52 protein-coding genes and 3 CRISPR repeat arrays (1 of these 55 running past the window's edge) are annotated in these 57,671 nt (G+C 67.2%); of the genes, 37 read left to right on the top strand and 15 right to left on the bottom strand.

The window, feature by feature from the left end:
• The 4 genes in view from ABZ911_RS30585 to ABZ911_RS30570 are tightly spaced (at most 26 nt apart) and all read right to left on the bottom strand, a layout consistent with a single transcriptional unit that may run on beyond the window.
• Window positions 1-55, bottom strand: partial view of a superinfection immunity protein gene (locus ABZ911_RS30585; RefSeq protein ID WP_358063534.1) — the 5' end (the start) only. It extends 185 nt beyond the left edge of the window; 55 of the gene's 240 nt are visible here — the first part of the coding sequence; the start codon lies at window positions 53-55; the stop codon falls past the left edge of the window.
• A gap of 26 nt (window positions 56-81) precedes the next feature.
• Window positions 82-756 carry a hypothetical protein gene (locus tag ABZ911_RS30580; RefSeq protein WP_358063531.1) on the bottom strand — a complete coding sequence of 225 codons (675 nt, stop codon included), beginning with the start codon at window positions 754-756 and terminating at the stop codon, window positions 82-84.
• The gene (locus ABZ911_RS30575) at window positions 719-1,756 is read right to left on the bottom strand and encodes a toprim domain-containing protein (RefSeq protein ID WP_358063528.1); all 1,038 of its coding nucleotides are present in this window, start codon (window positions 1,754-1,756) and stop codon (window positions 719-721) included. Before ABZ911_RS30575 ends, ABZ911_RS30580 begins: the two co-directional genes overlap by 38 nt.
• 5 nt (window positions 1,757-1,761) lie before the next feature.
• Window positions 1,762-2,625, bottom strand: coding sequence for a DUF2637 domain-containing protein (locus ABZ911_RS30570; protein WP_358063525.1), 864 nt, complete (start codon window positions 2,623-2,625; stop codon window positions 1,762-1,764).
• Between the two features lie 423 nt (window positions 2,626-3,048).
• Between ABZ911_RS30570 and ABZ911_RS30565 the strand changes: the two genes are divergently transcribed.
• Window positions 3,049-3,531, top strand: a complete 483-nt coding sequence (locus ABZ911_RS30565; protein WP_358063522.1) for a hypothetical protein — start codon at window positions 3,049-3,051, stop codon at window positions 3,529-3,531.
• A 179-nt stretch (window positions 3,532-3,710) separates the two neighbouring features.
• Here ABZ911_RS30565 and ABZ911_RS30560 read toward each other — a convergent pair whose 3' ends face one another.
• The 5 genes from ABZ911_RS30560 to ABZ911_RS30540 all read right to left on the bottom strand — a co-directional run bounded on the left by ABZ911_RS30560 (window position 3,711) and on the right by ABZ911_RS30540 (window position 7,726).
• Window positions 3,711-5,300, bottom strand: a complete 1,590-nt coding sequence (locus tag ABZ911_RS30560) for an ISL3 family transposase (protein WP_358063519.1) — start codon at window positions 5,298-5,300, stop codon at window positions 3,711-3,713.
• Between the two features lie 1,062 nt (window positions 5,301-6,362).
• Window positions 6,363-6,668 (bottom strand): hypothetical protein, encoded by a 306-nt coding sequence (locus ABZ911_RS30555; RefSeq protein WP_358063516.1) that lies wholly within the window; start codon window positions 6,666-6,668, stop codon window positions 6,363-6,365.
• 30 nt (window positions 6,669-6,698) lie between these two features.
• A complete protein-coding gene (locus ABZ911_RS30550; RefSeq protein WP_358063513.1) occupies window positions 6,699-6,899 on the bottom strand; it encodes a hypothetical protein in 201 nt (66 codons plus the stop codon).
• Window positions 6,900-6,966: 67 nt separating this feature from the next.
• Window positions 6,967-7,176 (bottom strand): hypothetical protein, encoded by a 210-nt coding sequence (locus ABZ911_RS30545; RefSeq protein WP_358063510.1) that lies wholly within the window; start codon window positions 7,174-7,176, stop codon window positions 6,967-6,969.
• Window positions 7,177-7,237: 61 nt separating this feature from the next.
• A complete protein-coding gene (locus ABZ911_RS30540) occupies window positions 7,238-7,726 on the bottom strand; it encodes an ATP-binding protein (RefSeq protein WP_358063507.1) in 489 nt (162 codons plus the stop codon).
• Between the two features lie 246 nt (window positions 7,727-7,972).
• Here ABZ911_RS30540 and ABZ911_RS30535 point away from each other — a divergent pair, with 246 nt between their 5' ends.
• Window positions 7,973-8,800, top strand: a complete 828-nt coding sequence (locus ABZ911_RS30535; RefSeq protein WP_358063504.1) for a helix-turn-helix transcriptional regulator — start codon at window positions 7,973-7,975, stop codon at window positions 8,798-8,800.
• A complete protein-coding gene (locus ABZ911_RS30530; RefSeq protein WP_358063501.1) occupies window positions 8,791-9,003 on the top strand; it encodes a DUF397 domain-containing protein in 213 nt (70 codons plus the stop codon). The genes ABZ911_RS30535 and ABZ911_RS30530 overlap by 10 nt, the downstream gene beginning before the upstream one ends.
• A 484-nt stretch (window positions 9,004-9,487) precedes the next feature.
• Here the strand turns inward: ABZ911_RS30530 and ABZ911_RS30525 are convergent, their stop codons facing one another.
• Window positions 9,488-10,036, bottom strand: coding sequence for an ISAs1 family transposase (locus ABZ911_RS30525; RefSeq protein ID WP_358063498.1), 549 nt, complete (start codon window positions 10,034-10,036; stop codon window positions 9,488-9,490).
• A 21-nt stretch (window positions 10,037-10,057) separates the two neighbouring features.
• Here ABZ911_RS30525 and ABZ911_RS30520 point away from each other — a divergent pair, with 21 nt between their 5' ends.
• Both ABZ911_RS30520 and ABZ911_RS30515 read left to right on the top strand, forming a co-directional pair.
• The gene (locus tag ABZ911_RS30520; protein ID WP_358063495.1) at window positions 10,058-10,246 is read left to right on the top strand and encodes a hypothetical protein; all 189 of its coding nucleotides are present in this window, start codon (window positions 10,058-10,060) and stop codon (window positions 10,244-10,246) included.
• Between the two features lie 122 nt (window positions 10,247-10,368).
• Complete coding sequence (locus ABZ911_RS30515) at window positions 10,369-10,986, top strand: site-specific integrase (protein WP_358063492.1); 618 nt, start codon at window positions 10,369-10,371, stop codon at window positions 10,984-10,986.
• 145 nt (window positions 10,987-11,131) lie between these two features.
• Here ABZ911_RS30515 and ABZ911_RS30510 read toward each other — a convergent pair whose 3' ends face one another.
• Window positions 11,132-12,040 (bottom strand): NAD(P)-binding domain-containing protein, encoded by a 909-nt coding sequence (locus ABZ911_RS30510; RefSeq protein WP_358063489.1) that lies wholly within the window; start codon window positions 12,038-12,040, stop codon window positions 11,132-11,134.
• Window positions 12,041-12,099: 59 nt separating this feature from the next.
• Here ABZ911_RS30510 and ABZ911_RS30505 point away from each other — a divergent pair, with 59 nt between their 5' ends.
• From ABZ911_RS30505 to ABZ911_RS30490, 4 genes are all read left to right on the top strand, one after another.
• Window positions 12,100-12,501, top strand: coding sequence for a MerR family transcriptional regulator (locus ABZ911_RS30505; protein ID WP_358063486.1), 402 nt, complete (start codon window positions 12,100-12,102; stop codon window positions 12,499-12,501).
• Window positions 12,502-12,643: 142 nt separating this feature from the next.
• Complete coding sequence (locus ABZ911_RS30500; RefSeq protein WP_358063483.1) at window positions 12,644-12,898, top strand: hypothetical protein; 255 nt, start codon at window positions 12,644-12,646, stop codon at window positions 12,896-12,898.
• Between the two features lie 297 nt (window positions 12,899-13,195).
• Entirely contained in the window at window positions 13,196-13,372 is a 177-nt protein-coding gene (locus ABZ911_RS30495) for a hypothetical protein (RefSeq protein WP_358063480.1), read from the top strand.
• Window positions 13,373-13,551: 179 nt separating this feature from the next.
• Window positions 13,552-14,625, top strand: a complete 1,074-nt coding sequence (locus ABZ911_RS30490; protein WP_358063477.1) for an ISAs1 family transposase — start codon at window positions 13,552-13,554, stop codon at window positions 14,623-14,625.
• 121 nt (window positions 14,626-14,746) lie between these two features.
• Window positions 14,747-16,358: a CRISPR direct-repeat array (repeat unit 30 nt; unit sequence GTCCTCATCGCCCCTGCGAGGGGTCACAAC).
• Between the two features lie 211 nt (window positions 16,359-16,569).
• Here ABZ911_RS30490 and ABZ911_RS30485 read toward each other — a convergent pair.
• Complete coding sequence (locus ABZ911_RS30485; RefSeq protein ID WP_358063475.1) at window positions 16,570-16,788, bottom strand: hypothetical protein; 219 nt, start codon at window positions 16,786-16,788, stop codon at window positions 16,570-16,572.
• Window positions 16,789-17,410: 622 nt separating this feature from the next.
• Here ABZ911_RS30485 and ABZ911_RS30480 point away from each other — a divergent pair.
• The 19 genes from ABZ911_RS30480 to ABZ911_RS30390 all read left to right on the top strand — a co-directional run bounded on the left by ABZ911_RS30480 (window position 17,411) and on the right by ABZ911_RS30390 (window position 40,342).
• Window positions 17,411-18,154 (top strand): CRISPR-associated endoribonuclease Cas6, encoded by a 744-nt coding sequence (locus ABZ911_RS30480; protein WP_358063472.1) that lies wholly within the window; start codon window positions 17,411-17,413, stop codon window positions 18,152-18,154.
• Window positions 18,151-19,566 carry a hypothetical protein gene (locus ABZ911_RS30475; protein WP_358063469.1) on the top strand — a complete coding sequence of 472 codons (1,416 nt, stop codon included), beginning with the start codon at window positions 18,151-18,153 and terminating at the stop codon, window positions 19,564-19,566. The genes ABZ911_RS30480 and ABZ911_RS30475 overlap by 4 nt, the downstream gene beginning before the upstream one ends.
• The gene (cas7i, locus tag ABZ911_RS30470; RefSeq protein ID WP_358063466.1) at window positions 19,563-20,588 is read left to right on the top strand and encodes a type I-B CRISPR-associated protein Cas7/Cst2/DevR; all 1,026 of its coding nucleotides are present in this window, start codon (window positions 19,563-19,565) and stop codon (window positions 20,586-20,588) included. The genes ABZ911_RS30475 and cas7i overlap by 4 nt, the downstream gene beginning before the upstream one ends.
• Window positions 20,585-21,250 carry a CRISPR-associated protein Cas5 gene (gene cas5, locus ABZ911_RS30465; RefSeq protein ID WP_358063463.1) on the top strand — a complete coding sequence of 222 codons (666 nt, stop codon included), beginning with the start codon at window positions 20,585-20,587 and terminating at the stop codon, window positions 21,248-21,250. Before cas7i ends, cas5 begins: the two co-directional genes overlap by 4 nt.
• Window positions 21,247-23,667 (top strand): CRISPR-associated helicase Cas3', encoded by a 2,421-nt coding sequence (gene cas3, locus ABZ911_RS30460; RefSeq protein WP_358063460.1) that lies wholly within the window; start codon window positions 21,247-21,249, stop codon window positions 23,665-23,667. The genes cas5 and cas3 overlap by 4 nt, the downstream gene beginning before the upstream one ends.
• A gap of 95 nt (window positions 23,668-23,762) precedes the next feature.
• Entirely contained in the window at window positions 23,763-24,161 is a 399-nt protein-coding gene (locus ABZ911_RS30455) for a Dna2/Cas4 domain-containing protein (RefSeq protein ID WP_358063708.1), read from the top strand.
• A complete protein-coding gene (cas1, locus tag ABZ911_RS30450; protein WP_358063705.1) occupies window positions 24,139-25,134 on the top strand; it encodes a CRISPR-associated endonuclease Cas1 in 996 nt (331 codons plus the stop codon). Before ABZ911_RS30455 ends, cas1 begins: the two co-directional genes overlap by 23 nt.
• A gap of 4 nt (window positions 25,135-25,138) precedes the next feature.
• Complete coding sequence (cas2, locus tag ABZ911_RS30445; RefSeq protein ID WP_358063458.1) at window positions 25,139-25,402, top strand: CRISPR-associated endonuclease Cas2; 264 nt, start codon at window positions 25,139-25,141, stop codon at window positions 25,400-25,402.
• Window positions 25,403-25,536: 134 nt separating this feature from the next.
• A CRISPR array of direct repeats spans window positions 25,537-27,169; the repeat unit is 30 nt; unit sequence GTCCTCATCGCCCCTGCGAGGGGTCACAAC.
• 184 nt (window positions 27,170-27,353) lie between these two features.
• A complete protein-coding gene (locus ABZ911_RS30440; RefSeq protein WP_358063455.1) occupies window positions 27,354-27,476 on the top strand; it encodes a hypothetical protein in 123 nt (40 codons plus the stop codon).
• A complete protein-coding gene (locus ABZ911_RS30435; protein WP_358063452.1) occupies window positions 27,476-28,819 on the top strand; it encodes a hypothetical protein in 1,344 nt (447 codons plus the stop codon). Before ABZ911_RS30440 ends, ABZ911_RS30435 begins: the two co-directional genes overlap by 1 nt.
• A 16-nt stretch (window positions 28,820-28,835) precedes the next feature.
• The gene (locus ABZ911_RS30430; RefSeq protein ID WP_358063449.1) at window positions 28,836-29,546 is read left to right on the top strand and encodes a 2'-5' RNA ligase family protein; all 711 of its coding nucleotides are present in this window, start codon (window positions 28,836-28,838) and stop codon (window positions 29,544-29,546) included.
• A gap of 672 nt (window positions 29,547-30,218) precedes the next feature.
• Window positions 30,219-30,359 carry a hypothetical protein gene (locus ABZ911_RS30425; RefSeq protein ID WP_358063446.1) on the top strand — a complete coding sequence of 47 codons (141 nt, stop codon included), beginning with the start codon at window positions 30,219-30,221 and terminating at the stop codon, window positions 30,357-30,359.
• 96 nt (window positions 30,360-30,455) lie between these two features.
• A complete protein-coding gene (locus tag ABZ911_RS30420) occupies window positions 30,456-30,698 on the top strand; it encodes an FxLD family lanthipeptide (protein ID WP_358063702.1) in 243 nt (80 codons plus the stop codon).
• A gap of 176 nt (window positions 30,699-30,874) precedes the next feature.
• Window positions 30,875-33,898, top strand: coding sequence for a lantibiotic dehydratase (locus ABZ911_RS30415; RefSeq protein WP_358063443.1), 3,024 nt, complete (start codon window positions 30,875-30,877; stop codon window positions 33,896-33,898).
• Window positions 33,895-35,169 (top strand): lanthionine synthetase C family protein, encoded by a 1,275-nt coding sequence (locus ABZ911_RS30410; protein WP_358063441.1) that lies wholly within the window; start codon window positions 33,895-33,897, stop codon window positions 35,167-35,169. The genes ABZ911_RS30415 and ABZ911_RS30410 overlap by 4 nt, the downstream gene beginning before the upstream one ends.
• A 28-nt stretch (window positions 35,170-35,197) precedes the next feature.
• Window positions 35,198-37,291: a methyltransferase, FxLD system gene (fxlM, locus tag ABZ911_RS30405; protein WP_358063438.1), complete on the top strand. Its 2,094-nt coding sequence runs from the start codon at window positions 35,198-35,200 to the stop codon at window positions 37,289-37,291.
• A gap of 85 nt (window positions 37,292-37,376) precedes the next feature.
• Window positions 37,377-38,387, top strand: a complete 1,011-nt coding sequence (locus ABZ911_RS30400; protein ID WP_358063436.1) for a hypothetical protein — start codon at window positions 37,377-37,379, stop codon at window positions 38,385-38,387.
• A gap of 918 nt (window positions 38,388-39,305) precedes the next feature.
• Window positions 39,306-40,004, top strand: a complete 699-nt coding sequence (locus ABZ911_RS30395; RefSeq protein WP_358063434.1) for a hypothetical protein — start codon at window positions 39,306-39,308, stop codon at window positions 40,002-40,004.
• Window positions 40,005-40,024: 20 nt separating this feature from the next.
• A complete protein-coding gene (locus ABZ911_RS30390; protein ID WP_358063431.1) occupies window positions 40,025-40,342 on the top strand; it encodes a helix-turn-helix domain-containing protein in 318 nt (105 codons plus the stop codon).
• Window positions 40,343-40,501: 159 nt separating this feature from the next.
• Here the strand turns inward: ABZ911_RS30390 and ABZ911_RS30385 are convergent, their stop codons facing one another.
• The 3 genes from ABZ911_RS30385 to ABZ911_RS30375 all read right to left on the bottom strand — a co-directional run bounded on the left by ABZ911_RS30385 (window position 40,502) and on the right by ABZ911_RS30375 (window position 41,881).
• Window positions 40,502-40,825, bottom strand: coding sequence for a hypothetical protein (locus ABZ911_RS30385; RefSeq protein ID WP_358063428.1), 324 nt, complete (start codon window positions 40,823-40,825; stop codon window positions 40,502-40,504).
• A gap of 110 nt (window positions 40,826-40,935) precedes the next feature.
• Window positions 40,936-41,211, bottom strand: coding sequence for a hypothetical protein (locus ABZ911_RS30380; protein WP_358063425.1), 276 nt, complete (start codon window positions 41,209-41,211; stop codon window positions 40,936-40,938).
• 178 nt (window positions 41,212-41,389) lie between these two features.
• A complete protein-coding gene (locus ABZ911_RS30375; RefSeq protein ID WP_358063422.1) occupies window positions 41,390-41,881 on the bottom strand; it encodes a CRISPR-associated endoribonuclease Cas6 in 492 nt (163 codons plus the stop codon).
• 530 nt (window positions 41,882-42,411) lie between these two features.
• Window positions 42,412-42,899: direct repeats of the CRISPR family, unit length 30 nt; unit sequence GTCCTCATCGCCCCTACGAGGGGTCGCAAC.
• 100 nt (window positions 42,900-42,999) lie between these two features.
• Here ABZ911_RS30375 and ABZ911_RS30370 point away from each other — a divergent pair.
• The 9 genes from ABZ911_RS30370 to ABZ911_RS30330 all read left to right on the top strand — a co-directional run bounded on the left by ABZ911_RS30370 (window position 43,000) and on the right by ABZ911_RS30330 (window position 56,709).
• Window positions 43,000-44,187 carry a hypothetical protein gene (locus ABZ911_RS30370; RefSeq protein ID WP_358063419.1) on the top strand — a complete coding sequence of 396 codons (1,188 nt, stop codon included), beginning with the start codon at window positions 43,000-43,002 and terminating at the stop codon, window positions 44,185-44,187.
• Window positions 44,172-45,821, top strand: a complete 1,650-nt coding sequence (locus ABZ911_RS30365; RefSeq protein WP_358063416.1) for a hypothetical protein — start codon at window positions 44,172-44,174, stop codon at window positions 45,819-45,821. The genes ABZ911_RS30370 and ABZ911_RS30365 overlap by 16 nt, the downstream gene beginning before the upstream one ends.
• Window positions 45,818-48,175 carry an RAMP superfamily CRISPR-associated protein gene (locus tag ABZ911_RS30360; protein ID WP_358063413.1) on the top strand — a complete coding sequence of 786 codons (2,358 nt, stop codon included), beginning with the start codon at window positions 45,818-45,820 and terminating at the stop codon, window positions 48,173-48,175. The genes ABZ911_RS30365 and ABZ911_RS30360 overlap by 4 nt, the downstream gene beginning before the upstream one ends.
• Entirely contained in the window at window positions 48,172-49,809 is a 1,638-nt protein-coding gene (locus ABZ911_RS30355) for an RAMP superfamily CRISPR-associated protein (RefSeq protein ID WP_358063410.1), read from the top strand. The genes ABZ911_RS30360 and ABZ911_RS30355 overlap by 4 nt, the downstream gene beginning before the upstream one ends.
• Window positions 49,806-50,354 (top strand): CRISPR-associated protein Csx19, encoded by a 549-nt coding sequence (gene csx19, locus ABZ911_RS30350; protein WP_358063407.1) that lies wholly within the window; start codon window positions 49,806-49,808, stop codon window positions 50,352-50,354. The genes ABZ911_RS30355 and csx19 overlap by 4 nt, the downstream gene beginning before the upstream one ends.
• The gene (locus ABZ911_RS30345) at window positions 50,354-52,555 is read left to right on the top strand and encodes a TIGR03986 family CRISPR-associated RAMP protein (RefSeq protein ID WP_358063404.1); all 2,202 of its coding nucleotides are present in this window, start codon (window positions 50,354-50,356) and stop codon (window positions 52,553-52,555) included. The genes csx19 and ABZ911_RS30345 overlap by 1 nt, the downstream gene beginning before the upstream one ends.
• Before the next feature lie 141 nt (window positions 52,556-52,696).
• Window positions 52,697-54,970, top strand: a complete 2,274-nt coding sequence (locus ABZ911_RS30340) for a hypothetical protein (protein ID WP_358063401.1) — start codon at window positions 52,697-52,699, stop codon at window positions 54,968-54,970.
• Window positions 54,971-55,715: 745 nt separating this feature from the next.
• Window positions 55,716-56,210 carry a hypothetical protein gene (locus tag ABZ911_RS30335; protein ID WP_358063398.1) on the top strand — a complete coding sequence of 165 codons (495 nt, stop codon included), beginning with the start codon at window positions 55,716-55,718 and terminating at the stop codon, window positions 56,208-56,210.
• Between the two features lie 142 nt (window positions 56,211-56,352).
• On the top strand, window positions 56,353-56,709 hold the full coding sequence (locus ABZ911_RS30330) for an SUKH-4 family immunity protein (RefSeq protein WP_358063395.1): 357 nt from the start codon (window positions 56,353-56,355) through the stop codon (window positions 56,707-56,709).
• The last annotated feature ends 962 nt before the right edge of the window (window positions 56,710-57,671 follow it).

The following is a 57,671-nucleotide window of genomic DNA, read 5'->3' as shown; positions in this document are numbered from 1 at the left end:
CCAGCACGAAGATCAGCAGGACCCAGAAGGCCGCGTTGCCGGCGAGAACGTCCACCCCTTCATCATGAAGTAGCTGCTCGCTTACATTCCGCGATTCTGTCCAGGGTGCTGAGTGGGGCTTGGCGAACGAGTACCTGATGGGGTGCCGGTGCGATTCGTGGTAGCGCGGACTGTTTCGCCGACAGTGTGGGGGAAGTCAGCCCGTGCCAGGCGGGCCGCCTCGGCCGCCTGCGGGTTCTCTTCCGCAGGGAGCAGGACCGGTCGCGCCGGAGCAGGGTTACCTGTGCGCACGTTCGGGTCACGGGTGAAGAAGGGCGCGGCCTTCTGCATGGCCTCAACCAGTGCCAGGCCATCGGCACGGAGGCGGTCGTAATGCTCCATCGCATGCGGGTGGAGCTCGCGCAGCCGCTCCTCACATTTGCGTATGGCATGGGCGGCGCTGACGTCACTGTCCACGTACGGTACTGCGCTTCCCCACGCACGGGCCACCTGTGTCATATCAGCCGTGCGCAACCATTTCGGGTCGTGGGCAGGAGCCCACCGCAGGCGATGCGCCTGGTGGGCTGCCCTCTGCTGGTCGCGGTGGGCGTGCGCCGATCGTTCGGCCTGCTCGCTCCGTAGCCTTTCTCGCTCCGCCCGGAGCTGGGCGAAGATCTGGATGAAGGTCGCGCCGATAGACGTCAGCCGCACCGCTCTCCCGAGACCTTCGCTGGCCGCTTCACCAAGTGGGTCGGCGTGGTGTTCGAATGCGTTCATCGTGTCTTCTCCCCTTGGTGGGTACAGATGTGCCGCCCGGCGCAGGAACGCGCGGGAATTCGACCGTGACCAGCGGTGGGGCGACGAGATCGGTGACGGCTTCGGTGACCTCGTCACAGCGCAGGCTGAGGCGGGTGGCCACTCGATCGACTTGCCGCGCGACATCGTGAGGACGCAGGCGGACGATGACGGCGGCAGCATCCCGCATCGCCCCGATCGTTCCCTCTGCGAAGTGCAGGGAGCCACTCCAGCGGTTGATCGCGGCATCGATGACCAGGTCGGCCAGCGGCTGGGCCTGGTGGCGCAGAGCCGTACCGAGCTCGCCGCTGCGTAGCAGGTCGGCAGGGTCGTGGCCGTCGGGGAAGCGCACGGCGTCGGCGTCGAGCACCTCGTAGGCCCTGACCGCCGCTACGAGCCCAGCGCGATCACCGTCGAGCGCGATCACGGCCTTCTGGTCGGAGATCTGGGCGAGGGCGTCGGCCTGGCGTGGGGTGAGAGCTGTGCCGCACAGGCCGACACCTGCGAATTCAGCGGGTGCGGCAATGGTGACCGCGATAGCGTCCAGCGGTCCTTCGACGAGGACGGGACGGACGCCGTGCCGCACTCGATCGAGCCCGAACAGGACACTGCCCTTGCGGTAAATCAGCGTTTCGGGGCTGTTGAGATACTTCGGCTCGCCGTCTCTGGACCTGCCGATGAAGGCGATGGTGGTCGAGTCGAGCCGTGCGATCGGCAGCATGGCGCGGTCGCGAAACGTGTCGATGAGCCCACCGCGTCTGGACTCGTACGCTAGTCCTGATCTCTCGATCGCGCTGTCGGGAAATCCGAGATAGCGCAGGTGGTCGGTGAGGAGTGTCCACCTATTGGGGGCGTACCCGATTCGCCAGTCTTGCTGGATGGTTTCATTGATACCCCGCGCAGTTAGATAGTCAGAGACCCAACTCCCGGCGCGGTGCGATAGGTAGAACCGCTCGGCCTCCTGGTGAATCGTGTATAGCATTGCGCCTAAACCGATTCCCGGTTCGCACGGAGCCCGACGGCGGTGGCGAGCCAGCGCAGACGTTCGTTGGCGATGCGGTGGCCCTGAGAGCGTAGTCGGGCCGCGAGGTCCACCTGGCTGAGCCGTACACCATCGTGCTCGGCCTCGGCGAGGATCTTCTGGGCGGCCTCGATCAGCGCTTCGTCCCGCTCGGCGACCGGCAACTGCACCCCATGGAGTTCCTCGGGGAACGCCGTCCGCGCTGGATGCAACTGTAGGGCAACCCGCTGGGAAAGCGGCGCCTTCCAACGCCATAGCCACCGGCCGTGCTCTTCCTTGAGCTGGGACACGGCGCGCAGGTGGACGTATTCGAGTTCGAGACCGCACGGGTACTCGGTGATGTTCCACAAGACCATGCGTCGCCAGAGCATCCAGCTCGATAGCGGTGCCAGCACCCAGCGGGAGAGCGGGACGCGTTCGCGGCGGGTGTTGGTGGTAAGGCCGACCCAGCGGCGGATGAGGTGCCGGATCCCCTCAATCACCGTGACGAACAGGAGGGGCATGGCCGCGTGCATGACGGCGGCGACCAGATCGCCGCGCGCGGCGGATATGTTCAGCACGACGGTGGCGGCGATGAAGCTCCAGGCGACCCAGCGCAGCACCGGCCAGGCCAGGTCGGCGAACTCCATCAGCAGGTCCCAGGCCAGCAGCGCGATGATGCCTACGTCGATTCCGACTGGGACGATCCACGACCAGGCGCCGAACCAGGGCTGTGCCAGCTTGCTGATGGTGCCGAAGGAGCCGATGCCGCCGAGGACTGCCAAAACCAGCACCAGCGGGGCGACCAGGTACATGGCGACGGCAACGGCGCGGCCGAAGGGGGCGGTCATGGCCGCCGGGGTCCCGCCAGACGGCGGGCCATCGCAGAGATCTGGGCGTCGCCGGCTGAGGAGAGGATCTGGCCACTGGGGGTGACGAAGACGTACGCACCTTCGGCTCCCGCGCACAGTACGGATATGGTGGTCAGCTTGAGTAGCCAGCGGTCATGGCGGAGCCTGATCATCGTGGCCGGCAGGCCAAGGCGGTGGAGTTCGTCGCGGAGCCGTCCCAGGCGATCGCGACGCGCTTGGAACTCCGTCAGTGCTGGTGTCGGTGCCATCGTCATTGCTAGCCTCCAGGTAGGCAATCAACTGTGGGCTTGGAGCGCCAACAGTCATCAATTAAAGTTGAGTGCTGTGAGTGAAGGATAGGCACGGAGCGTGAGCATCTGTCAACTCTAGTGAATAAAGCGTGTCTGGTGTCGCCTCAAGTTTATGAACTTGGGGAATGTCATGGGTGGTGAAACGCCGTCCGTCGATCCCGGCATGCGATCACTCGGGCAGAAGGTCGAGTGGCTGATCCAGAACAGGTGGCCCGAAGGTCGGCCACGGCCGAAGAACAACGTAGAGACCGCGATGGCCATCTCCGAGGCCACCAGCGAGGAGATGTCGTCGACCACGATCTGGAAGCTTCGCACGGGTCGTACGGACAATCCCCAGCTCAAGACCCTCAAGGCGTTGTCGCGGTTTTTCGATGTTCCGATCGGCTACTTCGGGGATGACGAGGCAGCCGAGTCGGTAGGCGATCAGATCGTGGCCGACAGCTTGGTCGGCGAGGCCGGTCTCAACCGTGACGCGCTGCGTGCGTTGCTGGAGCTGTCACCGTTCGGCAGGCAACTGGTCGCGGACTTCATCATCAGTGCGGCCCGCCTGGAGCAGAACCGCGATGGCTCGCGGGCTGGCGAGGGTCGAGAGTGATCTTGGGCAGTGCTCGTAGCTGCCGGTGCGCTCGACGGCGACCAGCGGCTTCCGGCTTGCCGGGATGAGCCGAGCGCAATCCATGCTGGCGCTCAGGGAACTTGACTTCGGAATTGTCGACGACACGTGAAAACTGGATCTGGCCCACATCTCGTGACCGTTACGACCCCCTGTGAGCCTCACGTGGTGAGGAGCACGCGTTTGCGGAGCAGGTCGAATGCGGCCCGGCCGTAGGTCTGCCGCTTGAGCATCTTGACGCGGTTGACGTTTCCCTCCACGGCGCCGGAGCTGTGCGGGAGAGTCAGCGCGTTAAGGACGGCGGCGTGGTCGTGGCGCAGCCCGCAGGTGAAGGAGCGCAGGTAGGGCAGGTTGTCGGCGTCGACCTTCGTCATCCAGTCCTCCAGCCGGTCGCCTTGGCGTTCAAGCAGCATCTCGGCGAAGCCCCGGACGTGGCCGGAGAGAGCATCGAGGTGAGGACAGTCGGCCAGCGCGTTCTTGAGCGCGATCTGGTCCTCGCCGTCCAGGTTGTCGGGATGGGTCATGATCCAGCAGACGAGGGTGCGGACCTTGGGCGGCTTGGCGACCGCGGGCGGCGCGGCTCCAGTCTCGCGGAACGGGGCCAGGTAGTCGCGGACCGAGCCGTAGCTGCCGCGATACCCCTGCACGGTGATCTCGCGGTGCAGGTCCAGGACGTTGGTGGCGCCATCGTTCCAGCGTTCATGCAGGTAAGGCTTGTAGGGATCGAGCCTGCTCGGCCTCCCGGCCAAGCTGGTGGCCAGGACGTCCTCGACGGCCTCGGCCCGATAGAACTTGCGGACGGTCTCCTTGGCCAGGCCGAGCTCCCGCATGATCGGCTTGATGCCCTTGCCTTCGGCCTTCAGCGCCTGAACCTGCCCATAGCGCTCACGGGTGCGCACCACGATCGCACTGGTCTCGGCGCGGGCCGCGGCCACCTCGGCGGCCAGTCGCTCCAGGTCGCGCGGTTCATCCGCTGCCCCAGGCGCGGGGACAAGGTCGGAGCGATGCAGGCAGTGGTGGTGCGCGGCCACCGTCTTCTCCACGTATTTGCCCAGGTTGTTCCATAGGTGCCAGCGGTCGGCGACCTGGATGGCGTCCGGTGCTCCCCGGCGAGCGCCCTCGGCGTAGGCGCCAGCTCGGTCCCGGCAGATCACTTCGACGCCCGGGTGCGCTCGCAGCCAGGCGGCCAGGGTCGCGGCCTCACGGTCGGGCAACAGGTCAACCGGGTCATGAGTGTCCATATTGATCAAGATCGTTCCGTAGATATGGCCACGGCGCAGCGCGAAGTCGTCCACCCCGAGCACCGTGACCACGCCAACCTCGGGATCGGGCATCGCCCGGATCCGGCGCAGCAGCGTGCTGCGGCTGGTCAGCAGCCCGAGAACCTCGGCAAGGCGCGCACCAGCCCGACCCGCCAAGGCCAACGCAATCGCGTCCAGCATCTTCGTCAGCAACGGACTCCGCCGCGCGTATGGGCTGGTCAGACCATGGACCTGCTCGGCGAACGTCGTTGCCGGGCAGTGGGCGTTGTCACAGAAGAATCGGCGGCTCCTCGCCCGGATCAGTACCCGACGACCGCCGAGCGCCGCGTCAGCGAGCCGCCGCTCGTATTGACTATGGACACGAGTGGACATACTTCCGCATTTCCGGTACGAGGCGCATACGGCACTCGGGCGGACCCAGAGCGTCACATGCGCTGCGGTCACTTCCACGTGGTCCACGACGACGGCGGCGAGGTGAGGGAGGAGCACGTCAAGCCCAGGCTGGTCACACCCGAACCATGATCGCAGAGAACGACTCCATCCGGAGGGGTCGTAATGATCACGAGATGTGGGCCAGATCCAGAATTCGAGCGTCGTTGACATCGGCGGCTGCGCCAGACCATCGGAGTTGGCTGACCGGGTTCCACGCCGGTCAGCCGGAGGCGGCTGCTCTCCGCCGGGCGGGGGCTCGAGCAGCCACCGGGCCCCAGGGCGAGCGCGAGCCCTTGCGCGCAGTCACTCGTCTCCGGGGAGCCGCGGTTCCGGCATCGGCACCCGGGATCAGAAGGCAGGGTTTCGCTGCCGGACGTGTCAGGAGGTGGGCGGTCCCTCGCGTCGCGGCCCAGTCACCGCGACCTCGCACCAAAGCGAGGGACCGCCCCGGCGGCGATCAGAGGGAATGGGGGTTCCGTCGTGATCGTCACCGGATAGGGGTGGCTGACCGGACCTCCTCATAACTCCGGTCAGCCACCATGAGGTGACCGCGGCCGCGGCTGCGCCAGGCGCTCGCGGTCACCCAGTCTCGGGGATACACGGGGCGGGTCTGCGCCCCCGTTCCGTGGCTGCTCCCCGAGAAGCCCTGGCGTGCCTCACCGGCTCACCTCTGTACAGGGGGGCGGCCCCTCCCGTCGCGCTGGGCCGCGACGGTGCCCTCACCAGGTTGAGGGGCCGCCCCCTGGGTGACGATCGACTCAGGCGGGGGACCATCGTGATCGTCACCTCGGGCTGACCGCCGTGCCCGGCCAGCCGCCGGTGATCGCGTCCGCACCCACGCGTGCGCCTGCGGTCACCTCGGATTCGAGAAGACGCTGAGCGTGACAGCACACCCGCTCAGCAACTCCCCGAGAAGTCCTTTGGGGTGCCCTCACCCGGCTCCCCGGATGGCCGGGTGAGGGCGCTGCCAGCCACAGGTATCCCCTAGCGGGCTGTGGCTGACAGGGTCGGTGTCACCGGTCTGGCCGGTGCCGTTCGGTGGACGCGGATCCTGACGGGTCCCCGCCGCCGTCATGGGGTCGCGGGCGCTATCGGGTCGGTTCGCGCCGGGGGGCGGCGTCAAGCGGCCTGGTGGGCGGCCGGGGTCAGCACGTGGCCGATGCGTTCGGCAGCGGTGGTCATGTCGCTGACCGGGGTGATCTGTTCGGCCCACGACCACCAAAAGCTCCACTCGCCTTCCAGCGGCGCAGCCGTGATCACCTCGCACAGCAAGGCGCAATCAGGATTGATGACCCGCAGACGCGGCAGTTGTCCGGGCTGGGTGAGCAGCCGGGTATGCAGGCCCTGCTTCTGCAGCATGCTCTGCAGGCTGCTGAGATGGGTGGCGGCCTGGTCGGCTACAGCGCTCGGGACGGCGGCGGACATGACGATCTCCCAATGGGTCGGCGTGGGCGGCTAGGCGGGGGGCCGATTGCGGCTGGCGGAACGTCGTGCGAGGTAGACGTTCCGCACCAGGGACACCACCGCGCCGAAGACGATGACGAGCACGGCTATTGACACCGGCCGGACCACACTGGCGGGGCCCAAGAGCACAAAGACGACAAACCAGGCGGTCAGCAGGACCGCCAGCGCGGGAATCACCTTGCCAAGGGACATGGAGACACCTTCCTTCGCGAAGGATGAGGGAAAGCAGAACGAGTGGTTGGACGGCGAGCCGAGGCGTTCAGCGGCCGAACAGGGAACGGCCGTTGAGTTCCCGGCGGCGAACCCGCCAGCGGTGCCCGAGCACGACGCCCACGAACACGCTCGGCCCGCCCACCAGCACTGCAACCGTCACCGGCACGGGGATGCTGTTTGGGGCGGCGGTGATCCAGCCGACGAAGGCGGCGGTGACGAACACCGGGATGAACATGAGCCGGTGATGGCGGCGCACGATGTCTCCGAATCCAGGCAGGCCAGTACGGACCGTAAACAAGGTGAACAAGGTCAGCCGGCTATAGAGGAGCGCAGTACAACTCCTCTAACTGAGCCGCAGTGGGATGGCGGTCCAGGTGACACCACACGTGGCGGTATCCGCTGCCGGGCATCCGGTAGCTTCCCCACCGGCCGCGCGACAGATTCTCCACGATCGCCAGCCCCCTCCCGTTCTCGGAGTGCAGGTTCGGCGCCTGCAGCGGGATGCGGGCGGGCGTCGAGCAGCGTGACCCTGGGTCGGTCACCGCTAGCCGGAGAACAATCGTGTCCTGAGACAGCTTGAGCGTGATCTCGCCAGGGCCGTCACCGGTGCCGGTGGCGTCGGCGTACTTGACGGCGTTGGTGACCAGCTCCGATGCAGCCAGGATGACGATCTCCCGTGCTGTGTGGGCTCCGCCCAACCACGTAGTGATCGCTTCCCGAGCCAGATACGGCGCCCGAGTGCTGCACGCCAACTGGATTGTGCCGAGTTCCTCGAACTTCGTCGGTGGGGGTATGTAGTAGATCACCGGATTTGCCTCGCTATTTCCAGATCATCGGCTGCTTCCTTTATGCGAAGAACGCGAGCAGCGTCTAACACGCCTTCTCGCCATTCGTGCGGCTGGTGGTGTAATCCAACCTGGCCTGAAGAGACCATCTCAGAAAACCCCTGCATGTGGGGCCTAAGGCAAAGCACTTCCCAGGCACTAACCAGGTGTGCTAATACACATGCCCTGTGCGTTTCTCGTGTGCCATCGGGAAGGAGGCGTTCTGCCTTGGCAAGCACCGAATCGGAACCCGCAATAAAAGCACCCAGAGCGGAATTCGGATTTCATCTTCGCGAATACCGCATAATTGCAGGCAAGCGACAAAAGGAGCTCGCTGCCATGCTCGGCTGGTCAGTGTCGAAGATCAGCATGGTCGAGCGCGGAGAACGCCGGGCCGACGAAGACTTCGCCCGCGCCGCCGACACCGCACTTGGCGCAGGCGGCGGGCTGCTGACACGCTGGCGAGAGACCGTCGAGCATGCTGGACGATTCTCCATCTGGCTGGCTCAACTGGTCGAGATCGAGCAGCGGGCGGACATGCTCCGTGCTTGGGAGCCGTTGATCATCCCCGGCATGCTTCAAACGGAGCAGTACGCCCGCGCCATCTTCCGAGGCCGGCCGGGAATCACACCTGACCTCATCGAGCAAAGCGTGGCTGCGCGGATAGATCGCCAGCGCATCCTGGAGCGGGAGAATGGTCCTAAGCTATGGGTAGTGCTGGACGAAGGAGTCCTCACCCGGCCCATCGGGAGTGAGGAGGTCATGGCTGAGCAACTCGCGCATCTCGCCGCGACGGACGATCATCCGCGTATCCATATCCATGTCCTCCCTCAAAACGCGTGGCTCACGACTGGTTTGCAAGGTGCCTTCATGTTGGCCGGCGGTCCGGAGATGCCGGACACGGCCTACATCGAGTCGATCACACTGAGCCAGATCACCGCTGACCCCAGCCGGGTCCTAGACATCAAGTCGAGGTATGAGATGTTGCACGGTGACGCCCTGCCCCGAAGGGCATCACTCCAGTTGATCGAGGAGAAAGCCAAGCGATGGAAGTGACCAACGAGGATCTGGACCGCGCCGTCTGGCGTAAGGCCACACGCTCTGGCGACGACGGCAATTGCCTTGAAGTGGCCACCCTGCCCGGAGGCCGGGTCGGCATTCGTGACACCGAAGCCCCCGGCCAGGCCCCCTACGTCGTCTCAGCATCAGTATGGGCGGCGTTCATAGACGGCGCCAAAAAGGGCGAGTTTGATTTCTGACCCCCAACCGGCAACAGCGAGGAGGGGGTCTGGGCAGGTCCGGGCCCTCTTCTCCTGCCTGAATGACTAGTCGGATGTCCTTCCCCTCGACCGGTCAGGATTTCACCTGCTCAAACTGCTCAGCGAGCTGCAGCCGGACTGCCGGACCCGTTCGGCTTGGATTGGCCGGACGGCGACGTCGACCTCGATCTCCTCTGGCCGCTCCTGCGTCCGCTGCTGGCGCTGCGGTTTGCGGTCCCCCGTCTCGATCTGCCCTCTGTGCTGCCTGCTATCGCTTGATCCAGACGGATTCGTGGCACTGCCGGAACCCGTCGCGGGTGACGCACATCTTGAAGACATCGATCTGGGATCCCTCCCTCACAGCGCGTGGGTCGAGTTCATCGGGAAGATGGTGGATATATGGACCTCACGGCCGAGCTGAAGATGGCGGCCTGGGCGCAAGGCGACATGTTCGACGGGCAATGGCGGCACGGCCGTTCCAAGATCATGAAGAGAGTCCGAGGATGGTGAATGGCCGGCTCATGTAGCGGCAGGCCCAGCGGGTGGCTTCGGTGATGTCGGTGCGTCCGGCCAGGCGTAAGGCGCCGATAGCGAGGTTGCGCAGGGAGGCCAGGACCCGGGGTCCGGAGCGGGTGCGGACGCGGGAGTGGTCTTCGCGATAGAGGGTGTCGCGGATCCAGTGCAAGACCTCGATTCCCCAGTGCTCGCGGTTGTAGCGGGCCAGGTCGGCGGGGGTGGCCAGGGAGTCGTCGGGGCTGGCGACGCCGAGCTGGGCGACGGCGGAGATTGGGGTTCCGTCACGGCCGGTGACGTGGCGCTCGATCAGCCAGACCTGGCTGACGTGCGGGAACGGCAGGTCGGGTGGGGCGGGGAGGACGTGGATGGTGCGGGTGGTGATCCGGCCGTGGCCGACCTCGGTGCTGGTGTGGGCTATCTCGGTGTCGCGCCAGGGCAGCGCGTCCAGGGCATCGAACAGCGCCCCGCGGTTTTCCTTGACCGGGAAGACGAAGTGACCGCCTCGGGCGCGGATCACGTTCGCGGTGGCCTTGACCGTGTGCAGCGCGTCGGCGAGCCGGGCCGGCCCAAGGCCGTGCGCGCCGCCTTCGACCTGTCCTACCAGAGGCTGGCGGACGCCAAGCCGGAGCAGGCCAGACTGTTTCGGCTGCTGCCGACCGCTCCGGGCCCGGACCTGTCCATCAGCGCCGCGGCTGTCCTCGACGGCCGCCCCGAATCCGCGGGCTGATTTCGCCCTGGCGGCGGTAGATGGTCGTACCCAGGTCGTGGCGGGGTACGACGCCCCGATCGTTTCCCGCTTGGACCAAGCGGCTGGCGGTCCCCGACTCCGAGACCCCGGCGCGCTCCAGGATGGAGATCGACCGGCTGATCGCGCGCCGCGAGGTCGGGCTTCGGGAGAAGACGCTGTACCAGATGCTGTACGAGACTGCCGGGCGCGCTGAGGAGATCCTGGGCGTCAACGTCGAGGACCTGGACTTCGCCGGCCGCCGGTGCCGAGTGAAGGCCAAGGGCGCCCGCGCCAAGACCCGCCGTCGCGGCCAGGCCCGCGAGGATGTGGTGCTGGAGACGGTGTACTGGGATGCCGGCACTGCCCGGCTCTTGCCGCGCTTGCTCAAGGGCCGCGCCCGGGGCCCGGTGTTCCTCACCCACCGCCGCCCCGGGCCGGGCAAGGTGGTCTCCGCGCGCGATGTCTGTCTCGACACTGGGTTTGCTCGCCTGTCGTACGGTCAGGCCCGCGCGCTGCTGGACGCTCACACCGCACTCGGCGGGCCTGGCACAGGGTGGGACCTGCACGAGATGCGGCATTCGGCCCTCACCCACCTGGGTGAGGGTGGTGCGAGCCTGCTGATGCTGATGGCCAAGTCGCGTCACAAGAAGACCGAGAATGTGCGCCGCTACTTCCATCCTTCGCCGGAGGCGATCGCCGAGCTCACCAGCCTGCTGGGGCCCGGCGACCGGTTCCGGTGAGCTACCGGTCAAGACCAGTGAGAACCGTGATCCGCGTGCGGCGTCAGGGTTCATGCACTGGCCGGACATGCTGCGGGTGGTGGCTCCCTGGCCACCGATCAGGTAAGGGCCTACGAACTGCTGCCGATGTTCGGCCGCACGGCTCTCAGGGGGTCTCGGCGCCAGGGTTTTTGAGAATCTCGAACAGGGCGAAATAGTTTTCGGTGCCGTGCCCCTGGGCGATCGCTTGTTCGGCGAGTTGCTTCATCAGTTGCGGCTGGGCGGGGTGGACGCCCTGCTCGACGCTGGTGCGGGCGATGTGTTCAAGGGCGTTCAAGTTCATCTGCATGGTCCCCTGGTCGCCGGGGTAGGCGCCCTTGTCCAGGTTCGGTGCTTGTTCGGCGAGGCTGGCGGGGTCCAGCACCACGGGCATGAACCAGCCGAGCGCGATCTCGGCGAACTCGGCCGCGGGCACGCCGGCCGAGTCGGTCAGGGCGGCGGCGTGCAGGAATCCGTTGAGGGTCGCGTACATCATGCCGAGCAGTGCCGTGTTGAACAGCACCGCCAGGCCCGGGTCGGCGCCGAGGTGGCGGGGGTCACCCAGGTCGGCCAGAATCTCCCGGTGCCGGTCCAGGACGTCGCGGGCTCCGCTGTACAGCAGAACCGATCCGTCGTACCCGATGAGGGGCGGCGGCACCATGATCGCGCCATCGAGGTAGTCGAGGTCGCGCTCGGCCGCCCAGACGGCGGCCGTGCGGGCTTCCGCAGGGGTTCCGGAGTTGAGGTTCACCAGCGCGTGTCCGCTGAGCGCGCCGGCGGATTCGAAGACTTGGTACATGGTCGCGTAATCGTTGAGGCACACGATCGTGACCGGGCTCGCTGCCACGGCGCCGGCGACGGTGGCCGCGCGGTGTGCTCCCTCGGCTACCAGGCCGTCGGCCTTGCCGGGGGTACGGTTCCAGACCGTCAAGGATCGGCCCTTGCCAAGAAGGGTGTGTGCCAACGCCGAACCCATCGGCCCCAGGCCGATGACGGTGACCGCGGTGTCGCGGGCGGATGAATGCTGATCTGTCATGCCGGATAGGTTGGACCCTCACGTCGGTGTGAGAGTCAACTGGAAGTGGCGGTCGTCACATGCGGATCGGAGAATTGTCCCGGCTCACCGGCGCCAGCGTGCGTTCGCTGCGTTACTACGAGGAACAGGGCCTGCTCCGGCCGCTGCGACACCCCAGCGGCTATCGCGAGTATCGGCAGCAGGACGCGGCCACAGTGCGGGGCATCCGCCTCATGCTCGCCGCCGGCCTCAACACCGCCACGATCAGCGAGTTGCTGCCCTGCATGACCGACGACGGCGAGGCGCTGGCACCCTCCTGCGCCGGGATGCTTCCCGACCTGCACCGCGAACGGGAACGGCTCAGCAACGCCGCGGCCGACCTCCTGGCCGCGCGCGACCGACTGGACACCCTCATCCAGACCACCTCACAACTCGATCCCGCCGACCCATCGGAATGCGACGCGGTAACCGCACCCCGATAGGCGCGCCTTCGCGCGAGGCGCCAGTGACCGTGACCCAGCCTGGATCGCGCATTTCAGTCAGGCGGAACTCGCCGGAGAGGGCGGCTCGTGCTGGCGCCGCGTTGGGGAACACCGGCGCGCAGTAGCCAGCTCCAACCAGGCTATGGACAGCTTCGGCGGGGGATACCTGCGCTCGGTACAGCTCACCCGCATCAGCGCCGCAGAGTCCTACCTCGCGATGGGGGAGTTGGAGGGCGCGCTGGTCAGCGCCCGCCAGGCCCTTCCTGTGCTCAAGGAACTGACCTCCACCCGCGCCAAGGGCAAGATTCTCAGCTTCGCCAAGCACCTGCAGCTTCACCGTGACACCCGCGAGGTCAGAGAGTTCGACGCCTACCTGCACGCCGAACTGGCCAGCTGACCTCCCGCCAAGACCGAGCGTGTGATCACGAGAAGGTCTCATCCATGAGAGGCGTTCAGGGGAAGCCACTACGGACGGATCAGTCAGCGGGAACGACCTGGCCTGTCTCTGACCGAAGATGGCTTAACCGGCATGTGAACCGACAGCCGGTCAACTCGGGCGCGGCGGCCTGGAACGGCCTTACGGGAAGGTCTTCTCTTGACCGTCCCGGTGCGACGCGCCCGGAATCGCGCGTGATCCGTGTTCAGCAGCCGCAGAGCAAATCTGCGTCTTCTCCTCACTCGGAATCCTGCCGTCGTGTCCGCCATGTCCGCCACCACCGCTATCGTCAGCGGCGCTGACGAGCACCAGCTCGCCGCTGACGGGGCGGGCGTGGACATGAGCGACCTTCGCCAGGTGTGGGCGCAGATCCCTGACCCTCGTGACCCGCGTGGACGCCGTCATCCACTCGCGGTGATCCTGGGCCTGGTCTAGGCCGTGCTCGTGTCCGGCGCGACCAGCTACGCGGCGATCCGGCAATGGATCGCCTGCGCGCCGCAGGAGGTGTTGGCCCAGCTCGGCGGCTCGCCACGATCAGCGGACCGGCGTCTTCACCGCTCCGCACCCCGATACTGTGTGCCGGACGTTCGCCCAGGTCAACGCGGCGGCAGTGGATGCCGCCCTACGCCGCGCACCGCGCTGGCCAGCTGCACGACTTCTACGACGATCCTGATGAGCTGATCCCGATGACCGTGGAGGGCAAGACCTCGCGCGGCAGCGCCACCACCGGCCGGTCTGCCCGACACCGCCTCGGCGTGCTGCTGGCCGAGGACGGTGGCATGGTCGCCACCTGTGATGTCAGCGCCAAGAGCAACGAGATCACCGCTTTCGCGTCGCTGCTGGACCAGATCGGCTGCCTGACGAACGTCGTGATCACGGCCGATCGGCTCCACTGCCAGCGCGAACACACCCGTTACCTGCATCGGCGCGACGCCTTCTACGTCTTCCACGTCGGCGGCAACCAGCCGAAACTGTTCGACCAGCTGGATGCCCTGGCCTGGAAGGACGTCCCCATCGAGTGGACCACCTACGACCGCGGCCACGGTCGCACCGAGATCCGCACCATCCAGGTCCTGCCCGCCCCGCCTGGCATCCGCTTCCCGCGAGCCCGGGAGGTCTTCCTGCTCGAACGCTACGTCTACGACCCGGCGTGGATGCTCGGCGTCACCAGCCTGCCCGCCGACCTGGCAGGACCGCGCCGTCTCGCGGAGCTGGTGAGAGGTGAGTGGTCGATTGAAAATCAAGATCATTACGTTCGGGACGCCACTCTCGGCGAGGACCGCTGCCGGATCCGCACCGCCTCCGCCCCGTCCATCCTCGCGACGATGAGAAGCTATGCGCTCGGCGCGCTACGCCTGCTCAACCACACCAACATCGCCGAAGGCATCCGCTGGGCCCGCGACGACTTCCGTCAGTCCTGCCGTTGTGAGCTTCTGGATCGATGCTTGCTCTGGAAGGAACGCCACCTGCGGCAAGCTCTGCGCGAGTATGAGGAGTTCTACAACCAGCATCGAGCCCATCAAGTCTTGGCGCAGGGGGCTCCACTACGCGCCGTCCCGGATCCCATCACCGATCTGGCCGGAATCGTCGACCTGAACGTACGCCGACGAGATCGGCTGGGCGGAGTCCTCTCGCGTAGGGAGCGACCGAACCTGAATCCACGGATATCCTTTAGCTCCGCTCCTTGATCTCTTCATAGCGGCACATGTCAGCGACACGCCGGGCTTTCCCGCACAACCGGAGGTCTGCTGAAAACCGGCCCCCGAGCCCGTCGGCTCCACCGCCGCCGACCAGCGGCTTTACCTTGGGGTCCTCATCGCCCCTGCGAGGGGTCACAACGTGGGCAGGTCTTGGAGGACATCCACCACTGCGTGTCCTCATCGCCCCTGCGAGGGGTCACAACTCGCCAAAAATCTTGATCCTTACCACCTTTGATCTGGAGTCCTCATCGCCCCTGCGAGGGGTCACAACAGGTGTGTGGTGGCCCCGGTAGGGCCTGAGGTGGGCGTCCTCATCGCCCCTGCGAGGGGTCACAACTCAAGGGCCAGGGCGGCGGCAAGATCTGTTTCGGAGTGGAGTCCTCATCGCCCCTGCGAGGGGTCACAACAGGTAGACGACCTTGGCGACGCGGAGGGTGCGGCCGTCCTCATCGCCCCTGCGAGGGGTCACAACACGTCCCCTGACACGTGTTGCACTGATACAGAGTCCTCATCGCCCCTGCGAGGGGTCACAACTACTAGTCACTTTCCGTCCTTTCCATTAGGCGCACCACGTCCTCATCGCCCCTGCGAGGGGTCACAACACGACGACTCCTGGCTTGGTGCTGGAGTAGTCGGGGGTCCTCATCGCCCCTGCGAGGGGTCACAACATCAGGTACGGTCGCCGGCCAAGCGCGGCCTGCCGGGGTCCTCATCGCCCCTGCGAGGGGTCACAACTACACCATGCTCAGCGCGCGGGCTACCTGCTCGTACGTCCTCATCGCCCCTGCGAGGGGTCACAACCCCTCGGCCACGGCCCCGCCGACACCGTCGGCGAGTCCTCATCGCCCCTGCGAGGGGTCACAACGCCAAGCTACGTCCGTTCAGGACGCAGTACGTCAGGTCCTCATCGCCCCTGCGAGGGGTCACAACAGCTGCCCGCCGAGCAGGACGCGGAGGTCGCCGTCGGTCCTCATCGCCCCTGCGAGGGGTCACAACCCGGCGTGCAGGGCCCGCCACAGGGACAGGTGGGCTCGTCCTCATCGCCCCTGCGAGGGGTCACAACCAGCCCACATGAGGTCGAGCCCTGCCCCGTGGTCGAGTCCTCATCGCCCCTGCGAGGGGTCGCAACACCACGTGACCAAGGACAAGGAGGGTCGCGGCCGTCGTCCTCATCGCCCCTGCGAGGGGTCACAACATGCCTGGACCACGCCGAAGGGGAAGCGCGTCACGGAGGTCCTCATCGCCCCTGCGAGGGGTCACAACGCGACCTTCTGCAGGGTGTCGGGGTTGGCCATGTGAGTCCTCATCGCCCCTGCGAGGGGTCACAACTCTTTGCGGGTCTTGGTGCCGATCGACATTCCGCCGTCCTCATCGCCCCTGCGAGGGGTCACAACTCGTAGCGGTGGCCGCGTAGCTCGTGGCGGTGAGTCGTCCTCATCGCCCCTGCGAGGGGTCGCAACACCTGCTCCAACATGCCGCCGGTTCCGGACCAGAAGGTCCTCATCGCCCTGCGAGGGGTCACAACGTGGCCAGGTTGTAGCAGGCTGACGCGCGGGCATAGGGTTCTCATCGCCCCTGGAGGGGTCACAACACGAGCGTCGTGTCCGCGTGCTGCGCCGCCACGCCTGTCCTCATCGCCCCTGCGAGGGGTCACAACAGCCCTGCCTACGCTGAACACCATGCGAGAGCAGGTTCTCATCGCCCCTGCGAGGGGTCGCAACTGCGGCCGGATCAGGGAGCACATCCAGGCGATGAGAAATCTCGCGATGGATTCAGGCGATGCGGGTAGGCGGGCGCGCTATCTGATCCGCGACCGGGACGGGAGGTTCCCCGCCCTCGTGGAGGAGATCCTCGCTGCGGCAGGGTATCCAGACTTTGCTCACCGGTATCTGGATCCCGGGGATGAACTCGGTCATGGAGAGGTGGGTGCGGTCATGCCGCGGAGAGCTGCTCGACCGCTGCTTGCTGTGGAACGAACGCCACCTGCGTCATGCCCTGCGCGGGTACGAGCGGTTCTACAACCAGCATCGAGCCCACCAGGCCTTTGGCCAGGCGGCTCCGCTGCGCGCCGTCCCAACCGGGATCGCCGATCCAGAGCGAATCGTCGACCTGAACATAAGCCGACGAGACCAACTTGGCGGACTCCTCCATGAATACTCATATGCAGCTTGTACTGCGCGGATGAGATTTTCGGCAGGCACACAGCCACCGAATCCACCGCAGAGTCATCCTCGGCGCCCTCATCAACGAGTATCAGATCGCCAGCTAACGCCACCCAGAACCGGTAGGTCAGAGGCCGAATCCTGTAATTGAGCCTCACCGGATCACGCGTCGCAAGGTACTCGGCGGGCTGATCAACAAGTACCACCGAGCCGCATAGACGTTTGGAAGAACTGCACCTCAAACCCTATGCAATGAGATTTAATGCGGTACAGCCTAGGGCTCGAACCCGGCATTTACGGACTAAAACCCCTCAAGGGGCGATGAGGGTCAGGTTCCCATGTCTTTCACGAGGAGAACCAGTCTGTTGCGACCCCAGGGGTCATCAATGAGCCCAGGGAATAACTGCACGTCATCATAGCAACGTCGCCCGCCTGAGGCTTTTGTCATGGTTGCTGAATATGGGTCGAGACTCGTTCTTCTCGATTTCATGGCATTCATTGGATTGTTGCGTTAGCGTGAGCGTCGTTACGCAGGAGTGCATGGCGGTCACTGTTCCAGATACCGCTGACATTTCTGGCTTGGGCATGGCGAGCGACTGGGGAGGGGCAGGGTGCGGGTGCTGGTGGATATCCATACGGAAGCGCGGGAGCTGGCCTGGGCTTCGGTGGTACGGCCAGGAAGAGCGCTGGTGTATTCGCTGCTGGATCGTGAGGCTCCTGAGCTGGGGGCGGAGATCCATGCCCAGGGCCTGAAGCCGTACGGCATGGTGCCGTTCGGCTACTCGGCTCCGGTTTTTCCCCGAGCGGAGCGGCGTCGTGGGGTCTACGCGCTGGGCGGGCCTGGGGCGTGGGAGCTGGGCAGTCCGGTGCCGGAAGTTGTGGAAGCCCTCGGGTCGGCGCTTGCGGGTGTGCCGGTTCTGGCGTGGGGGGCCACGGCGTTCTTCGTGGATGAGGTCCGCGTGCTGGAGGCGCCGTCGTTCCCCTCTGGCCAGGCTGTCTTCCGCACAAGTACGCCTGTGGTGGTGAAGGGGGCCGGGGTGGGGGCCTCGGGGGTGCGCGAGACGCGGCAGGACTGGTTGCTGCCGGGGGAGCCGGGGTGGGATCTGGCGTTCGAGCGCAACCTGCGGCGCAAAGCCGAGACTCTGGGGCTGGATTCCGATGTCGTCCTGGAGTGCGTCACCTGGGTCGGGCCCAAGCGGTCGTTCGCCGTCGCAGGCAGTACTGGTGCGGGTGGAAGTAAGCCGGGCGCCTGTGTGGAGGTGACGATCAGCGCCGATCCCGAGGTGCTGCGGGCCTTGTGGAGCTGGGGTTTGGGACAGGCCAACAGCGCCGGCTTCGGATGGGTGGGTGTATGACCCGCACCGACGACGTGGAGCAGGCACGGCTGGTGCTGACGGCGCACCCGCTGCAGCGGATCGGCGCGCATGCCGTGGCTGCGCTGGCCGGCGATCTGGTGCCGGATGAGCTACCGGCCGAGGACTTCGAGCGGGTGGTGAAGACGATGACGCGGGATGCCACCCGGGCCGCTCTGGTACGGGACAGCAAGACCGCCGAGGGGTTCTGGCTCAAGGTGAGCTATTCCGTGACGCCGAACTCGCCGATGAACCATCCGAGCAACGGCAAGAAGCCCGATGGCGTCATCAAGGCGCGGGTGGGGGAGTGGCAGAGCGCGTCTGGAGACGGTGCAAGCCCAGATGTTGACTGCATTCTGTGCGGACGTCCGGCGATCGGGTATTTCGGGAAAGTCGATGTTCCCCTGGCTGAGAGCGACGCCTACCGCAACAGCACACCGCGTGGACATGAAGGTATGGCCTTGTGCCGGCCGTGCTTGGTGAGTTTCCACGCTCTTCCTTATGGCAGCCATCTGACGGGCGGCGCCTCGTACGCGCTGCATAGCTGGGACGCGGGGTTCATGCGAAGGACCGTCCACCGCCAGGTGGACCGCAATTCGATCATCGCTGAGACCGGCAAAGTCGCCGAGGGCTACGCGGCGGTCCGTGAGGTGGTGGCCTTGCGGGCGCTGCGCGAACACAGCAGGCCACTCATCGCCGGGGTGGAATTGCTGGTCTTCAACAACAACAACCGAGGCCAGTCCCTGGAGGTCCATTCGCTGGACCAGCCGCTCGCTGAGTGGCTGCGCCTGACTCTTCGCCCGGCGAACAGGAAGGGTTTCGCATTCCTGGTGAGGGCCCATGTCACGGCCTACTCGGCCGGAGTCGTGGTGCTGGCCCGCAACGCTTTCGCTGAGCCGGCGCGCCTGTTCACCACCGCGGTCCGCCACCTGGGACGGGTCCTCTCCCTTCCCGACCACGACCGTGAGCAGGCGGCCTCCGCTTCGCACCTGCTCTATTCCTTCGTCACCGAGGTGATGCAGATGAACGAGAAGGATCTCACCGAGATCAGAACCGCCGCGCACAAGGTCGCGGGCCTGCTGAGCAGGCAGGAGACCGGGGGAAAGCTCAACGGCCTGCGTGCCTCCATGCGGGACCCCCGCAAGATGCGGGCATGGTTGATCAAGCACAGCCTGGAGTGGGCGATCCAGCCGCCGGGGAAAGCCGAGGGCCCCCTGGTGACCGAGCGGGCGTTCGTCCTGCTGTTCGGCCCCGGCCAGGACAACCCCGCCTGGTTCCACCGCGACGTTTTCCTCTTCGGCGTGCTGGAGGAGCTGTCTCAGCTCGGCTGGCGCTCCAAGAACGCCGAGGAGGACCTGGAAGAGATCGAGAACACCACCGACGCCAACTTCGTCAACGAGGAGGAAGAACAGTGAGCTACCTGGCCGGAAAGATCGTCCTCGACATCGTCGCGGGTGCGCCCAACAACGGCGAGGGCGAGGACAACATCGGCAAGGTCAAGCAGTTGCGGGTGGGCCGGGACGTCTACCCGTACGTGTCGGCACAGGCGGTGCGCCGCTGGCTGCGTGACTCCCTCCCGCGAGACGAGCCCCGTTCCGGGGTGACCCGTTCGGGTTCGGGCAAGAAGCAGCAGGCCCACACCGAAGGCCGCCCGGACCGCTACATGGACGACGATCTGTTCGGCTACATGGTCGCGTTGAGCAAGCAGAACTACCAGCGTGACACCGTGCTGGCCACCGGCACTTTCGTGTCCCTCACCCCACAGCGGCCCACCGGCGACTTCGGGACGATGAGCCGGGACTTCCCCGCCGGCGAGCACCCCGTCATCCACCAGCACGAGCTGTATAGCGCGGTCTTGGCCGCCGACGTACTGCTAGACGTCCCGCGGGTGGGCGTGTTCGAGACCGACGGCAGCGGCCTACGGGTCGCACTCAGCCCGGCCACCGCGCAGGAGGCCGAGGCTGAAGGCTCCACCCGGACGGTGCTGCGCGGCATCGACGCGCTGCGTCTGCCGCAGGAAGAGCGCCGCCGCCGGGTCGCGGTCCTGCTGGAGAGCCTGGCGAAGCTGCGAGGCGGCGCCAAGCAGTCGCTGCACTACGGCGACCGCACCCCTGCACTGGTGCTGCTGGCACCGGTGAAGGGTGGGGTCAACCCTTTCACCCGAGTGGTGGGCGCTCGCGACGGCAGGCCCGCATTCGACTCCGACGTGCTGCGTGAGGAGATCAGCGCCTGGGCCGATGAACTGGACGGGCCAGTCCGGCTGGGGTGGGCACCGGGATTCCTCAAGGACCAGCGCGACAAGGCAGTGCGGGAGCTGAAGGACCTCATCGAGGATCGCAAGGTGGCCATCGAGCACCCCCGCGTCATGCTGACCGGCCTTGCGTGCGAAGTCCGGCAAGGCGACCACGACGGCTGGTTCGAGGACCCGGTGGCATGACCGCCACGAAATCCACCGCGCTGGAGGCGACAGTCACCGCGCCTGTCGCCTCCTTCCGCAACCCGCTGTACGCGGGCGTGCAGGTCACCTTGCCGTGCCCGTCACCGGCGACCGTCGGAGGGCTGCTGGCCGGTGCCGCCGGGAGATGGGACGCTGTCGACCCGAGGCTGCGTTTCGCGATGGCGTTCCGGTCGGGCGGAAAGAACATCGACTACGAGACCTACCATCCGCTGGACGCCTCCGGGAAGAAGGCATCTCCCACTCCCCGGCATCGCGAATTCCTGGCCGGAGCCGTTCTGACATTGTGGCTGCCTGAGGACACCGACATCTGGTGGCGGAGGCTACGCCGCCCGGTGTGGCCGCTGCGCCTAGGTCGTAGCCAGGACCTCGTGGGTATCTCGCTCCGTTTGGTGCACCTCACCCCCGAGCCTGGGGAACTGCGATCCGCGATCGTTCCCGACGAGGCCGGGGTGCCCGGGGGGACGCCGCTGCGGCTGCCGACGGCCATCGGTCCCCGTCGGGACCGGACGAAGTGGGATACCTACCGATACGACTCCTCCGGCCTCAGCCAGACCCTGGTCCCGGGGAGCCGATCGACCGAGGACGGGCAGGCAGTGGCGCTGCTACCTGTTTGCCACCCTGACACCGTCACCTGGCGGTGACACCGGTGGAACTGGCATCCGTTCGTGCCAAGAGCAGCCGGGACGGCCGTCCTCCAGAGCCGCTCACCGATCACCTGGTCGCGACCCGCGCGGCAGCCCGTCAGCTCTCGCACCGAGTGGGAACGCTCCCGTGCCTCGACGACGGTCTCAGGCCGTTGTTCTGGACGGCTGTCGAACTCGCCGCCCTCACCCACGACGGCGGAAAGCTTCCCACCGGCTTCCAGGACATGCTCGCAGGACGGATACGGGTGTGGGGAGAACGGCACGAGGTCTTGTCCCTGGGTTTCCTGCCGTCCCTCATCCACGACCCTGACCTGCTGCGATGGGTGGCCACCGCGGTGGCCACCCATCACCGGCCTCTGTACGGCGAGCCCGGCCGTGACCTGATGGGCCTGTACGGCGACTGCGACGTGGCCGAGCTGCGGAAGAGGATCGGGCCGATCCCCCCGCGGGCCGTCCCCGAGCTGGAGGAATGGTTCCGCCACACGGCGCAGGCGGAAGGCTTGCCCATGGCCGACCCGCCGCGGGCGCAGCTGGACACCGCTACCTTGCTGGAGACCGCGTACGGCTTACTCGGCGCGGTGCTGGAGCAATGGGAAGAGCGGGTCGCACCCGATCGCGGGCTCACCGCCGTTCTCTTGCAGGGAGCCGTCACTCTGGCCGACCACCTGTCGTCCGCGCACGGGTGGCTGTCCCTCACCCAGCCCCTGGACGGCTCGTTCCGCACGCTCCTCGATCGGAGATTCGCCGATCAGGGCAGAACGCTGCGCCCTCACCAGGTGCGCGCCGAGACACGACGGGGCCATCTGCTGCTGCGGGCACCGACCGGCAGCGGCAAGACCGAGGCCGTCCTGCTGTGGGCGGCCACTCAGGTCACTGACCTGGCCCAGGAGACCGGCGGAGTGCCGAGAGTCTTCTTCGTCCTGCCCTACCTGTCGTCCATCAACGCGATGGCCGACCGCCTCCAAGACCTCTTCCAAGCTCCCGGCACCGTCGGGGTCGCGCACTCCAAGGCCGCCTCCTACCATCTGGCCGCGTCGATCGCTCCCGAGGACGGTGACGAGACCGACCAGGACAACGACCCTTGTCGCGTCGACGCCGCCACCAAGGCCGTCTCCCGCGCCGCCGCCACCAAGCTGTTCCACGAGAGCGTCCGGGTCGCCACCCCCTACCAGCTGCTGCGCGCCGCTCTGGCAGGCCCCGCCCACTCCGGCATTCTCATCGACGCGGCCAACTCCGTCTTCGTCCTCGATGAACTCCACGTCTACGATCCCCAACGGCTCGGCTGCATCCTTGCCTCCGCCCGCCTTTGGGAACGCCTCGGCGGACGCATCGCCGTCGTCTCGGCCACCCTCCCCGACGTGCTGTCCGACCTGTTCACTCAGACGCTCACCCACCCCGTCCATCTCGTGGACGCCGAAGGCCTCGATCTGCCACCCCGCCATCGCCTCCGTACCAGGGACCACCACCTCACCGACCCGTCGGCGCTCACTGAGATCCGCTCCCGCCTAACCCGAGACGCGTCCGTCCTGGTGGTGGCCAACAACGTCGCCCAAGCGTTGGAGTTGTTCGAAGAACTCGCCCCTGACGTCGAGGAACGATACGGCGAGGGCTCCGCGCTGCTACTGCACTCTCGTTTCCGCCGGGGGGACCGCAACGGCATCGAGCAGAACATCAGAGACAGGTTCGGCACCGACCTGCGGAACCGGCGTCCAGGGCTCCTGGTCGCGACACAATGCGTAGAGGTCAGCCTGGACCTGGACTTCGACGTGCTCCTGACAGCGGCGGCCCCCCTGGAAGCCCTGCTCCAGCGATTCGGCCGCGTCAACCGCCTCGCCGCCCGGCTCCCCGCCGACGTCATCGTCCACCACCCCTGCTGGACAACCCGCCGCAACGCACCAGGCGCCGACTACGCAGACGGAATCTACCCCCGCGAACCTGTCGAAACTGCCTGGCAGCTCTTGGCCGCCCACGCCGACGCTGTCGTCGACGAGGCCAACGCCACCGCCTGGCTCAACCACATCTACGCCACCACCTGGGGAGCCTCCTGGCGTGAGGAAGTCCGCGACTACTGTGAGGCCTTCACCCGCAGGCTCCTCACCTTCCGTCGGCCCTTCGACTCCCGCTCCGAGCTCACCGCTGTCTTCGACGAACTCTTCGACGGCACCGAAGCGATCCTCGCCAACGACCGGGACGCCTACGCCGACGCCCTGGCCCAAGCCTCAGGACAGCCCAAAGCCGGTCGTCTGCTGGCCGACGAATACCTGATCCCCATGCCCTACTGGGCCGGTCGCCTCAGCGGCTACGACAAGAAACTCCAGGTCCGCATCATCGACGGTGACTATGACCCCCAGCTGGGCCTGCGCGCCGTCCGCGGCCCCGCCCAGTCCACCTACCATCCGGGGGAGGTCTTGTGATCGAGGCCGAAGACATCGGCGGGACCCACATCAAGTACCTCTACCACTGCCGCCGTCAGCTCTGGCTCTTCCTGCGGGGCGTGTGACCAGAGCACCTGAACGCGGCGGTGCAGTTGGGCGAGGCCGTCCACGACACCACCTATACCCGAAATACCCCCGTGGATCTCGGCGCCGCCCGCCTGGACTTCGTTGATGGGCACAAGTGGGTGCACGAGGTGAAGTCGTCCAGCAAGCCGACCGCCGCAGATGAGGCTCAGGCCCGCCACTACTGCCACCGTCTGCACCGTGTCGGAGTCGACGCACAAGGGGCGGTCCTGCACTATCCCAAGACCCGCCGGACAAAAAAGCTGATCTACACCGAACAGGACGCGATGCAAGCAGAAGCCGATATCGCCGATGTCCTGGAGACAGCGGTGCTGCCAGTCTCCCCGCCCCGACTCGCCCGCAGCGCCTGCCGCGGATGTAGCTTCACTGACTACTGCTGGACGGAGTGACCCTTGCCGACCGCACTGGCTGACCAGCCCCTGCCGGATCCGGCGCAAGGATCAGTCACTGCTGATCGAGCGTGAGAACGCCTCACCCGTCCACATCCCCATCACCGATGTGCGAGATATTGTCGCCTGCGCTGAAACTGACATCAACACTGCGGTCGTTTCCCTGCTCAACCGGCACCGCATCAATGTCCATCTGCTCAGCTACTACGGCGATTATGCGGGCTCCCTGCTGACCTCTGACACCAGCACCTCAGGTGAGACCGTCCTCGCCCAGGCCCGGCTTGCCGGCGACCCCGACGCCGCTCTGAAGATCGCACGCGATATCGTCGAAGCCACAGCCTTCAATGTCCGCCGTGTCGTCGACCGCAGACTCCTCACCCGTCCCTACACCGTTCTCCAAAACACCGTAGCCGAGGCTGAAAGCGCTGCCCACCTGATGGGCGCCGAAGGAACTTTCCGCCGCTCAGCCTGGGCCGTCATAGACACCAAACTCCCCGAGTGGCTCCAACTCGACGGACGCAGTCGGCGACCGCCCAAGAACGCCGGCAACGCCTTCATCAGCTACGTCAACGGCATCGTGTACGCCCGTGTCCTCACCGCCGTCCGCCTCACACCTCTGCACAGCGGTATCGCGTTCCTGCACAGCAGCATGGAACGCCAACGGCACTCTCTCGTGCTGGACCTGTCAGAGATGTTCAAACCACTCTTCGCCGAGCGCTTGCTCCTGCGCATGGCTGGCCGCAACCAACTCAAGGAACACCACTTCGATAGTGACACTAATCAGGCGATGCTCAGCGAAACCGGCCGTAAACTCGTCGTCCAGACTGTCCGGGACGAGTTCGCCGTCACTATCGCTCATCGTGCCCTGGCCCGTTCTGCGGCCTACGATGAACTGCTCTACCTTGATGCCCTGGCTCTGACCCGCCACTGCCTGGAGAACACCGGCTACAAACCCTTCCGGATCTGGTGGTGACTCCGTGTACGTCGTGGTGGTCTATGACACCGCAGCCGAACGGAATCCGCAGATCCTGCGCACCTGTCGCCAGTACCTCCACCACGTCCAACGCAGCGTCTTCGAAGGACAGCTCACCTCAGCTCAGCTACGTCGTTTCCAAGACGCCGTCACCAACGTCCTCGACCTTGGCTACGACAGTGTCATCGTCTACACCTTCCCGCCCGGCAGCACCCCTCAACGCCTCGCGTGGGGAGCGACCGAACCTGAACCCACGGATATCCTTTAGCTCCGCTCCTTGATCTCTTCATAGCGGCACATGTCAGCGACACGCCGGGCTTTCCCGCACAACCGGAGGTCTGCTGAAAACCGGCCCCTGAACCCGTCGGCTCCACCGCCGCCGACCAGCGGCTTTACCTTGGGGTCCTCATCGCCCCTGCGAGGGGTCACAACAGCGCATGAACACCCTGTATGGGCGCAGCTACCAGGTCCTCATCGCCCCTGCGAGGGGTCACAACACCTGCCCCCGGTGGCGGTCGCGGTGGACGTCCCCGTCCTCATCGCCCCTGCGAGGGGTCACAACCTGGCAGAGATGGCGGCCGAGTCCGGCAGGCCGCTGCTGTCCTCATCGCCCCTGCGAGGGGTCACAACGCGATCAGCCGGACGATGGCGAACGGCAGGAAGAACTTGTCCTCATCGCCCCTGCGAGGGGTCACAACCCGTACAGGCCCTCTTTGCAGGCTCGCTTCAGGATCGCGGGTCCTCATCGCCCCTGCGAGGGGTCACAACAGTCTGACGCCGCCATGACCGCCCTGCTGAACATGACGGTCCTCATCGCCCCTGCGAGGGGTCACAACATGACGAGCGCGAAGCCTTTTCCGACCTTGACAAGAAGTCCTCATCGCCCCTGCGAGGGGTCACAACATGACCTGCTGATCCCTCATGTACTCAAGGATGGCCGGTCCTCATCGCCCCTGCGAGGGGTCACAACCCGTTGGGCCAGTGGATCCACACCGGGTCGCCGGGGTCCTCATCGCCCCTGCGAGGGGTCACAACAGCTGGTAGGCGCGGGCCCGAGACATGTCCCATCGCGTCCTCATCGCCCCTGCGAGGGGTCACAACGGTTTGAGCGGAGCGAGAAACCCGGATCGGCCTCCGGCGTCCTCATCGCCCCTGCGAGGGGTCACAACTTCAACCCGGACTGGGCGTACACAGTGGCGTTCGACGGTCCTCATCGCCCCTGCGAGGGGTCACAACACGACCACGCCGATCGGTTCTGCGGGCATGGATCCGAGTCCTCATCGCCCCTGCGAGGGGTCACAACTTGAGGGAGTTCCAGCTGATCGTGACTGCGCGCGGCAGTCCTCATCGCCCCTGCGAGGGGTCACAACCTGCCGTGTCAGCCAGCTACGTAGAGCCTTGTCTTTGAGTCCTCATCGCCCCTGCGAGGGGTCACAACCTGCGAACCCCTCCAGTTGATGGGAAGCACGGGCTGTCCTCATCGCCCCTGCGAGGGGTCACAACTCGAGCTGGCGGTCGCGTAGCCGGGTGAGGTTCACGTCCTCATCGCCCCTGCGAGGGGTCACAACGCCAGGTACGCCACCGATGCGTCTGCGGACAGGGCGTCCTCATCGCCCCTGCGAGGGGTCACAACAGGTCGGCGTGTAGGTCGAGCGGTGCACGCACCAGTCCTCATCGCCCCTGCGAGGGGTCACAACTCCGCTCATAGGTTGATTCACGATCGGCCCTCTCGCATGTCCTCATCGCCCCTGCGAGGGGTCACAACCCTACTGCTCTAGCGTCCACGAGGTAGAGCAGCAGTCCTCATCGCCCCTGCGAGGGGTCACAACACCAGCTGTCCGCCGCCGTGGCCCACGTGCCGTTCCTGTCCTCATCGCCCCTGCGAGGGGTCACAACCTGCTGTACATGATCCGCTCGGGCGGCCCGAGGTCATGGTCCTCATCGCCCCCGCGAGGGGTCGCAACGTGCACGGCAGGCAGCGGCAGCCACCCGTCACGTTCACCGGGTCCTCATCACCCCTGCGAGGGGTCACAACAGCGTTACGAGCGCGATCCCGGCACGGCCAGTGTTCCCGCCATCACCGGCGTTCATCCATGGTTCGAAGAAGTGCCACACGCCCACAGGAACGTACTGAGAACGCTGCTATTCCTCCTGACGTCCGATCAGCTGGCGCCTACGCTCATAGTTTGAAGTCGTCCCATCTGAGGGAGCTCTGATCCATGGATGCGGAGATCGTTCTGGCCGAGTTCGGCGAGATGGAACGGCGACTGCTTGACGACGATGGTGGGCGGGTTGCCACACGTTCACGCCGCGTGGCCGCCACGGTCTTAGGACGTCTGTGATGACGCGCTTTCGTCGTCTGGTTCGCGAACGAGGATGGACATCGTTCGAGACCTTCTCCAGGCAGTTCGTTGCTGCGGCGCAGCGAGCTGCCGAGCATGAGGACGATCCTCGGCTGCGCCGTGTTGCGGTTTCGCGCCGGAGCTTTGATCGGTGGATGCACGGAGGGCTCAAGGGGACGCCTCGTCGTGAGCCGGCCCTGGTTCTGCGCCACATGTTCGGCATGTCGGTGGAGCGCCTGTTCGAGACCGTCGACGACGCCCACCTGATCAGTCCTCCTGGCACGGTAGCGCTGGCCCAAGGCGTCGAGTCGCATCTCGGCGGCCACGATCTCGATGATCCGCTGCAGGTGGTGGGCCAGGCCATCGCGTTGACCACGTCCCAGTCCAACCCAGCTCTACTGGTCATGGCGGAAGAATCCATTCACAGCATCGTGGACAGGTATGAGGCGCTGGGGCCGCAGCGCTTGGTGGGCGAGGCCCGTCTGGTTCGGCGGATGCTGCATGTGATGCTGGCTGGGCACCAGCCGCCGCGGATGTGCGCCGAGTTGTTCGGCCTGACCGGCCGGGTCGCGGGACTGCTCGGCTACATGGCGGCCAATCTCGGGGTGATGGACGCCGCGCGGGCCTATTGCACCGAGGCGGAGTTGCTCGCTCGGGAGGTAGGTGACGTGCCGTTGGAGATGTGGGCCTTGGGCACGCGCTCGTATGCGCTGTACTACGAGCAGCGATACGCCGAGGCCGATGCGGCCGCTAGAGCCGGGATCACGCTGGCACCGTCGAACGCGCAGGCCATTCGCCTGCTGGCCAACGGCAGGGCCCGCGCTCTGGCCCGGATGGGAGATCGGCGCGGAGCCGAGCAGGCCATCGGGCAGGCGATCGAGTTGTCGGAGCGCGAGCCATCCTTGCCTGAGGGGATGAGCCCGTGTATCGCATTCGCCCCGTATTCGATGGCGCGTTCGTTGTCCAACGCCGTCACCGCCCATCTGTCGCTGGACGATTCGGCGCAGGTTCTGGCCTACGCCGCCCAGATCAACGAGCTGGTCGAGCTCTCCGATTCACGTTGGAGCCGGGCCTTGGTCGGGCTGGATGTTGCCACGGCGCTCGTCCGCCACGACGCTCCTGAGATCGGGCAGGCCATGGCCCTGGGACGCAGCGCGCTGCGCGCCACCGCCGAGGTCCCCATCCAATCTGTGTGGCAGCGCGCGAGAGAGTTGCACGAGCAGGTCAGCCGCTGGCGCGACGAGCCGGAAGTCGGCGACTTCGCCGAGGAACTCCAAGCCTGGCGATCACGGCTGCACACTGACGTGATCATGACCGACGCCCCTGCGGTCAACGCGCTGTAGAACAAGGAGACTCGTGGTGCTTCCTGTGCTGGCCCCAGATCCACACTCCTTCCCTGTCATGCCGCCGGCCGACCTCGACAACTCCCGCGTGATCGTCGAGCATGAGTGGACCGCTTTCACCGAGATTGAGCAGATGACCAGCCACTGGGATCGGCCCGGCTGGAGCGACGGCCGTCGCGCCTACTACTGGATGCTCACCTTCGCCGAACATCGGCGGCTGAGCGAGACGGTCGAGGCGTGCCAGCGGTCGGTGGCATGTCTGGGTATGGACCCGGTCGCGGGCCCATGGCTGCACGTGACGATGACCCGAATCGGCGATACCGCCCTGGTAGCCCCCCGCGACATCGACAAGCTGGCGAAATCGGCTCCGGCCCTGCTGCCGCACGAGTTCGAGATTGCCGCTCAGCCTCTGACGGGCTCGCGCGGGGCGCTGCGCTTGTCCCTGGCCCCGTGGACGCCGCTGATTGGCCTGCACGCCGCGCTCACGGAGGTAGGACGGCGTGCGGGAATGCCCGGCGGCAAAGCCACAGCCGGCTTCCGCCCGCATCTAGCCGTGGCCTACAACAACCGCCAGCGGCCCGCCCAGCTAGTCGCCGAGGCGGTCAGCCAACTGCGATCCCTAGCACCGGTCACGGTGCCTGTGCAGGGCGTCGACCTCGTCGAACTGCGCCGAGAAGGAGCGAGCTACCAATGGAAGCCACTCCATCGCCTCGCACTATCGCACTAGCGATCACACGGAAGAATTGGCGGCGAGGCTGCCTGTCTATCTCGCGTGTAGACGCTCCCGCCAGTCGGCGCAGGGGCGATCGAGGTGTTCCCGCGGACTCGCCGCCGCGCAATACGCCGTGGATAGGGATAACGAGGCGCAGACGAAGACAGGACGCCTGTTGACGACCTCCTTTCCGCCACTTGCTCGCCACTTGTCTACGCGCGAGTTCTGCTCGCAGGGCCGGACACCCTCGTAAAGCAGCATATTTCGCGCAGCCGTGATAGCCGATGGCGCGGGAAGTGGCGAGTATGTGGCCCATGTTTGGCGTAGCAGCGCCAGTGGTTGGCGGCCACCCTTGAAGGTGCCGACGCCGGGCCCGCGCCATTCGGCCCAGCGGCGCCTGGACGTGACATGCACCATCAAGTCTCACTTCCCCACCCGGACACGGGTCGCGATGGCCCCACCCCTCCCCATCGGTGAGCAGCCATCTCGGCCGCACGCTACCCAGAGGCCCCTGATGACATCTGGAACCGCAGATCAATCCCATGCTTGCCCGCCGATCAACCCGCATTTGCCGAACGCCGCCCGTATCTACGACTACCTGCTGGGCGGCAAAGACGGGCCGCCACCGAGCGGGCTACTCGCAGGAGAGCGTCCGTATTCACCCAGCTCACACGAGAGGAGGGCCGGATGGACCTCATCATGCTTGCCGCGATGAACAGGCTGTGGGGGCCAGCAGTGCAGGCCGCCGAGAAGGATCAGCCGAATCTCGATCAGATGCCCAACCGTGAGGGAGCAGGTGCAGACAACTCCAAGCCCCCTCTGGAGTAGGCGCAGTGACGAGGTACCGCCGGGCGTGGTGGCAGCCCCGTATGCGCCGACATTCTCACTCTCAAAGCGCGTCAGGCTCCGCCCGATAGGGCGGTGATGGTGGCTCCCGCCATGCGAATGCGGGGCCACCCGTACGACCCTGGGCCCGAGATCGGCCTAGGGAATTACAAGGTGGAGGACGCCATGCCACACAAGCCGGGCCAAACGCCCACGCGAAGTGCCCCGGAGTTCGACCTGGACGTTCGCCTTCTGGAGGTGACCGACCCGGGCGGGCTGATCAACGTCACTGATGACGGATGCACCAGCACGTGCGGCGCCTGTGTCACCGGCGCCGCCTGATCAGGTTCTCGTCCGCATACCGGTCGGCGCCGCCGCACAGATTTTCCCCGGCAGCGGCGCCGGCCGTCACCTGACACCGCTATCACGGAGGAAACGTGCGCTCACAGGCTCACCCAGCGGGGTTCCGGTCCACTGGAACGGCGCTCATCCGTGCCGCTGCCTACCCACAGCTCGACGTGCCCCCGTGGCCCGACCTGACCGATACTTCGCGCGAGCACGTCTCCTCCTGGGTGGGCTGGCTTCGGCGCATCTGGGCGAGCGACGAAATCGCGGAGGCTCTGGAGCATGCCAGCCCGGCGCTGGCCCGGCAGGTGCGCACCCTCTGCTCGCCCGGGGTCCCCACGGTCCGCGAAACCCGGCGCGCTGTGCTGTCGGTGGCTCGCTACCTGATGCGCATGACAGGGCGTGCCATGCCGTTCGGCTTGCTCGCGGGAGTGGCCCCGGCCTCCTTCGCCGACCGAACTGAACTTCGCTGGGGCACGCGAGATCAGGCCATCGCCCGCGCCGAGGCGGAATGGCTGGCCGAGGTCATCGCCCAGTTGGAGAGCTGCGGCGCTCTTCTGGCTCGACTGCCCGTGGTCGCCAATACCACGCTGATGGTGCGGGGCAGCCGCATGATCGTGCCCTACCAGCCGCAGGCGCACGAACAGGGAACAGGAGCGGTGGAGGTGTCCCTGCGATACACCACAGCGGTGCGCGCCGCCGTCGAGACAGCCCGCGGACCACTCCGTGTGGGTGAACTGAGTGCGAAGCTGCGGGCCGAGTTCCCCGACGCTGCGCCGGCAGCGGTCATGGGGATGCTTGCCGAGCTGGTCGCGCATCGCGCGCTGATCACCAGCTTGCATGCTCCCAGCACCGAGCCCGACGCCCTGGGCCACCTGGTGCGGCAGTTGGAGACTGTCGGCGCCGCCACGCTCACGCAGACCGCTGACTTGACGGTCACGCTGAAGGACCTCCACACCGCGCTCGAGCGACACAACCAGTCGCCTGTCGGCGAGGGGCGTGACGTGCGCGCCGAGCTGGCCGAGCGGATGCGGCGCATCGCTCCGTCCAAGCGGCACCCCTTGGCGGTGGACCTGCGGTTGGACGCGGCGGCAGTCCTGCCCGACATGGTGGCTCACGAGGTCGAACGTGCCGCGCTCGCCCTGACCCGGCTGAGCGCCTACCCGGTGGGAACCCCCGTCTGGCGGGCCTACCATCAGCGCTTCTACGAGCGGTTCGGCATCGGGTCGTTGGTGCCGCTGCTGGACGTCGTCGCGGACAGCGGTATCGGCTGGCCGGACGGTTTCCCAGGCACAGCGACTCCTGAGCGGCGCTCACCGATGTCAAGCCGGGATGAGACGCTGCTGGCACTGGCCCAAGGAGCAGCGCTCGACGGCCGTGACGAGATCGTCCTGGACGAGTCTCTGATCGCAGCCTTGGAGCTGGGCCCCGAGCATCTTCGCCCACCCCCGCACCTGGAGGTCGGAGTGCGGGTGCACGCCGCCAGCCAAGCGACCCTTCAGCGCGGTGACTTCACTCTTGAGGTGGTGACCGTCTCACGAGCCGCAGGCGTGCTGACCGGCCGGTTCCTCAGCGTGCTTCAGCCACAGGATGGCGCCTGCGTGGCGGCGGGCCTGGCTGACCTACCGGGCGGCGACAGCGACAGCGAGGCAGCGCAACTGTCCTTTCCTCCGCTGGATCCGAGCACGACACACGTCACGCGATCCCCGCGGATCCTGCCGACCTTGATCAGTCTGGCCGAGCATCGCGCGCCCGATGAGCGGGTGCTGACCGTGGAGGATCTATTCGTCGGTTGCGACGGTCGCCGTATGTACCTGGCGGCCCCCTCCTGTGGCCTGCGACTGGAGGCGGTAGGCATGCACGCCCTGAACCTGCGCACCCACACGCCGCCGCTGGCCCGCCTTCTGACCGAGCTAAGCCGCGCACAGTACGCGCAAGTGACGATGTTCTCCTGGGGCGCTGCCGAACGCCTGCCCTTCCTGCCTCGGGTGCGCTACGGCCGCACGATCTTGTCTGCGGCGCGGTGGCGGCTGGACGCGACCGAGGTGGCCGCCCGATCCCAGCCGTGGGCGGTGTGGGATGACGCCTTGACCGGCTGGCGCACCCGCCGCCGCCTGCCGCGCCGAGTGCACCTCACTTCAGGAGATCGCCTCCTGCCCCTCGATCTCGACCAGGCTGGGCACCGGGCGCTGCTTCGCGCCCACCTGGACACTGCCCCGCACGCCGTCTTGACCGAAGCCGCAGCACCGGTAGACGTCGGCTGGTGCGAAGGACGGTCCCACGAGATCATCGTGCCGCTCACGGCTGTCGAACCACCGCCGTGGCCGAGCCTGCCCCGACCCGGCCGTCCACGGGTCATCCGGCGTGATTCCGGCCAACTCCCTGCCTGCTCCCCGGTGCTGCTCGCCAGCCTGTACGGTGACCTCCACCGCCAGGACGTCATCCTCACTGAGTACCTGTCCGACCTGCTCGACCGACTTGGCCACCCCTTCTGGTGGTTCGTCCGCTATCGCGATCCCGACCAGCATCTACGCCTGCGCATCGCCCTCCCCACTCCAGCGGCGTTCGGCGGCGTCGCCCACACGGTGAGCGCCTGGGCAGGCGAACTGCAACAGAGCGGCCTGTTGCGCGAAGTGCTCTACCCCACCTCCTACCGGGAGACCGGCCGCTGGGGATCCGGGCCCGCGATGACCGCAGCCGAGGCCGTGTTCGGCGCCGACTCCCGCGCCGTACTCACCCAACTTGGACTGATCGCGCGGCCTCACCGGCAGGCGCTGGTGGCCGCGCACTCCGCCGCCATCGCCATCGCCTTCACCGGCAATACCACGGCGGGCATGCAGTGGCTGATCGACCATGTCCCGGCCACCGCGCCCACGCGAGTGCCGCGTCCGCTATTCGCTGAGGCCGTCCGCATCGCCAATCCCCACGACGGCTGGGCGGCGCTGCGTTCCCAAGAGGGCGGTGACGCCATCGTCGCCGCGTGGGAACCCCGCGATCGGGCCTTGGCCGACTACCGCACTCACTTCTCCGGACCCGACACCGAAGGGATCGCGTTCGACGACGTGCTGGGCTCGTTGATGCACGTCAACTTCGTGCGCGCCTGCGGCATCGACTTCGACGACGAGGCCGCCGGGCTGTACCTGGCCCGCGCTGCGGCCCTTGCCTGGCGGGCCCGCACGAACGGGGGCCAGAGATGATCGCCCACCATCCCGTCGGCACGCTGGCCCTAGCGGTCGCTGATCGACTGGCTGACCCCGGCACCGCGCCCCCAGTGTTGATCTCCCAGCCATGGTGGCGCCAGTCCCTAGCCCACGGTGCGCCCGGTATCGCCCTGCTGCACATCGAACTGGCCGCCGCCGAGCTGCGTCCGTGGCAGCGCGCCCACGACTGGCTGGTCTACATCACCAGCGCCCCGCTCACCTCGGGACCCGACAGCCACCTGTTCTACGGAGCGCCTGCCGTCGCCCACGCCGTCACCTGTGCCGCCACCCAGATGCCCGGATCCTTCGGGAAGGCGCTGGACGCTCTCGATCAGACGATCACCGCCGACATCCGCCGACGTGTCGATGCCGCCCACACCCGCATCGACGCGGGGCGACTGCCCGCCCTGGCCGAGTTCGACGTAATCCGCGGCCTGACCGGTCTTGGCTCCTACCTGCTACGCCGCGATCCCAGCAGCAAGACGATGCGCGCCGTGCTGGAGTACCTGGTGCGGCTGACCGAGCCGGTGAAAGAGGGCGGGGAGACGCTGCCCGGCTGGTGGACCCTCTCTGGGCCGAACGGGCACCGGGCCGAGCACTTCGCGGGAGGCCACGCCAACTTCGGCATGGCCCACGGCATCGGCGGCCCGCTGTCCCTGCTGGCGCTCGCCGCACGTCGCGGCGTCACTGCGCCTGGCCACCTCAAGGCGATGCTGCACATCACCCAGTGGTTCGACCAGTGGCGTAACGACACCAGCGCCGGTCCCCGGTGGCCGTACTGGGTCAACCGGACTCAACTGCGCGCCGGAAGCTTGGAGATGGGTGGCCCTCAGCGGCAAGGCTGGTGCTACGGCGCCGCGGGTCTCGCCCGCGCCCAGCAACTCGCCGCCCTGGCCACGGGAGACACACAACGCTTGAACATGGCCGGACACGCCTTCGCCCAAGCGGTGGCCGACCCCGCCCAGCGGGCCACGACCGAAAATCCATCGCTGTGCCACGGCTACGCCGGGATGGTCCACCTCGTCACGCATGTCGCCACCGGCACCTACCCGGCCACCACCGCCCAGCTCCACGCCCTCCTTCCCGCGCTATTGGACGACGTCCTTCCGCGACAGGCCGAGCCCCGGCACGCTATGGCTGCGCTGCTCAACGACGAAGCCGGGCCCGCCTTCCTCGAAGGAGCCTCCGGCATCGCCCTGGCCATGCTTACCCCCCTCACGGGGGCAGCCCCTCGCACCGGTTGGGATTCCTGCCTGCTCATCGTCTGAGGGCCCGATCGTAAGGACGTCTCAACTGATGCCTACCGTCAACTGGCGCCAGCTCAACATCAAGTTCCACGACAAGGCAAGCGCCGAACACATCGCCGCCCACGAGCTGCTCCCGGTACTGGTCGCCGCCCAGGAAGCCGGGCTCCTCCAGGGGTGGTGGTTCGTCCGTAAACAGCCCTGGAAGCTGCGCTACCGGGAGCACAGCGGCCGTTCCACTATCGTGACCGACCTCCTGGACACGCTGGCCGTCGACGACCGGATCGCGAGATGGTCACCCGGAATCTACGAACCTGAGACGCGGGCATTCGGCGGGAAGGCCGCCATGGAGGCCGCCCACATCCTGTTTCACAGCGACAGCCACCACCTCCTCACCCGCGCCGCGCAGCTCGACGCCCCGGCTCTGGGGCAGCGCGAGACCACGGTCCTACTGTGCAGCACGCTGTTGCACGCCGCCGGACTGGACTGGTTCGAGGAAGGCGACGTCTGGGCCAAGGTCGCCAGGTTCCGACCGGCCAGGCTCCAGACCATGAAGTCCCAGACAGCAACCAACCTGACCCATGCGATGCAGCAACTCATGATCACCAACGTCCGCACACTGAGCGATCCGGCCCGCAACGGTCCGCTGAGCGGCTATGAGGATTGGGTCAGCGACTTCGAGCAGGCCGGGCATGCCTTGGCCGCCCTGGCACGCCATGGACGGCTGAAACGGGGACTGCGTGCGGTCCTCGCCCACCACATCATCTTCCACGCCAACCGCGCCGGACTTCCGGTGGAAGATCAAGCCGCCATGGCCGCGCTGGCGCTGGGCGTTGTGTTCAACTCGGCCGAGGACACCGTGTCTCCAGCCGTGACCCCCACCGAGATCACTAAGGTCAACCGAATGACTACTCTCAGCAATGATCGCTCTGCACTGCCTGCCGACCAACTGCGTGCCGAGTTGGCCGACCGGCTGTGCGCCCACGACGTGCTCCGCACTCCCGCCGTCGAGGCCGCCTTCCGCCACATTCCCCGGCACGTGTTCCTCCCGGATCTTCCGCTTGACCAGGCATACGCCGACTCTCCGGTCTACATCAAGCAGGACGCCTTCGGCGCCAACATCAGCGCGGCCAGCCAGCCGTGGATCGTCGCCGCGATGCTCGAACAGCTCGCGCCGCAGCCTGGCGACTCGATCATGGAAGTCGGTGCGGGCACCGGCTACAACGCGGCGATCGTGGCCGCCATCGTCGGCCAGAGCGGTCACATCACGACGATCGACGTGGACGAGGATCTCGTCGCCGGGGCCCGCGAACACCTGGCCGCAGCAGGCGTCGCCAACGTCGAGGTCGTCCTGGGCGACGGAGCCCTCGGCTACACCGCGGGCGCCCCCTACGACCGCATCATCGCGACCGTGGGCGCCTACGAGACGCCTACCGCGTGGCTGGACCAGCTCGCTCCGGGTGGGCGCCTGGTCGTGCCGCTTCGCCTGCGCGGTACCAACTCCCGCAGCATCGTCTTCGAGCGCGGCGACAACGGTTGGTACAGCACAGATAGCAAGCTGGCGGTCTTCATGCCGCTGCGTGGCATCGGGGACGACGCTCGGCGCATTGTCACGCTCACCTCCGAGCAGGACGTAGCACTGCAAGTCCACAAGGACCAGACGGTGGACGCCGAAGCCCTCACCGGCATCCTGGACAGCGAGCGGCACGAGGACTGGACGGGAGTGCTCTTCCCGCCGGAGGTGCCGCTGGAATGGCTGGAGTTGTGGCTGTGCCTGCGACTCGACAACGCCCTCATGCGGATGAACGTCGAAGCCCAAGCCAAGGAGCGTCGCCGGGTCACTCCCATGTTCCCGTGGGGCTCCATGGCGACCGTCCAGGGGCCTGATCTTGCCTACCTCGCCATCCGGTCTGCAGCGCCGTCCGAGGATGGCGGGAAACTGTACGAAGTTGGTGTCATCGGTCACGGCCCCTCGGGTCACAAGCTCATGGAGCAGGTGGCCGAGGAGATTTGCCGCTGGGACACTGACTACAGCGGCCGTGCCGTCCGGTTCGAGATCCCCGACACACCGGCGACGGCTGACCCCGTCGCCGGCCGGTTCGTCCTGGAGCGGCCCCACCATCCCATCACCGTCATCTGGGAATAGCGGCATGGACCCCGTAGGGCCGCTGGCACGCCGGTTCCCCCTTGTCGCTCGCCCCCGACCGGCTTGCACCCCGCTTGATGCCCGCGTGGGCGCGCTTTGCGCCCTCGCGGAGTCCGCCGACCGGCAGGGGGACCAGGCGTCGGCCTCTGCCGTCTTCAACCAGGCCGCGCTCCTGGTCTCCGATGTCGGGCTACCGGACCTGGCCCGGCAGATCTGCCGCCGCCACGCCACCACGTACCTGCGTGCCCACCCTCTGGGCGCGCAGGTCGCGCGCCTTGGCCTCGAACCTCTCGTCAACCTCGCGCGGCTCCAGATCAGAAACAACGAGGGCGACACCGCGTTTCAGCTCCTCGACCGCTTCTATGAAGCCATCACCGCGCAGATGGACACCGTCATCGACGGCGTGCCCGTACCTGGGGCAACCCTCACCACGACCACAGAAGATCACCGAGAGCTATGCCAGTGGCTGTGGACGGTCGTCCTCGCCGATGGCGCCCGCGCCTTGATCAGTTCGGGCCGCTGGCAGGACGCACAAGGCCACCTGCGCCGCCACAACGGCATCGGCCAGCGACTGTTGGACGGTCGGCAGGTCGCTGTCCTGGCCCACTGCATCGGGGGCGAGACGACCTCTGCACTGGCGCTTCTTGAGGAAAGCACGCTATCGGAACCCTGGGAGCAAGCGGTCGCGGCGTGCCTTACCGTGCTCTGTCTCAGATCCGGTGGACGCCCGGCTGACACTGCTGCCGCCACCATGTGTGAGCGTTACCAAGCACTCGCCCCTTCACCAGGACTACCAGTCTTCCGTGCACGCCTGGGCCTGACCGTGATCGACCTCGCAAGCAGTATCGGCCAAATCGATACCCGAGCCGCCACCCACCTGGTGCACGAAGCAATCGAGAACGCCGACGGCTACGTTGCGCGGGACATCCTTGCGCACAACGGGTGTAGGGCGGCACTCACCGACGAGGAAGAACGGGCGTTGACTTTGGCCGTGCAGTCCGCCGGGCTTGGGCTCGGCTCCCTGCCCGCTCACCTCATGGCGGATCTGTTCAGGGCGGTGAAGACGAGCGAGAGAGCGATAGAGCGGAGCCTGTGAACCCGAAAGAGCGACACATCGCCAGGGCACCTTCACCGCGCCAGATGACTGACGCGAGCTGCCCGTCACAGAGGTGTGGTTTGCACGAAGATCGCCGACAAATAGTAGGCCGCCGCTCTGGCTGGCGGAACGGGTAACTCCTTGCAGCCTGTGGATTCCAGCGCAGAGCGACACCTGCAAGTCGGGGCATGGCCGCCCAATTGGGGGTTCCACGCGGCCAGCGGCTGATCTTCGGTCAGGGTGCCCCTTCGAAGCGTCACGACGACCTGGCGCCTGCGGAGGTGGTATCCGCATAGGTGAGCACAGCTACTGCCTCTTCCCTTGAGCGGCGGGTAGCGCGTGCATGGTACCGCTCTGGACATGGCGCACGCCGCGGAGCTTGGTGTCCTTGCTCGGCAGCAGCCTCCGGCGCCTCAATGCTCTGCTCAGCGAGGCCGGCCTGTCGAGTCTCCGTTCTGTGGTCCGCGCCTGTGTCGAAGCGCCGGGAGCGGCGCTGGCTGCTGAGGCTGGCAGGTTCGCCCAGATCATCATGGCCGAAGAGCAGTCCTGTCGCCTTCGGCCAACGTGTCCTCGGCCTCTTGGACAGCGCAAGGTGCTGGTGGGCAAGTACGCCGATGCCCGTCGGCGGGACGACCTGCCGCTAGACAATCGGGCCGCCGTGAGGCTGGCCAATGTGTCTTCGATACCTGAAAGACGGCCCGCCATCGAGACCACCGTCACGCCCCGGCCTGATCGGCTTGGCCTGAAGGGCTGGTCCGGGGGACGGCAATGATCGGTAGTGGCTGGGATGCAAATGTCTGGCCGACGCCATGGCCTGCAACGGATTTCGTCCGGATGAGAAGCGGAAGCCTCGCTCGCCCTGCGCTCGGGCTCAGGATCATCCGAAACAAACAGGAGTCGAGAGAGCGGGAAAGCTGGATGAGCAAGTGGGTCTGTACCGCCGCTGTGGCCTGTGCCGTGTTGGCGGCTGGATGTGGCGAAGGCGCCGAGGTGGTCATGCGAGCGGATCAGGTCGGTGTGGCGGCGGCCGTGTCTGTGGCGTGGACGCGGGAGAAGGTCGTGGGGCTGTTCCTGGATCCGGCGGGGGCGGGGTTGCGCGGTGGTGAGGTTCACGTGGAGCCGCAGGGTACGACGGCGGCGATCGATGTGTGCGTGCCGCTCAACCCGTTCGATACTCCCCGTGTGGCGGTCGATCGGCGCTTCGCCACCTTGAAGAGGGAGATCGGTCTGCCCGGAAAGGGGAGGATCGTGCAGCGTGGATGGGTGCTGCCGAGCGCCGATCGGGCCGGCAAGGTGATGAGGAAGGTCGGCAAGAGGCTGTCGGCGTGCCGTTATGACGGCACAGCCGCCACATCCTTGGAGCCGGGAAAGCGGATGAAAGGGAGTTCCTCCGTCGTCGGCTATCCGCGCGATGACGACGGCTGGCGCGGCTACCGCATCGAGCAGACGACGGCCGTTGATCGCCAGCGAGTCTCGGTCGGCACAGAGATGCTGGTGCAGCGCGGGCCGGTCGTCCTGCGGCTGGACTACGTGAACTACGAGCCGCACACAGGGGAGCAGACCCTGCGCGCGTACAACATCGGAGTTCTGCGCAAGGTTCTTGCTCGTCCTGCTTGATCGGCGCCAGGGTTGCCTGCATGGCAGGCGGAGTTGCAGCACTGTCCCGCTCGGAAACACGGTTTCGTGCTGTGAGCTGGGATTCTGCTGCGCGATCAGAACGGCGGCGCAAGTGGACCTTCACCGACAAGCGACGCCCGGGACGTCCCCGCACCCGCCAGCCGGTCAAGGCACTGATCGTTCGAATGGCGCGGGTGAACCCGACATGGGGGCATAGACGAATCCAAGGCGAGTTGGCCCGCCAGGGCTACACGATCGCGGCCTCCACGGTGTGGGAGATCCTGCACACGGCCGGTATCGATCCGGCACCCCGCTGGGCCGGGCCGACCTGGCGGTAGTTCCTGACCGCTCAAGCCCACGCGATCAGCGCGTGTGACTTCCTGGTGGTCGGGACGATGCTGCTCGAGCGGCTGTATGTGCTGGTCTTCATCGAGCACGGCACCCGGAGACTGCAGCTGGCCAGAGTGACCGCGTACCCGACCGGCGCGCGGAAGGCTTTACGCGCCAGGCCGAGGACGCCTGGCCGGTCTCCTGTCGCGTGGGCGCGGAGCAGCGCCGGGAAAGCCGCGTTTGTGCGGAGGCCGTGACGACCGCCGCAACCATTCGGCGATCGGCTGATCCAATGACTGGATCTTCAGCATCTGGCCGCGGTTGTTGTTGCTGAAAACCAGCAGCTCCACTCCGGCGGTCAGCCGATCCTCATGGTGGCGCAACGCCTGGAGAGCCATCACCTCGTTCGAGAGCACCTTGCGGGCGTCGGCTCTGCCGAGGGCGATCAACTGCCGGTTGCGCTCTACGCGTCGGGACAGTGTCCGCGCCATGAATTGCTCGTCCCAACTGTGCAGGGCGGTGGACGGCCCCCGTCAGGCGGCAGCCGTACGGCAGGGCGTAGAAACTGCACAGGCACGGCCAGCACAGCGCCATCCCGGCGTCAGAGATCGCTTTCAGCCAGGGAGACGTCGACCTTGCCGTAGTACCCCACCCCGTCCCGCCCGCACAGCACGCATGCCGCCTCCGGCCAAGCCGATGGATCCGGACGCTCACGCCATCGCCGTACGGCATCACGGATCGTGGGGTCGTCCTTCTTCGCGTTGCCGAGATGGTTCATCTTCGAGTTCGGGAAGAAGGACGTGCCCGTCTTGAGCCAGAACTCCTGGTCGCTCTTCGTGTCACGTACGAGGGCAGCGGCAACCGCGTCCCGGGTCACCGTTTCCACCGTCGTGTCGAAGCCATCTGGTGTGAGCTCTCGACAGATGACGCCTTGGCCAGGGCCGCCAGGGCGTACGCGCCCATCCGCTGAAGGGAATGGGCGGTCAGCCTGAGCCGCGCCTATTCGGTTTTCTCGTTGCCTTGATATGTATTGATGTGGTTTGTATCGGTTTCGGTCACGCGGTGATCCAGCCGAAGCCGGCGGCGTTGGCCTGTCCCAAGCCCCAGCTCCAGATCGCCTGGAGCGATTCCGGTGGTCCGGTCAGCTCGACCTCGACGGGCGCTCCGGGCTTCGCCCCGTGTCCCACGGAGAACGACCTCTTGGAGCCGATCCAGGTGATCGCCGTCAGGTATATCTCCGGGTCGAGACCGAGTGTCTCGGCCTTCCGGCGGAGGTTGCGCTGGAAGAACACCGGAAACTCAGGATCGGTCGGCATCAGCCATGCCTGCCGGGTGCTCCGTGTCCCGTCGGTGTCGCACCCGGTGCCCTTCATGACCACAGGAGTGGTCGTACGGAACCGGCCCCGGCCTGACCGGAACTCCGGAGGCTCGGTGACGGCCACGTTCAGGACGCGGAAGGCCGCGCCGCCCCAGTCGAGTAGCTCCCGCTGCTTGACTCCCTGAGCGAGCGCCGTCACCACCTCGAAGAGCGGGCTGCCGAGCTCCACGAAGCCTCGCCCTCCTGCGGCGTATGCCCCTCTGCGCCGCGTGGCTTTCGGGAACACCGGTGCGCCATGACCCAGTGGCACCATGCCGTACGGTCCAGCCCCATGGTGATGCAGTTGCCGTCCGATTTCGGGTGCCGTGTGCGCCAGCAGGTCGTACGCCAGGGGCCGTCCCGGTGCCAGCACCTTCGTCCACGCGAGCTCGGTCGCCGCTGTGGTGACCTCGATCCGCAACCTCACTGCTCTGCCTCCCGCCTGTGCCGCCTTTCACCCTGTACAGATGGACGACGGCTTCGGAGAGGAGGCGGACACCTGTTAATGCAGATCAGGCCATTGGGGAGCCGGGGAGCTGTCGAGTGGTGGTGTTGAGTGAGCACTTCGGGCTAATCTGCGTTCGAGACGTTGCCGGTCTGGGTTGCGATCACGTTTCTGCAGCAGACCTCCAGGGTTCTCCGCACGACCGGAGGTTCACTGCAAAACGCCGGTGATTCTGGCCGTTTCTCGTGCTCGTTGACCTGCGGCTTTACCGTGGGGTCCTCATCGCCCCTACGAGGGGTCGCAACCGCGGTCGCCGGTCTCCAGCCACGTCGTGACCAGAGCGCGTCCTCATCGCCCCTACGAGGGGTCGCAACGCTGCGGCTTGTACAGCCTCGGCGGGGATGTCAGGCGTCCTCATCGCACCTACGAGGGGTCGCAACTGGAGGGTTCGCCCGGCGTCGCCGGGCGGCCTGATGGTCCTCATCGCCCCTACGAGGGGTCGCAACATGGCGGCGCCGGTCTGGGGGTTACGGGCGGTGGTCCTCATCGCCCCTACGAGGGGTCGCAACAGGTCGCGTTCCGCGGCCCGGTAGACGCGTTCCAGTCCTCATCGCCCCTACGAGGGGTCGCAACGTGGCGCTGATGTGTGGCCGCGCCTACCTGCTCCACGTCCTCATCGCCCCTACAAGGGGTCGCAACGTGGCGTGGCCGCCGACGAGAGCCGCGAGGGCGCGTCCTCATCGCCTCTACGAGGGCCGTAACCGAGAAAGGGAATCCTCGGCCGCCGCCTGGTGATCTTGGCTTCGTCCGGGTCGTCCATCTGTAGGAGGTGAAGGCGAAAACGGGGCGGAGAGGACGAGTGGATGGGGCTTTCCCGGGCTCGGGCGACGGACAAGGCGAGAACGGCGGTGGAGGGCACGTCCCGCTGGGTGGTGGCGGCCCTCGCGGGTGTCGCGGCGGCGGTCGCCGTCGGCACGGTGCCAGATGTGATCAAGAGTTGGCTGGGCGATCAGCGAGAGTTGCTCACCGCGCTGTGCGTCGCCTCGGCGGCGGTGTTCGCGGGCATCAACCTGTGGCAGCAGCGCAGCAAGGGCGTGGGCATCGTGATCGCCCTGCCGAGAACGAACTGGCGAGCGGCGTGGAGCGTCCAGTGGGCCGCCGCCGCCGTGGCTCACGCGAGGCGACATCACGACTCCTGCTTCACCGTACGGCAGGACATCGAGGCGGCGAGTCCGGACGACGACGCGGAGGCGAAGGCCGCAGCGCGGGAGGCGCGCACGGCGACCATCGAGCTCGCCTGCAACCTGGTGAACGCACGGCTCACGGAACTGGCCGAGGCCGACCCCTCGACCCCGGTGTCGCTCTACGTCAACGCCGCGCTGCCTGACGCCTTTGAGCTGGGCGCGACGTTCAAATTCAACGTGCACCGGAGGCTTCGTAGTATCGGCGCGCCCTCGAAGGGCGTCGACGGTTCCTCCACAAGGGCCAGTGCGCCCGCTGAAGAACTCGAAGCGGTCGCCGATGTCGTCCTGTCGCAACGGGCCGAGTTCGCCCGTACGGACTTCTTCCCGGCGGTACGGATCAGCGGTCGGTTGAAGGAGCCGCCCGGCCCGGCGGAGACCGTACGCGCGGCGAAGCTGGCGAAGGTGATCGAGGAGCCGGACTTCGACGGCGCGCCCGATGGGGAAGCGGTCGCGCTCGTGGTGCACCTCGCGGACAACCCGATGATGGTCGCCGAGGCATTGCTCGCCGCGCGAGAGGGCTGCCTGGACGTCAATGGGCGCTGGGAGCGCTGCCGTGCGGCTTTGGTCATTGATGGCGCCCCCGCCAACATGCCCGAAACCACCGGTGACTTCGAGCTGGTCGTCCGGCACGTCTACGCGGCGTGGTCGGCGTGGATCAAGGAACGGCCGCACTACGCCGGGCTGCGTCCGCGGCTGTTCATCACCGCTCCGGCCAGCGTCGCCTTCGCGCTCGGCTGGCTGATGGGGCAGAAGGTCACCCCGGTTCCGCACCCCTATGAGACAGGAGAGTCATGTACGTCGTCGTGATCGGTACGGCGGGCAACCAGCGTTACATCTTCTCCTCGGGCAAACGGCAGGAGATCGTCGGGGCGTCGGATCTGATCGCCCGGGTCAACGGCGCCTGGGCCGACGAGGCGATGACCAGTGTGTTTCCCGGGTTCGAGCGGAGCTGGCGCATCAAGGACGGTCACGCCGCCGAGATGGTGACCACCGGCGCGGGCGCCATCACCGTGCTGGTCGGGGACAGGGATGCCGGCCAGAGCCTGGTGACCGAGCTGACCAGCCGAGCCCTGCGCGAGGCGCCCGGTCTGGACGTCTGCGGCGTGGTGGTCGAAGCGGCGGGCCCGCTCGCGGAGGGCATCTCGGCCGCGCGCACGGAACTCGCGGCGGTGCGCGAGTCCAGGCCGGGCCCGCAGGCGAGGTTCCTGCGGCTGCCGTTGGTCGAGGACTGCGCGTCCACGGGGCTGCCCGCGATGACGCTCCATCGTGAAGGGCGGGACGAGCCAACCGGGACCAGGTCGGCGGCATCCATGGCCAAGCTCGGCCATTTCCCGCATGCGCTCGGCCGCCTGGCCGAGGACGCGCAGACCGGCGTGGCCACGATGAGAAAGATCATCGACAGGCTGGGGCTGGAGGCCAGCTGGGTGGCGGTGGTGCACGCCGACGGTAACGGGTTCGGCGACCTCTTCCGCGGTCTCGGCGAGATGCTCGACGTGGCTGACGCCGTCAACCGGGACGGCGTGTACGCGGACGCCGTGCGCACGCTGTCCCTGGGGGTGGACGACTGTGCGAAGAGGGCGTTCCGGAAGGCACTGACCCGGACCGCGGCCGAACACGCTTCCGTCACGGTGAACGGCAGACCTCCGGTCCTCCCGCTGGTGCTCGGCGGTGACGACCTGACCGTACTCTGCGAGGGCGCCGTGGCCTTGCCGTTCACCCGGCATTACCTGGAGGCGTTCGAAGAGGAGACCGCGAGCGACGATCTGCTTCGCCCGATCCTCGCCAAGGCGGACCGCCCCTGGCTGGGGGCGGCGGCCGGGGTGGCGATCGTCAAGCGGAACTACCCGTTCAGGTTCGCCTACGACCTCGCCGAAGAGCTGATCACCGAGGCCAAACAGGTGAAGACGTGGGGGGCGGCGCTGGCGTTCACTGTGCTGTTCGAGAGCTCGGCACCCGATCTCGCGAGGATCCGGAGCTCGTCCACGCTGGCGGGCGGGACCGTCGCGTCAGCGTCGCCATACCTGGTGGGGAGGGGAAGCGACGACCCCCGCGCGGAACGGCGGCGCTGGTCGGACCTCCAGCGCCGGGTAGACGCGCTCCAGCGAACGGATGCCGAATCGGGTGAGCTGCTCATCCCGAGGGGGGCGGTGCACGAGCTCCGAGAGGGGCTGTGCCTGGGCGCGGGGGTGGCGGACGCCCGGCTCACCTTGCTCCGCACGCGCTTCAGCGGATCCCCGGCCCGGTTGGCGGCGCTGGCCGAGTTGGAAGAGGACCCTGGGCGGCTGGTCTGGTGCGACCACGCCGACCACGGTGACCTTGCCAAGCACATCGGCCGCAGTGATCACATCGGCCGGTGCGGCCATGAGGAGAGGATGGTGACGGGTCTCATGGACGCCGTGGCGGCGCTGCCCTTCCTGCCCGTTCAGGGAGCGGCCGGATGAACGTCGAACTCGAACTGCTCATGCTCAGCGACTGGAGGGTCGGCACCGGTACCGGAGTCCCCGGCTACGCCGACCGGCTGGTCCAGCGAGAGGCTGGAGACGCCTCGACGGCGCCCGCCGCGCCGATCGTCCCCGCCAAGACCCTGATCGGCGTCTGGCGGGACTCCTGCGAGCTGGCGGCGCACGCGCTCGACAGCGGGCCTTCCGGGATCTGGCACGACTGGCTGGACTTCCTGTTCGGCGGCCAGTACGGTGCCGACCGCCGGCATGCCGTAGGGCCTGCGGCCCTGGCTCTTGACGGGGCCTTGCGTCTGCCGGGTCGGCTTCCCGAGTTGCTGCGTGCCCGTCCGAAGGTGGCCTGGACCGCGACGTTCCGCAAGCCGGGAGTGGCGATCGATCCGAGGACGGGCACCGCCGAGGCCGGGATGCTGCGGTTCGAGGAGATGGCCAGGGCAGGTGTCACGCTGACCGGCCGTGCGTGGATCCGGGGTTTCGAGGAACTGGAGCAGGATCAGCGGCATGCCGCCGTGGGCCTGCTGGCGGCGGGCGCGCGGTTGCTGGAACGGATCGGGGGCAAGCGGCGTCGCGGCTCCGGCCGCTGTCGGCTGACGCTGCGGGGCGTGGAGCCCGACTTCGCCGTGCTCGCCCGGGCGGACATCGCGCCACCTCCCTCGGCCATGCCGTACCGCGTGGCCGATCGCCCGGCCCCGGTTCCCATACCGGCCGGCCGTGAGTGGGAATGCGCGGAATTGGTCATCACCGTCGAGCAGCCGGTCCTCGCCGCCGCCACCGTCCAGGGCAACCTGGTCCGGGGTGAGGCGTTCATCCCCGGCTGGTGCCTGATGCCCGAGGTGGCCAGGCGACTAGGGGGACCGGCGCACGCTCTCGTCCGTACGGGAGACCTCCTGGTCACGGCGGCCGCCCCGCAGTCGCCCGGTGGAACGCGAACTCTGCCCGTACCCAAGGCGTTCGTGCATGCGAAAGGGACCAAGGGCGTCGTCGCCGGAAACCGGATGGCCGGAGACACGGCGCAGGGCAAGCCGTACACGGATAGGCACGTCGTTCCGGAGGGTGAGCAGGCGGGTACGGTCGTCAGCCCGGACTTCACCCTTCGCATGCACAACACCATCCGGGACGACATCCAACGGCCGAGCCGGGACGTCGGTGGGGTCTACATCTACAAGGCGCTGGCCGCCGGATCGGTGCTCCACGCCGAGGTACGGGTGCGAGCGGGCCTGCTGGAGCCGGGCTGGCAGAAGCGGCTGACCGGACGGTGGCGGGTCGGCCGGTCAGCGAAGGACGACTACGGCCAGGTGCGGGTCGAGGCGCGTCCGGGCGTCATGCCGAACGGTTCCCCCAAGAGCATGCGCGGGATTTCGAGTAGGTCCTCTACGGAAGAAGGCCAAAGTGCCACGCCCAGCGGTGCACTTGGGGAAGGGAACCTGCTGCGAGTGTGGCTGCTCTCGGAGCTGCTGGTCAGGGACAGCAGGCTGAGGTTCAGCACCGACCCCCGCGATGTCGGCCGGGCACTGGAGCAGGCCCTCGCCGGAGCAGGGGCGCTCGAACTGACCCTGAGTCCGCTGACCAAGCCACGGGACGGTCGCATCGGCGTCGCGCTCGGCGCGCACAGGACGGAGAGCTGGCATCGGGGCTGGGGCCTGCCCCGGCCCACGCTGTACGGCCTGGCCGCCGGGAGTTGCCTCACCTTTGAGGTGTCCGGCGGTCCTATTTCCCCTGAGGTTCTGGCCGAGGTCCGCGCCGCCGGGGTGGGGGAGCGTCGCGCCGAGGGCTTTGGACAGGTCGAGATCGATCACGACCTGCTGCTTCGGAGCGTTGGCGATATGCCTACCCAAGGCGTTTTCGATGGCAAGTCGGCGCCGGACGTGTCGCCCGAGCCGATCAGGCAGGGCGAGGACGGCCATGCCGAAGGGAGGATCTTCGAACGTGCGGCGTGGTGCGTGGAAATCCACCGGACCTGCGAAGCCGTGCTAGCGGACCGCGACCGACGTGCGGAGATCCTGCCGGTCGAGGTGACTTCCACCCAGCTCAACGGGCTGCGCGAGATCGTCGGGGAGCCCTCGATGGAAAGAGCCCGCAACCGGCTCGCCCGGCTCACTCGGATCAAGGCAGGCCGCTCCTCCTGGCCGCGAAAGAAAGCGGAGACGCTGGCCGATCTGCTCGACGATCCCGATCGGATCTGGACCCTGCTCAGCCTGCCCGAGGAGAGGCTCACCGTGACCGCCGACGGCGCCGCCGCGCTGCGCACGGAGCTGCACGACGAGGCGGTGCGCGTCCTGCTCACCGCCTGCCTGGCGGCGCACAGCCGGGAACGGGCGGAAGGAGACACGGAATGACACGCAGAACAGGCCGGCACGTGACGAGCCGGGTCCGGGCCCGCGGCTGGCTGCGCACTGAGTCGCCGGTGCACGTCGGAGGTCTAAGTACGGACCCCTCGGAGCCGCTGCCGATCGCCCTGGACGGTCTTGGCCGTCCCTACGTGCCCGGCACGACACTCGCCGGAGTCCTGCGAAGCTGGTCGCGGGGTGCCGACCCGGACGCCCTGCTGCACGACCTGTGGGGGACCGCCGGAGAAGACAGCGAGGGCGGCGCGAGCCGTGTGATCGTCGCCGACGCTCTGGTCACGTCCGACACCCGGCTGGATGCACAGAGTCTGCCGCTCAGCCCGATCAACCGTGCGCTCATGGAGTTCCGCCCCTCAGTCGGCATCGACCGGGTGACCGGCACGGCCGCCCCGGAGTTCCTGTACGGCAGGCAGGTCGTCCCCGCCGGATGCCTCCTACGGCTGGAGATCGACATCGAGTCGGCCGCCGACTCGGACCAGGCCGTGGACGAGGCCCGGATGGGGGCCTTCCTCGCAGCGCTTTCAGCAGGGGAGATACGGATCGGTGCGGCCACCGGTCGAGGGCTCGGCTCAGTTCGGCTGCTCGATGATCCCCTTGAGGTCGTCGTAGAGAGGTTCGACTCCCCGCAGGGGCTGCTGGCCGTTCTCCGAGGTGATGCCGTGCGCGTCCGCCCGGAGGCATCTCTGAGTGCCGTGGCCCCGCAGCTGCCGGCCAGGCGTGAGTTCCTTCACGTTCAGGTCGTCTGGAGGCCGCTGGCGCCGGTGATGGTCCGGGCGACGCCGAGCGGGCTGTCTGTCGACACGTTGCCGCTCACCACCCGGGTCGATCAGCGTCACCTGACCTTGGTCCTGCCGGGCGGTTCGCTCAAGGGGGCGCTGCGAGCCCACGCCGAGTTCGTGGAACGCACTGCGAGGTTCACGCCCGACGGTGTTCCGGAAACCACCGCCTCGCACGGCGCGTCAGTAGCCGCCACCCCCCGGGCTGCCTCGGGAGATCCCGCCGCCGGGCACAGCACAGCGTTCCGGGCCCAGCTCGACCAGCTGCCCGCCGTACGGGATCTGTTCGGCGCAGCACGCGACGACGTCAAGGACCGGCGGGCGGGAGCCCTACGGGCCGAGGAGTGCACCGCGCTGATCACCATCCCCGAAACGCTGTGGCGGGCCGTCAACGGGGCCGATCCCCTGCCTGCGGCCTCTCCTGGCGAGCGTGCGGAGTTGCCGGAAGCGGTGCGGGACCGGCTGGACGACCTCGGCATGGCTCAGGCCGACCACGTCGCCCTCGATCGGTGGACCGGCGGCGCGGCCGACGGACGCCTGTTCAGCGTGCTCGAACCGCACTCGGTCGAATGGGAACCGGTCAGGCTCTCGATCGACCTCACCCGGCTGGGCGCTGGCCGTGAGCGGGCTCTGGCCCTGCTCCTGCTGACCCTGCGAGACCTGGTTGAAGGACGCATCCCGCTCGGCGCGTCCGTCAATAGGGGGTTCGGCGACATCGAGATCAGCGAGATCACGCTGATCGGCGGACCGTGGCCGACGCAGGTCAAGCTGCCCGAGGCACTGGACGGACCCGAGATCTCAACCATCGCCCGGGCGTGGACGGACTATTTGGCACAGGAGGTGTCATGACAACCTTGTACGCTGCCGCCACCACCGGCGTCACTCTGCCGGAGGCGCTGGAGGCCGCCGGGCTGGACGGCGGATGCGCGCTGCTCACCACGCCTTCCGCGTACCGCGTGGCCAAGGTCGAGGGCGGTGGCTGTGTCACCGCTTGCGGCCCGGCCGATCTATCCGTTGTCTACGAGGCGCGGGTCTTCACCTCGGAGGCGGAGCTGCGCTGGGTGGAGTCCGGGTACGCGGTCCTGCTCACAGAGGACGAGCGCCTACTGCTGGGCTCTTTCGGCGAGCGGGTGGATCCGTTGCCCGCCATCGCGACGATGGACGCCCGCTATCTCGTCTGGGGCGCGGTGACCGCGTCCGGATCCGGCTGGACCACCCTTGCCTCTTCCCATGTCGGCACCCTGGCCGTCCCCTTGGTGACCGCCGAAGAGAAGGACCACGTCCGGTTGGCCGCCCGCGAGTACGTCGTCGCGGATCGCGAACACGGCAACGCCTATGTCGCCGAGGAACGCCTGATCGGATTCGAACCCTACGCAGTGGAAGGGGCCGCGTGATGACCGGCGAGTTCCTGAATCCCTACACGTTCATCCCGGCCTTTCCCCGCGAGGGCCTGCCGGAGCCGCTCCGCGATGGGCCACCGCCCGCGCGCGACCTGCTGCGTCCCGGCTGCTGGACCGGCCGTATCGGTGTCGCTCTCACCGTACAGACGCCGCTGCTGCTCCTCGACACCGCGCGGAAGACCCCACTGACGGATAGCGGAAACGGCACGGAGGGCCATTTCGTCTATCCCGTACGGCTCCGCGACGGCCGCCCGCACTTGCCCGCCACCTCGGTCAAGGGCATGCTGCGCGCCGCGTACGAGGCCGTCACCAACTCCCGGCTTGGCGTCTTCGAAGGCCATGACAGCCCGCTCGGCTTCCGTCGCGACGCCGGATTCGCCCTGGGTATGGTGCCCGTGTACATCGCCGCCCAGGGAGTGCTGTACAAGTTCCAGCAGGCGGTGCTCAGGATGTACGACAAGGACGGGGTGAGCGTCTACCCGAAGGACGGCCAGGAGGCGCCCCGGCATCTGGAACGGCTCCGCGCTCTGGTCAGACGGGGAAAGAACAATCAGACCGAGGTCGTCCGGTTCGTGCGAGAAGGTACCAAAGAGGTGCAGGCGCGAGAGAGCGGCGAGCGGATCGTCAACGGCGTCGCCTTCGTTACCGGCCTGAACATCGAAGGCAAGACCTGCGAGCGCTTCTTCTATCGGGAGCAAGGCCAGAAGCCCAAGGCGCTGAAACTCGCTAGGCCGTGGCACGAGCTGGAAAAGCAGTGGAACGACCTGATCCGTGACTACCGCGGAGTGCACGACGAGGCCGAGCTGTTCGGACGACGTCGTGCGGACGGCACGTCCGCCGGTCCGGGAGAGCGGATTGGCGACGGCCCCGGACAGCTCGCATGGAGTCCGCACATACATGAGGACGACGTGACGGTGTTGAGGCAGGGCTCGGTCTGCTATGCCCGTCTGGAGGGTGACCAGGTGACGGCGCTCTATCCCGTGCTGGTGCCACGTGACCTCTATCCCGTTTCCCCGCGAGAACTGCTGCCGGAATCGCTCTTGCCGGCCTGCCGCTATGACAAGTTGTCACCGGCCGATCGCGTGTTCGGCTGGGTCGCTCCGCGAGGTTCCGGCGTTCGGCCTGCGGCTTACCGTGGCCGGCTGCGCATCGGTCCGGTCGCTTGCGAGCAAGACGCGGATGAGGCCGTGGAGCGGTTCGACGGAGACGGCCTGCCGATCTCGATCCTCGGGCAGCCCAAGCCCCAGCAGGGACGTTTCTACCTCGCCGAGTCGGCCGACCAGCCGGATCGGCCGGTCAGAGACGGGACGCCGAAGGAGAAGCTCTACCGGTCCGGGCGTGGCCTGCGCGGTAGGAAGGCGTACTGGCATCACGCCGGGCTCGACCCGCGCCAGCACTGGAGCGAGGGACAGGGGAGGTGGGACCCCACCCAGGTCCGGGTCGGCTCTCACTACCGTGAGTACCGCCGCTCCCGGGCTGCCCACGATGACAAGGGCCTTCCGACTCCTGACAAAAAGCGGTACCGGACGACGGACGCCGAGCAGCGCGATACGCAGAACCGCTCCATCAAGGGATGGGTGCGGCCCAAGACGACCTTCCGGTTCGCCATCGACGTCCGAGACCTCGACGCCCACGAGCTCGGCGCGCTCGTCTGGCTGCTCACCCTCCCGGCGGGGCATTTCCACCGACTCGGTCTTGGACGCCCGCTCGGCTTCGGCAGCGTACGACTCGACATCGACGTCGAGAACACCCGACTGCACTCCGGTGAGCAGTTCGCCGACTATTACCGCTCGTTGTCCACGCCTCTCTCCGACGGTGACGGAGCCAAGATCCTGGAGGCGGCGCGCGAAGAGTTCGTCCGGCTGGTGAAGAGCTCCGATCAGCTGGTCACCGTAAGGGAGGCCATGCTCGCCGTGGCGCGCGGCAACCCCGAACTTCCGGTGCACTATCCCCGTACGCGCCCGGAATGGTTGCCGGAGAACGTCCCTGCTCCGCCGGATCCGCAGGGGTGGAACTACAAGTGGTTCACCGAGAACGAGAGATCTGAGCAGGGCAGGCCCGTTTCAGGGCGCGGACGCGCGCTGCCTGGCCTGGGGAACGCCGGTGCTCCGCTCACCACGTACCTCTTCGATGAACAAGGAGGGGGGCGCGACGGCGGCCGTACTGGACCGTCCGGACGACGCAGAAGCCGTTAAAGCGCAATTAATCCCTCATATCTTCTGATATTAGGGACGACAGAAAAGGCGGGGTGGTGTGGTAGTTCGCGACTTTGTCGGTGATGGGTTACCGTCAACCCGGTTGATTCCGTTACGGCCTGCCATGTGGAAGGCGTTGTCGTGGAGAAAACCGAGGGCGTGCTGCTCATACACGCGGTGGGCGGCGGGGATCTGGGATTCCCGGGGGTGCGAAGCTTCGACGGATCGCTACCCGATCTCGATGGTGATCCGCAGGGCGAGGGCAAGGACCGCCGGCCGCTCAGGAAGGTGTTCGAGGGGCTCGCCTCCGCTGAGATCCCGGTCTCCCTGGTCGTCCTGCTCGGGACCACGACACCGGGCGGGCCGGGAGACCGGACGTTCGGCGAGCACGCCGACGAGATCCGGGCGCGGCTCACCTCCGAGGCCGGGCTGTACGGCGTGCGTTTCGACCCGGCGGCGGTCTCCGTCGTCAGGGTGGAGGCGCCGACCCTCGGGGACGGCTCGGAGGCTCTGCGGCGTTGGCTCCTGCGTCGTTCCCCCACCGACATACTGATCACGTGCGGTTCCGGAGCGTTCGCGCTCAGCGCGGGCGCCGTGTGTGCCGCACTGGCCGCCCGCCGTCCCGCGCGGATCATCCACATCGACGCGCCGCGACGGCCGTACGTGCTCGACGGACCACGAGACATGGACACGCGGCTGCAGTCCTGGCTGCTCCGCCATCGTTTCTGGGACGCCCTCGCGGAGGTGGACCCCACCAACCGTGAAGTATGGGAACTGCTCGCCGCCCGGCAGGCCGGGGACACCACCTACGCCACCGCCATGCGGGAACGCTCCAACGCGGACACCGGCCACGGCATCACCGAAGGCCGGATCGGTAAGTTCACCGAGACGTGGCCTACCGCGCAGGCGGCCCTGTTCGAGCGGATCGGGCGAGGAGAGGCCGCAGACTACGGGCTGCTCCGTGCCTGGTTCGCCGGGCGCCTTCGCCGCCTTTTCGATCGGGAGGAGAGCACCTTACCGAGCCGAGCCCGCGATCAGATCAGACGGCTGATCGACATGCTCACGTACCGAGGTGACGGGGAACGCGGCCTGACCGGGCACATCCGTATGACCGCCCGGCAACTCTGGTCGGCGCCGGCCACCGGATGCGGGGCGATGCTCAAGGACGACGCGCTGATCAAGCTGTACACCGCGGCGTCCACACATCGAGCACACCTGAGTTCAGAACGGCTCGCGGGACTGCTGCCCTCCACCTTGCTGGATGCCGCCGACAGGTGGGAGAAGGACGACCAAGGGGTCAAGCTGGTCTCCCATACCGGTAGGACCGGATGGCCGGTGCTGGGCAGCGGCGACGTTCTGGGCCTTCTCGCCGTCGGGCTGGACCACGATGGCAGGGAGACCGAGGACAGGCTCGCCGTACAGACGGTCCTGGCCGAGTTGCGGAAGAGACGGGAGTCGCTGCCACGCCGAGGCGCCGTACGGCTGCGGTTGCTCGCTACCTCCGAGGCGAAGGAGCGGGCCCACATGCTGGCACGCTGGGCGGCTGAGGACGGCGATGCGGACGTTCGGGTGATCGCATCTGTTTCCGCCGACTTCGAGGCTGCCCGGGACGCCATCGTCGCCGGGCTCGCCTCCGAGGCGGCTCCCACCGGTAAGTGGGGGTCGCGCAGTCTGCGCGATGTCGACGAGCTGGTGCTGGTCCTCAACCCGGGGCCGCCCCTGACGAACTACGGCATGATCGCGGCGGGCGTTGAGTGGTCGCTGACCGCCGCCTGCCCGCTGTGGGTGACAGAGCTGATCCGCAGGCGCGATGCGGCATCCGAACTTCACGGCGGTCAGCGGGTGCTGGCGCGCCTGGGCGCGGACCGCCTGCTGGCCGGGCTGGCGGTGAGCGCCGTCAGGCGACTGGACCTGCGGACAGCTCGGCGTCTCGTCGGGCGCGGCTCGGACACATTGCGTGACGTGATGCCATTGCTCGCGGCACTGGAGAACGACCTGTTCGGCGCCGCCAGTGATGGCTGGATGGCGGCCGAGCGCCTGACAGCGGCCAGGCGGCGCCTGACGCTGCTCGCCGAGGTCTGCCGTGACCGGCGACACCGGGTACCGGTGGCGTATGTCGCAGTAGAGACGCTCCGTCCGGCGCTGTTCTCGTGGGGGCAGTGGGACGGGCTCCGTACCGCGGGGCCCGCGCTGAAGGAGCTGGGGAGGCTCGCGAACGAGTCGATTCAGGGGCATGCCCTCGATCGGCAGGGCCGGGGCCGTCCTCGCTCCGCCCGCTCTGACGCCGATGTGCGTGAGGTGCTGCTGCGTGCTGTGCGCGATTTGGGTGGACCGGCCAGAAGTGATGACGTGCTCGTTGTTCAGTACAAATCGGTGGTCAACGCTCTTGAGGTGATTTACCGGGAAAGCGCTTGACGACGGCTGGGCACGTTGGCAGCCTTGTCTCGTTCAACGGCAGGACGCCTGCGAGCTTGAGTGGTTCATTCCGCTCCCTCTGAGGGCCTCGGACTTCGAGGCCGATGTCGCGAGACCGCGTTTCGAGCGCGTTCTCTTGTGATGCCTCGGAGGGGCAATTCTCATGAACCTCGCCACCGTTGTTTCAGCATGCGAGTCGACCGCCTTCCACGCGTACTTCTCACTGGTCTCACCAGCGCTCAGGGACGCCGCGCGCGGGCCGTTGCGCCGCGCCCGGCACAACGGAAGGTCGTGCAGCGGAGTCGACCGTACTCGTTGGTGTGATGAGTGCGAGCAGGTGATCGCTGACCACCTGCTCGACGGGTACGCCAGGTTGCGCAAGGCCCTGGCGGGAGCCCTCCCCCGCACACGTACGGGGGACACGGTCCGCGAGATGGACTCGGCCGTTCGATGGCTGACCTCATCCGAGGCAGTCGGGAACAGGCTCGACCTCGTGTCTCGCCAGATGCGGAGACGGCCCAGCGAGGAGGAGCCGCCCGGAGTCCGCGCAGCCCGTGCGCAGCTCGTCCATCACCCCCTACTCCGCCTCGAAGCACGCGTACGCCGTGCGGACGCGATGAGCTGCGGCGCCTCGGCCAAGCCTGAGCGCGATCTCCGGACGTCCGGCTGGGCGAAGCCGCTTCGCGGGAACGGGGTCGCTTTCCAGCTTCTGGAGGACGCCGTTATCAGACTGCGGAACGGTGGCGTGGATCCCTACGATGTTTCCTGTGGCCTGCTCGCGCTCCTGCGTCTGGACCTGCTCACGGCCAGGCGCATGTTGCGCGACTCCCTGGACCGGCTCCGCGTCCTGCGCCCCGGCTTCTACGCAGCAAACGTGGCCGGATACCTGGAGAAGGAGAGCCTGGTTCTCGGCAGCACTTCCCAGCAGGGGCCGGAGGAGCTGTTCGTGCTCAGCGAAGAGAAGGACACGGCACGGCGGACGCTGGGCAAGCTGCTGAAGGGCGGACCGGTGACCACGCACCGTGCACGCGCGCGAGGGCGCTATCAGGATCTACTCGCCCGGATCTGCGCTGACGTTCCTCCGAGCGGTACCGAGTTCATCACCTGGATCACGTCTGACTTCGGGATCACCATGACGGCTGCCGAGCGCTTTCTGCGGCGACTTGTTCGTCTGGTCGCGCTCGCGGACCTGGACTGGGTCGTCGATCAGTGTCACGCGGCCGGTACCAACCGCGACTGAGCCCGAGAAGACCGGTGCGCTCTGCGAGACCCGGATCCGCCGGCTGGGCCCGAGGGCCGACATGGCGGCTGCGACGTGGTTCACACCGCTGGCGGCCGTGTCGGCGCCAGCCTGCTCGTTGACCCCCTAATCAATTTACCTGGTGGCCGTGATAGGCGGCTGGCCGGTCTCATCGGAGTTGTCTCCTCCCGAGTACGCACGTGCGGACCAGGCGGGGCACGAACGCCTGGCTGGCGCTTCGGAGAGCATCGCCCCGCTTCCACTCAGCCAGCCCCCAGTCAAGCTCACACGCGACCTGCTGGAGAGCCTGTACGGCGAAGCCGGTTTCATCCGGCCGGCTATGGAGGAGATCCATGCTGCCATCACCCACGAGCCCACCCGTCGTTTCCTGGCCGAGATCGGCCTGCCCGCGAACGGCGTGTTCGAGGAGGACTGGACGAGCGACACCACCCGCTGCGTCAAGCCCATGAGCGAATGGTGGAACGAAGAGTCGCCTTGACCAATGCCGTCTAGTGTCGCGCTGTGTCGCTTTCTATCGCTCCGTCCAGGATTATCCCTGCTGTCGTGCCGGGTGCTGACAATCCGTGCCGGGTCGAATGGCGTACACGCGAGCAACCACCGAGCAACCCCGCACCCTTTACCGTCGGCATTATGCGTTATTTGTTCGCATCCCATTGAGTGCATCACTGCCGCGTAGGGCCGGGTCTCCTCGCCGATAGAACGTGCACGAGCAGCCATCGAGCAACCTTGGGCCATCGATTCGGCGCTCAGCAGGATGGCACTTCACGCCATTCGCGAGTACGAGCGGTTCCACCACCAGCACCGAGTTAATCAAGCCCCGCCCCAAGCGGCCCCGCCGCGTACCGTCCCGGATCCGATCAGGGATCAAGGGCGAATCGCTGACCTGAACATACGTCGACGAGACCGGCTCGGCAGAGTTCTCCACGAGTACTCACAGGCCGCTTGAACTGCATGGATGGATTTTTCGGCAGGCGCACTGTTCATCCCCGCAGCCCGCGCCATCGACCATGTCCTGGCCTGGTCGGCCTTCCGCCGCCTCCATCAGACCCGCGCGCTGATCAGTCGCCGGCGTGGCGACCCGCTCCCTCAACTCTGAATGTAGTACCGGCCTCGTGCCGGGGGAGGCGTTTTCTTAAGCGGCTTTTTCATCCTGATGACCCGAGCGCGGCTGACAACGGCAGGCGGCGGAGAACGGCGCCCCAGGGAAAACCCGGAGCAGCCGCTGCCGACGACGGGTGAATGCTGACCCCAATAAGTCCGATTCCACATCCAGCCTGGCGCTTGGGCCCTCGCCTCGCCATCAACAGGTTTTCATGATCAGGTGTGTTGCGACAAGCCCTCTAGTGAACGTTTTTCATCTCGATTCGCGGAGTTGGAGGACGAGGATCGCTTTGACGAGTTGCCCGGCGAGGTGAGGGCAGCAGCGGAGTTTGCGCAGGA

It is taken from the genome of Nonomuraea sp. NPDC046570 (assembly GCF_040645915.1).
Lineage (GTDB): Bacteria > Actinomycetota > Actinomycetes > Streptosporangiales > Streptosporangiaceae > Nonomuraea.
The sequence above is the reverse complement of the archived record's forward strand: the minus strand, read 5'-3'. Positions and strand labels throughout refer to the sequence as shown.

Bases quoted from the DNA above. Each gene is read 5' to 3' on its own strand.
- ABZ911_RS30395 (WP_358063434.1), top strand. From the start codon at position 39,306: ATGAGCAAGTGGGTCTGTACCGCCGCTGTGGCCTGTGCCGTGTTGGCG.
- ABZ911_RS30370 (WP_358063419.1), top strand. From the start codon at position 43,000: ATGGGGCTTTCCCGGGCTCGGGCGACGGACAAGGCGAGAACGGCGGTG.
- ABZ911_RS30550 (WP_358063513.1), bottom strand. From the start codon at position 6,899: ATGTCCCTTGGCAAGGTGATTCCCGCGCTGGCGGTCCTGCTGACCGCC.
- ABZ911_RS30570 (WP_358063525.1), bottom strand. From the start codon at position 2,625: ATGACCGCCCCCTTCGGCCGCGCCGTTGCCGTCGCCATGTACCTGGTC.
- ABZ911_RS30505 (WP_358063486.1), top strand. From the start codon at position 12,100: ATGCGGATCGGAGAATTGTCCCGGCTCACCGGCGCCAGCGTGCGTTCG.
- ABZ911_RS30515 (WP_358063492.1), top strand. From the start codon at position 10,369: ATGGAGATCGACCGGCTGATCGCGCGCCGCGAGGTCGGGCTTCGGGAG.
- ABZ911_RS30355 (WP_358063410.1), top strand. From the start codon at position 48,172: ATGACACGCAGAACAGGCCGGCACGTGACGAGCCGGGTCCGGGCCCGC.
- ABZ911_RS30575 (WP_358063528.1), bottom strand. From the start codon at position 1,756: ATGCTATACACGATTCACCAGGAGGCCGAGCGGTTCTACCTATCGCAC.
- ABZ911_RS30490 (WP_358063477.1), top strand. From the start codon at position 13,552: ATGCCGCCCTACGCCGCGCACCGCGCTGGCCAGCTGCACGACTTCTAC.
- ABZ911_RS30365 (WP_358063416.1), top strand. From the start codon at position 44,172: ATGTACGTCGTCGTGATCGGTACGGCGGGCAACCAGCGTTACATCTTC.
- ABZ911_RS30565 (WP_358063522.1), top strand. From the start codon at position 3,049: ATGAACTTGGGGAATGTCATGGGTGGTGAAACGCCGTCCGTCGATCCC.
- csx19 (WP_358063407.1), top strand. From the start codon at position 49,806: ATGACAACCTTGTACGCTGCCGCCACCACCGGCGTCACTCTGCCGGAG.
- ABZ911_RS30420 (WP_358063702.1), top strand. From the start codon at position 30,456: ATGGTGGCTCCCGCCATGCGAATGCGGGGCCACCCGTACGACCCTGGG.
- ABZ911_RS30435 (WP_358063452.1), top strand. From the start codon at position 27,476: ATGACGCGCTTTCGTCGTCTGGTTCGCGAACGAGGATGGACATCGTTC.
- ABZ911_RS30555 (WP_358063516.1), bottom strand. From the start codon at position 6,668: ATGTCCGCCGCCGTCCCGAGCGCTGTAGCCGACCAGGCCGCCACCCAT.
- ABZ911_RS30485 (WP_358063475.1), bottom strand. From the start codon at position 16,788: ATGGAGGAGTCCGCCAAGTTGGTCTCGTCGGCTTATGTTCAGGTCGAC.
- ABZ911_RS30385 (WP_358063428.1), bottom strand. From the start codon at position 40,825: ATGGCGCGGACACTGTCCCGACGCGTAGAGCGCAACCGGCAGTTGATC.
- ABZ911_RS30510 (WP_358063489.1), bottom strand. From the start codon at position 12,040: ATGACAGATCAGCATTCATCCGCCCGCGACACCGCGGTCACCGTCATC.
- ABZ911_RS30440 (WP_358063455.1), top strand. From the start codon at position 27,354: ATGGATGCGGAGATCGTTCTGGCCGAGTTCGGCGAGATGGAACGGCGA.
- ABZ911_RS30530 (WP_358063501.1), top strand. From the start codon at position 8,791: ATGGAAGTGACCAACGAGGATCTGGACCGCGCCGTCTGGCGTAAGGCC.
- ABZ911_RS30580 (WP_358063531.1), bottom strand. From the start codon at position 756: ATGAACGCATTCGAACACCACGCCGACCCACTTGGTGAAGCGGCCAGC.
- ABZ911_RS30475 (WP_358063469.1), top strand. From the start codon at position 18,151: ATGACCCGCACCGACGACGTGGAGCAGGCACGGCTGGTGCTGACGGCG.
- ABZ911_RS30425 (WP_358063446.1), top strand. From the start codon at position 30,219: ATGGACCTCATCATGCTTGCCGCGATGAACAGGCTGTGGGGGCCAGCA.
- fxlM (WP_358063438.1), top strand. From the start codon at position 35,198: ATGCCTACCGTCAACTGGCGCCAGCTCAACATCAAGTTCCACGACAAG.
- ABZ911_RS30345 (WP_358063404.1), top strand. From the start codon at position 50,354: ATGACCGGCGAGTTCCTGAATCCCTACACGTTCATCCCGGCCTTTCCC.
- cas5 (WP_358063463.1), top strand. From the start codon at position 20,585: ATGACCGCCACGAAATCCACCGCGCTGGAGGCGACAGTCACCGCGCCT.
- ABZ911_RS30500 (WP_358063483.1), top strand. From the start codon at position 12,644: ATGGACAGCTTCGGCGGGGGATACCTGCGCTCGGTACAGCTCACCCGC.
- ABZ911_RS30410 (WP_358063441.1), top strand. From the start codon at position 33,895: ATGATCGCCCACCATCCCGTCGGCACGCTGGCCCTAGCGGTCGCTGAT.
- ABZ911_RS30360 (WP_358063413.1), top strand. From the start codon at position 45,818: ATGAACGTCGAACTCGAACTGCTCATGCTCAGCGACTGGAGGGTCGGC.
- ABZ911_RS30390 (WP_358063431.1), top strand. From the start codon at position 40,025: ATGGCAGGCGGAGTTGCAGCACTGTCCCGCTCGGAAACACGGTTTCGT.